Below are 57,671 nucleotides of genomic sequence, written 5' to 3'. Positions count from 1 at the left end.
GCGCTCGGGATCCATCAACTCGTTCTCCGCGAGGGGACTGTCCTCGTCTGCGACGGTGTCCGGCTCGAACCGCTCGAGTGTCTTACCTGTGCTGCGTAGCCGTTCGACGGTGCTCAACAGCGAATTCGTTTCTGCGAGAGTGGCTTCGAACTCGTCCTCGTCCACGTCCAGGTGTTCGGAGACGAGTCGGCGACGCACGCCGAGAATCGCTTCCGTGACCTGTTCGGCATTCGGAGTGTGGCTCTCGACCTCCACTGCCAGGTCACATTCGGTGTCGAAACCCATCGACCTGTTGTTCAGGTTGGACGATCCGACTCGCAGCAGTCGGTCGTCGACCACCATGACCTTGGCGTGGACATAGATGGGTTCTCCGTCGGACGTGACCGGGTAGTAGATGCCGAGTCGGTTGTGCCCGTCCGCGTTCCAGAGCAGGTGCAGCAATTTACGACGGGCGCCATCCATCGCCATCTGCTCGAGCCAACCGTCGGCATTTCGGGGAATCACCAGAACCACTTCAGGCGAGTCGGGCTCACGTAGCCGCTTCGCGAGCGCTTCGGCAAGCTTTCTCGACGCGAGGTACTGACTTTCGATGTACAGGCTTCGCTCGGCCGACGCGATAGCTGCAAGGTACAGGGATTCGATCTCGAAGACGCCTTCGCGGTCTTCGTAATCGGGAGCGGTGCGGGCGATGCCCACGTTCACACCGGTCACGGTCGGAGCGAGGTTCTCCGGCCACGGATCGGAACCGACCGAGTCGGGTACGGGTGCGAGGTCCGTTCCTGTCGCCACCCGCCAGCGATGACGCGCCAGCTCGCCCACTGCGGCCGCCGCGTCGCCGTCCACCGCCGTGGTCACGTCGTGCCACGGACCGTACTTCTCGCCGCCCGGCTCCACGCGGTGTGCGCTGCCGTCGGTGTGATCGGAGGTGTCCCACCGGTCGACCGTCATGTCGATGCCCCCGCAGAATGCCAGTGCATCGTCGATCACGACGATCTTCTGATGGTGGGCCGCACCCACCGGGTGGGCGCCGTCCAGCTGCAGGTGCAGTCGATCGCTTGTGATCCAATTGGAGACGAAGACGGGCGTCATGCCGCGACCGAGAGCGGTAAAGGCGCCGATGTTCCACTTCAGTAGATAGATCTCGAGTTCGGGGCGGGTCTTGGTCAGCCACTCGAGAAATTTGCCCAATCGGTCGGGGCCATCGAGGGTCTTACCGTGGGGCTCGAGCGAGATTCGGGTATCGAAATCCCAACCGATCAGCATGATCCGGCGACGTGCTCGCAGCATCGCGGCCTTCGCGTGGCGGAAGTAGTCGTCGGCGTCGATCACCACGGAAAGGCGGTCGGCTTCTTCGATTCGCCAACAGGTGATGCCCGGTTCGAGAATGCTGGGTACCTCGCGCATGACTTCCTCCCCGCTGGTCCGGTCGATACAGATTACGTCGGCACGCCCGCGCGGCTACTGTTGAATCCATGCGACGTATCAGCGCGATCGTGGCAGCGGTGATATCCGCGGGGGTTCTCGTCTCCGGGGTTCCGGCTGTCGCCAGCCCCACACCCACCCAGGCAGTCGGCACGGTCCTCGAAACCACCGAGCTGCCCCGAGAACTGTGGTTGGACGGAACCGGAACCGCTCAACGCATGACCTACGTGACCACGGACCGGCGCGGAACCACACCCTCGACGGGTGCCGTGTTCGTTCCGCCAGGACAGCCGCCCGAGGGTGGTTGGCCGGTGATCGCCTGGGCCCACGGCACGGTGGGTGACTCGGATTTCGACGCACCCTCGGTGATGGGTGAGGACCTCCGCACTCGGCAGTACGTCGCGAACTGGCTCGGGCGGGGGTACGCCGTCGCCGCGACGGATTACGTCGGTCTCGGAACACCGGGCGTGCCGCCCTACCTCGACGGCCGGACTGCTGCGCATGCTGTGATCGATTCGGTTCGGGCCGCTCGTGAGGTCGAGCCGACCCTGTCGTCGCGCTGGGCGGTGGTCGGCTTGTCGCAAGGCGGGCATGCGGCGGTGTTCACCGCGAACCTGGCGACCGAGTACGCGCCCGAACTCGACTACCTGGGTGCCGCGGCCACCGGGGTGCCGTCCAACATCGAGACCGCTTCACCGTTTGCGGGCCCGTTTTTCCCGCCGCCCGGACTCTCGGGACTCACCAACTTCATGACATTCGTGATCGCAGGGATGCGAGACGTGTACCCGGAGTTGGACATCGACACCTATCTCACTCCGCTGGGCCGGTCGCTCGTCGACGCTGCACCGGAGATTCCGTACGCCGAATTCAAGAAACGAACCGTCGGAGTCTCGGTGGCGCAGATGCTGTCTCGGTCCCTCGACGAACCGGATTTGCAGGCCGCGATTCGTGACTATCTCGCCGTTCCCGTGTCGGGATTCGACAAACCGTTGTTCATCGCCCAGGGCGTGGCCGATCAGGTGGTTCCGTTCCCGATGACGATCAAGCTCGTCGGCGACATGCGGGCCGCCGGATCGACCCCGGACTTCCGGATGTATCCCGGCCAGCACGTGCCGAGCCTGTACACCTCGGAAGCCGATCAGGTCGCGTTCATCGAGAACCTGTTCCGGGGGTAGCGCGTCGGCGGATTCCGAGGTGTTCGAGCAGTTCGTGGGTTGCGGCCCGTCCGGCGCGGTTGGCGCCGATGGTCGACGCGGAAGGGCCGTAGCCCACGAGGTGGATTCTCGGGTCGGAGGCGACCTGCGTGGCCAGCCGTCCAGTCATCGTGATGCCACCACCGGGGCCGCGAAGTCGGAGGGGCGCCAAGTGGTCCAGCGAGCTTCGGAAGCCGGTGCACCACAGGATGACGTCGACGTCTCGGGTCGACCCATCGGCCCACCGGACGCCGTTCGGAACGATCTCGTCGAACATGGGTAGCCGCTTCATCACCCCGCGCTCGCGGGCCGCGCGGATCGCCGGCGTCAGAGCGAGTCCGGTCACCGAGACGACGCTCCCCGGCGGAAGTCCGCGGCGTACCCGATCCTCGACGAGAGCGACGGCATCGCGTCCGTCCTGCGACGTGAAAGGCCCCTCTCGGAAGACCGGTTCCCGTCGCGTGACCCAGGTGGTGCGGGTGACCTGGGAAATCTCGTCCAGGAGCTGGACGGCGGAGATTCCGCCCCCGACGACGAGAACGTGCTCACCGTCGAACTCGGCCGCGGTCCGGTAGTCCTTCGTGTGCAGCTGTCGTCCGGTGAACGAATCGGCACCTCGGACGAAGGGGATGAACGGCCGTTCCCAGGTGCCGGTGGCGTTGACGAGTCCGCGAGCCTCGTACACCCCCTGATCGGTTTCGACCCGCAGCCGTTCGCCGCGATCGCACACGACCCGGGTGTGTACCGGGCGGCGGACCGGCAGATCGAACTTCTTCTCGTACGTCGCGTAGTACTGAGGAACCGCAGCGGAAGCGAGCACCGTCTCGGTTTCGGAGCCCTCGACCCCGGCTGTGTCGGCGAAGCTCAGTCCGGGCAGATCGTGAACCCGGTTGACCGTGCTCAGGGTCAGAGACGGCCAACGAAACTGCCAAGCCCCACCGGGCGCGGGAGCATGATCGAGCACGACGAATCCGCTCTCGCGGGCGGTCACGAAGCGGCGGAGGTGGTATGCGGCCGACAAACCGGCCTGACCTGCACCTATCACGACAATGTCCACGTCGGTACTCATAAATGTCATAACCTCCACGTGCATGATCTCCCACCCCGGAACATTCTCCACCCGACCAGAAGGCGAGCGGACATGATCGGCACCAGCCGTGACGGTGACGTGTGCACCCTCGAACTACAACGATCCGACCGACGAAACGCGCTGAACACCGACATGTGTGTGGCTCTGCGCGAGGCCGTCACGGCCGCGGCCGACGACGGCGCCAGGGCGATCGTGCTGACGGGTCAGGGCCCCGCGTTCTGCGCCGGTGCGGATCTTTCGGGTGACGTGTACGCGGACGGCTTCACCGACACCCTGCTCGACATGCTTCACACCATCGACTCGGTGCCCGTGCCGGTGATCGCTGCGGTCAACGGGCCCGCGATCGGGGCGGGCAGTCAGCTTGCGCTCGCCGCGGATCTGCGGGTGGTGGCACCCGAGGCGAAGTTCGCTGTTCCGGCAGCGAAGCTCGGCATCTCGGTCGACCGCTGGACCGCACATCGCCTCGCGCTGTTCGTCGGCGGTGGCCCGGCTCGCACCATGCTTCTCGGCGCAGAGGACATGCATCCGGAGGAAGCGTTCGCGCGCGGACTGGCGAACAAGCTGGGAGATCTGTCGACGGCGCAGGAGTGGGCGCAACGCATCGCCGGGCTCGCACCGCTGTCGCTTCAGCATCTCAAATTGGCGCTCAACGACGACGGCACGCAGGACGAGCCGACGGCGGAACAGATCACTGCACTGCACGCCGCGTGGAAGAGCGAAGACGCCAAGGAAGCGCGCGCTGCCAGGCAGGAGAAGCGGCGCCCCGTGTTCCGCGGTCGGTGACCGTGCCGCCGTTCACTACAGTGTTTCGGTAGTGCCGTTCGAAACGAAGCAAGTACGAGGCCGCGTGAGGGTGAAGCCGTGAAATTGAAGAATGTTCTGACGGCTGCTGCCGTGACAGGCGTCGTGGGGTGGTTGACCTGGGCGGCCTGGGGCATCCCCGGCCAGATCGGCGCGCGTCGCGGCGAAGTGAGCCCGTATGCGGGCGGTTCTCCGCGCTACCGCGACAGGAAGTTCCACAACTCCGATCCGTCGTCGGATGCGCCGACGCCGAGCGGAGGGCTGCTGCGGGACGCGCTCACTCGTCGTTCCGCCGGACGCCCCGCTGGTCGAGTCCCGCTGGTTCCGTCGGTGGCACCCGAGGTTGCGGCCGAAGTCGCAGTGACCTGGTACGGGCATTCGAGCGTCCTCGTGGAGGTCGACGGATACCGGGTGCTCGCAGACCCGGTGTGGAGTCGACGGGTGTCGCCGTCCACCGTGATCGGTCCGGCGCGCCTGCATCCGACTCCGACTCCGCTGGCGGATCTTCCACCGGTCGACGCTGTCGTCGTGTCGCACGATCATTACGACCACCTGGACAAGGCCACCGTTCACGAACTGGTTCGGACGCAGAAGGCGCCGTTCGTCGTCCCCGTCGGCATCGGTGCCCACCTGCGGCGTTGGGGCGTCCCCGAGGACCGGATCGTCGAACTCGACTGGGACGATTCGACCACTCTCGGTGGTCTGACCCTCACCTGCACGGAGGCCCGGCACTTCTCCGGCCGCGGACTCACCCGGAACACCACCCAGTGGGCGTCGTGGGTGCTCGCGGGGCCGGTGCGTCGAGTGTTCTTCGGCGGCGACAGCGGATACACACCGCGATTCGCCGACCTGGGACGTCGCCACGGACCGTTCGACATGACGCTGCTGCCTGTCGGCGCCTACGACGAGCGTTGGTCAGACATCCACATGAATCCCGAGGAAGCGGTCCAGACGCACGCCGACCTCGAACTCGGAAACGGCACCCTGGGAGTTCTCGTGCCGATCCACTGGGCCACGTTCAATCTGGCCTTCCACCCGTGGTCGGAACCGATCGAACGTCTGCTGGCCGCAGCAGAACAGGCAGAAACGACGGTCGCGGTCCCACGTCCGGGGCAACGGATCGACGGCCTCAACCCTGCGCATCCGTCGCCGTGGTGGGTTCGACTGGCCTGAGCACCGTGAGTGCGTAGCCTTCTCCTCATGGCGTACGACGAGGTGAGCGTTGACGGTCCCCGCCCTGACCGTGCAGGAACCGATGCGGTGAACATCGACACCGGACTGACCGCCGACCAAGTGGCCGAGCGGGTAGCGGCGGGGCAGACCAATGACGTGCCCGATCGGGCGAGCCGGTCCGTTCGAGACATCGTGCGGGCGAACGTGTTCACGCGGATCAACGCGATCCTCGGGGTTCTGCTCGTCATCGTGCTGGCGACCGGATCGATCATCGACGGCATGTTCGGGTTGCTGATCTTCGCGAACAGCGGCATCGGCATCATCCAGGAGATCCGCGCCAAACGGACCCTCGACAAGCTGGCCATCGTCAGCCAGAGCAAACCTTCGGTCCGTCGCGACGGGGCCGCGGCAGCGCTGGCGCCCCGTGAGGTCGTCATCGACGACATCATCGAACTCGGGGCAGGTGACCAGATCGTCGTCGACGGGGTGGTCGTCGCGGGCGCGGCGCTGGACGTCGACGAATCGCTGCTGACCGGTGAAGCCGACCCGGTGAGCAAGAACGTCGGCGACCAGGTGCTGTCCGGCAGTTTCGTGTCCTCGGGCAGCGGTGCGTACCGGGCCACCGAGGTCGGTGGCGAGGCCTACGCGGCCAAGCTGGCGGAAGAGGCCAGCAAGTTCTCTCTCGTTCACTCGGAACTGCGCAGCGGGATCGACAAGATCCTGAAGTTCATCACTTACCTGATGATTCCGGCAGGCCTTCTCATCATCTACAACCAACTCTTCTCCAGCGGTGAGTCGATTCGTCCGGCTCTCAACGGCATGGTGGCGGCACTCGTACCGATGGTGCCGGAAGGCCTCGTGCTGATGACGTCGATCGCGTTCGCGGTCGGGGTGATTCGGCTGGGGCAGCGCCAGTGCCTGGTGCAGGAATTACCGGCGATCGAGGGCCTGGCTCGCGTCGACGTGGTGTGCGCCGACAAGACCGGCACGCTCACCGAAAACGGGATGCGGCTGGCCGAGATTCGCTGCAGTGCAGAAGAAGATCGCGCAGACGTGGAGTCTGCCCTTGCCGCGTTGGCCGCCTCCGACCCGCGCCCGAATGCAAGCATCCTCGCGGTCGAGGAGGCGTTGCCGGACGCACCGGATTGGGGAGCGACGACCGCCACCGCCCCGTTCTCCTCGGCGAAGAAGTGGAGTGGACAGTCGTACGGCGATCACGGCAACTGGTTGCTCGGTGCACCGGATATTCTACTCGACCCGGACAGCGAGATGGCCCGTCACGCCGAGCGAGCCGGCGCGACGGGACTTCGGGTGCTGCTGCTGGGATCGAGCGACGTGCCGGTCGATTCCGAATCGGCGCCCGGCGTCGTGACGCCCCGGGCCCTGCTGATTCTCGAGCAGCGGGTACGTCCGGACGCCCGCGGCACTCTCGAATACTTCGCCGAGCAGAAGGTAACCGTCAAGGTCATCTCGGGTGACAATGCCGTGTCGGTCGGCGCGGTCGCGGGTTCGCTCGGCCTGCCCGGTGGCGACGAGCCGGTGGATGCACGCGATCTCCCCGGGGACCGTGAGGAATTGGCTGACGAGGTCGAATCCGCCACCACGTTCGGCCGGGTACGCCCGGACCAGAAGCGTGCGATGGTCGGTGCCCTCCAGTCCCGGGGACACACGGTGGCGATGACCGGCGACGGCGTCAACGACGTACTCGCACTGAAGGATGCGGACATCGGGGTGTCGATGGGGTCGGGGAGTCCCGCAACCCGCGCTGTCGCCCAGATCGTCTTGTTGGACAACAAGTTCGCCACTCTTCCGTACGTCGTGGGGGAGGGGCGACGGGTGATCGGCAACATCGAACGCGTCTCGAACCTGTTTCTCACGAAGACCGTGTACTCGGTGTTGTTGGCGTTCCTGGTCGGGCTCTCGGGCGTCATGTCGCAGCTGTTGGGATCCGAACCCGTGCCCTATCCGTTCCTGCCACGGCACGTCACCATCGCGGCCTGGTTCACGATCGGTATACCCGCCTTCATTCTGTCGCTGGCACCCAACAACGAACGCGCGCGCAGTGGATTCGTGCCGAGGGTGATGCGCTTGGCCATTCCCTCTGGTGTGATCATCGGAGTGATGACCTTCGTGTCCTACCTGCTCGCCTACGCGGGTCCGGAGCAGACCGAGGTGCAGAAGACGCAGGCGGGCACCACGGCACTGATCACGCTGATCATGATCGCGTTGTGGGTGCTGGCGGTCGTGGCGCGCCCGTACACCTGGTGGAAATTGGTGCTGCTGGGCGGCTCGGTGGCCGGGTATCTGGTGCTCTTCGCGGTGCCGATGACTCGCGAATTCTTCAAACTCGATCCGACGAACGTCGGCGCCACCACGTCTGCGCTGGTCTGCGGCCTGATCGGGGTGGTGTTGGTCGAGATCGGATGGTGGGTCACCGGCCGCTTGCACGGCGAGCACCGCCGCCTGTTCGCCGCTCCCGATGACTTGCCGGGAGTGCACTGAACGGTGTTCGCAGATGCGCTCGGGATGATCGGATCAGTGGCGCAGACCTTTCGAAACATGTGAGACTAAGGCAAGCGTGGGGTGCTCACCCCGCGAACGTTGTGTGTACGCACTCGAGAACGCACTGAAGAGGGAGATTTCGCGATGAGCTTCATCGACACGTTGAAGGGTCTGGTCGGCAAGGGCAAGGAGGCCGCATCCCAGAACTCGGACAAGGTGCACGGCGCCGTCGACAAGGCTGCACAGACGATCAACGACAAGACCGGCGGCAAGTACGAGGGCCAGATCGGCAAGGCATCGGACGCTGCCAAGAACTACGTCAAGCCGAAGGACGAGCAGGGCGGCGAGCAGCCCCCGCAGCAGGGCTGATCATCTGATCACCCCTCTCTACCCTGACGAATGTCACACAGGTTCAGTTCAGCTGAACCTGTGTGACATTCGTCGTTGCGGGGCACAATCGAACAGTGAACGGCATCCTGATTCTGCTCGTGGTCATTGCAGCTGTGGCTGTCTCTGGCCTCGCACGCCGAAAGAATCTGCAGCCCGCCCTCGTGCTCGTGACCATCGGTGGCCTTGCGTCGTTCATCCCGGGTATGCCGCGCCTCGAGTTGGATCCGGACATCATTCTCGGGGTCGTCCTCCCGCCGTTGCTGTACTCGGCGGCGAGTCGGTTCTCGGTCGCGACGTTCCGGCGCCACCTCGTTCCGATCCTCCGGCTCGGCGTGTTGATGGTGCTGGTCGTGGCATTCGCGGTGGCCGGGCTCGTCCAGTGGATGATTCCCGAGTTCACGTTCGCGACGGCCCTCGTGCTGGGTGCAGTCGTCGCCCCGACCGACGCGGTCAGCGCCGTGAGTGTCGGCCAGAAATTGGGTCTGCCCCGACGCGTGACGTCGATCCTCACCGGTGAAGGCCTGGTGAACGACGCAACAGCACTCACTTTGTTCTCGGTTGCAGTGTCCGCCGCTGCGGGCACCACTCTCACGATCCGCTCGCCGATCCTGTTCTTCCTGTACGAAGTGATCGGCGGCGTCGGCATCGGACTTCTGCTCGCCGTCGTGGTCCGGTGGATGCGCGCCCGTCTCGAAGATGCCGTGCTCGAAACGGTTCTCGGGTTCACCCTGCCTTTCGCCGCGTATCTGGCAGCGGAGCAGATTCACGCCTCGGGAGTTCTGGCCGTCGTGGCAGCCGGCTTTCTACTCGGTCACAAGGCGACCGACGTCTCGGTCGCCACCCGCCTCCAGGAGCGTGCGGTCTGGGCAAGCACCGAGAAGATCCTCGAGATGTTCGTGTTCGCCTACATGGGCCTGCAATTGAGCTTCGTGCTCGACGACGTCGTCGGCCCCCAACGAACCGTGATTCATGCTTTTGCTTACGCCTGTGTGGTTCTGGCACTGGTGATCGCGGTCCGGCCCCTGTGGGTGATGCTGAACTGGGCACGTCATCGGGCCGGGGTGATCGTCGTGCGCGCGAAGCAACCCGACCGCCCACTGAACTGGCAGGAGAGCACCGTCGTGTCCTGGGCCGGGATGCGTGGAGTCGTGACTCTGGCCGCCGCGGGTGGTGTGCCGTTCGTGACGGCCGATGGCAATCCTTTGGCCGGTCGAGACATCATTCAGGTGGTTGCCTTCGTCGTTGCGGTGGGAACGCTGCTGCTCCAGGGGGCCACGATGCCGTACCTGATCCGGCGGCTGAAGATGTCCGACCCGGACGACGAGGCCCGATTGGAGACGGAGTTCGCCTCGGCGCGGCGAATAGCGCAGGAGGCGGGCGACGATGCGTTGTCCGGCTATCTGGAGAAACGCCTCCGCGATCGCGAGGCTCGCGGGATTGCCGGAGACGACGAATCCGCCAAGTTGCGCGCTCTCGTCGAACGGGTGCACAGATCCATGCAGGCCCGCTATCGTGCCCAGGAGGCCGAGGACGGTGAGGTCGCGGACGGATCCTCGTTCGAGGACCGCCGAGATGCGGTGCGAGAGGTCGACGGAATCAGGCGCGCGACTCTCGGGGCCCAGCGGAAAGCCCTGATCGCGGCACGAGACGCCGGCGACCTGGACGACGAGGTTTTGCGTAGCGTGTTGGAAGGCCTCGACATCGAGGAGGCGGCGGCGGAGGAACGTCTTCGTCGCGGCCCACTGTGATCGGCAGTCGAAAGGACGTATCGGTGGGGACGGTGGCTCCCGAAAGGGCATGGCGCAATGGCCGTGTTCCTACCCGGTTGGGTGTCCTTTTCGTCGCAGCAGGCCTCGCGGTGTCCGCTGTGTCGTGTTCCTCCGCGACCGAGCCGACACGGAATCGGCCGGCGCCGACATCGGTGGCGGAACCGGCGCTGCCACCGGCGCCGACCGGAGACGACCGAGGCGCAGTGGTGAACCAGGCTCCGTTTTCCGGCATCACGAGTTCGATCACCGAAAAGGGTGCTGTCGCCACGAAGATCACCTACCGTTCCACGTCCGGGGTCGACGGTTCCGGTACCGAGGTGGGCGGGACGGTGTTCGCGCCGGCAGGGGACGGTCCTCCGGGTGGCCGGCCCGTGGTCACCGTCGGTCACGGCACCACCGGGGTCACCGACGAGTGTGCCCCGTCCGCATCGCCCACCCTGCTGGGGTCGACGGGTGTGGTGGGTCAACTCCTCGATCGCGGATACGTCGTTGCGGTCTCCGACTACGAGGGCCTCGGCACTCCCGGGGATCACCCCTATCTCGAGCCGACGACCTCGGCGTACAACCTGATCGATGCCGTGCGCGCCGCCCGAAACATCTTCCCCGACACGTCGTCTCGATGGGCCGCGTTGGGGATTTCGCAGGGTGGTCAGGCGTCGTGGTCTGCCGCAGAGCACGCCGACGACTATGGCGACGGATTGGAATTCGTGGGATCGGCGAACCTGTCTCCCGCAGCGGACCTGTCCGGAATCCTGGAACAGGAAGAACTCACCCTGCCGCAGAAGATGTTTCTGCCGTATCTTCTCGAAGGCTTGCGTGTTCAGCACCCCGAGATCGACGAGACCGCCTACATGCGCGGCGCTCTTGTCGAGAACCCCGACACCGTACTTTCGTGCGTGGGTGCGCTCCTGACCGAGAAATGGAACGTAGCAACACAGTTGCGGCCGGAGGACACGACTCCGCGGAGCCCGGCGGATGCTCTGCAGATGCGCGAGTGGTTGCAGGACGATGCACTGCCGAAGGGGCCGGCCGCAGGACCTCAACTCGTGATGGTCGGGGAAACCGACAATCTGATTCTCCCGTCCTGGACGGAGCAGGCCGTGGAGAAAGCCTGTGCCGGTGGCGACGTGATCGACTTCCGTACCCGCACCGGTGAGGGGCACGCCGATGCCCGGGCGGTGCCGGGAGCCGTGGAGTGGATTGCCGACCGTTTCGCGGGCGCGCAGGCACCGAACACCTGCCCGGCGGGAGATGGATCGTGACAGATTCCCTGCTCGAACGGCTACGGGCGCTGTGTCTTTCGATGCCGGAGGCGACCGAACGTGTCAGTCACGGTGAACCCGCTTGGTTCGTGCGCAAGGCACCTCAGTTCGCCATGTACGCGAAGCGACACCATGACGATCGGGTGGCGTTCTGGGCGGCGGCGCCGGCCGGGGCGCAAGCGGATTGGGTGGCCCGTGATCCAGGTCGATTCTTCGTTCCGCCCTATGTGGGTGGCCGAGGGTGGATCGGGGTGTATCTCGATGTGGACGACGATCGGCTGGACTGGGACGACATCGCAGACATCGTGGACGACGCCTTTCGAACCGTAGCTCCCGCGAGACTGGTTGCTCGATTGGATTGTCCGGAGTGACCGGAACCGTTGTCGTTCTGCTGCTGATTCTCGTGTGCGTGCCGACCGCTGTGGCGACGCTCGTTTGGCTGCGAACGAGACGCGAGTTCACCACACCGCACGAGCGTGCGGTGCACAAATGCGGCGGCGCCGCTGCTCGCGTTCGAACTCGGCGGAACCATCTTCCTCGGAACCATCTTCCTCGGAACCATCTTCCTCGGGATCATCTCCGCCGTCGCGTTCGCAACCATCCTTGCCGTGGTGGCAGGGCTGGCGATCACCGCCTCGGCATCGTTTGCGCACGACATCTATGCCAGCGTCATGAAGCACGGCAAGGCATCCGAGGAAGAGCAGGTTCGGGTCTCGCGAATCACGGTCGTGGTGATCGGGTTGGGCGTCGATCGTTCTCGGCATCCTCGCAATGGGGCAGAACATCGCCTTCCTCGTCGCGTTGGCGTTCGCGGTGGCGGCCTCGGCCAATCTGCCGACGCTGCTGTACTCGCTGTTCTGGCGTCGTTTCAGCACGACCGGTGCTCTGTTCAGCATCTACGGCGGCCTGGTCAGCTGCCTCGTGTTGATCGTGTTCTCGCCGGCCGTGTCGGGGAAGGCGTCTTCGATGTTCCCGGATGTGGACTTCGCGTTCTTTCCACTGTCCAATCCCGGAATCGTGTCCATCCCGTTGGCATTCGTGCTCGGCGTCGTCGGTACCTACGTGGGCCGCCGCCGGCTCGAGGATCCTGCGAAGCAAGCCGAGATGGAGGTGCGATCGCTGACGGGTGTCGGTGTGGAGAAGGCCGTCTCCCATTAGCGAGCTGTGATTCGGGGCGCATCGGATACTCCGGTGCGCCCCGAATTGCGTATGACCTGCTAATCTCCTGCCTAGTTCTGTATTAGGTGAGGATAACCATGCTTCGAAATCTGCTAGTTGTGCTGTGTGCGGCCGGGCTCTCCATCGGTGGAGTGGGAACGGCGACGGCACAACCCGCCCCCGTGGTTCCGGATCCCGGCAGTGCAATCGGAGTCACCGATGTGACCCTCGTCGATCACGACCGGCCAGACCCGTGGGCGGCGGGCACGACCCGTGAGATTCCGGTGACGATCACCTATCCAGCCTCGGAGGTCGCCGGTCACGAGCAGTCCACCTACATTCCTCGGGCGGTTGCGGACAGCATCGGCGCCCCCGGTCTCGCGGACCTCCGTACCAACGGTCATGTGAACGCGCCCGTCGCATCGAACGGTGACCGGTCACTCCCGGTGGTGCTGTTCTCGCCCGGCTTCAACGTTCCGCGCTTCCTCAACACCGTCCACGCAGAGGCCCTCGCCGCTCGCGGGTACGTGGTGATCAGCATCGATCACACGGGCGACGCACTCGCCACCGGATTCCCGGACGGACGTGTGGTGCCGACGCGCATTCCGGACGAGTACTCGGATGCCGGTCTGCGGGGCGCGATCGATGCTCGGGTGGCAGATGCTCGATTCGTGATGGGCGTGGTCGACGACCTTTCTGCAGACGGGACGTCGGACGCCGTGTCCGGGCAACTTCCCGACGGCCTCGCGAGCGGTCTGGACTCCGACAAGGTCGGAATGTTCGGGCACTCGATGGGCGGGGCGTCCGCCGCAGAGGTGCTCCGCGTCGACCCCCGCCTGGATGCGGCGGTCAACCTGGACGGCGCCCTGTTCTACGGAAGCGACCCGAGCCCGGCGGTGACGGAAGGGGTCGACGGCCCGCTGCTGAGCGTCATCAGCTCGCTGCATGCGGATAGTCAGGACGGACGCGAACGATTCTGGAATCAATACTTCGCCACTCCTCGGGGATGGAGCAAGGTCTACGCAGTAGCGAACACCGGCCACGGCAGCTTCACCGACGGCGAGCACTTTCTCCCGCAGAACGTTCCCGATCTGCCGTTCTTCGAGATTCCCGGTGGGCTCAGCTTCGGGACGGCTCCCCGCGGAGAGGTTCTCGGCACAACGAACGGCCTGCTTGCCGACATGTTCGATCGGTTCTTGAAGGGTGCGCAAGTGCCATCCCTGGAGAATCCTGCGACGCAATATCCGCTGGTCCACGAGGTTCGATGACACCACGCGACCCATCGTTCACATCGCGCTCGACAAACCGATAGTCTGCACGAGTGGCGAAACTCACCGTGAAATCCGATGTCCCTTTGTCTCCCGAGGAGACCTGGGAGAAGGCATCGAACCTGTCCGACTTCGACAAGTGGTTCGTGGTTCACGATGGTTGGCGTGGCGAGGTGCCGGAGGAATTGTCGTCCGGCACGACACTGCAGTCCGTGGTCAGCGTCAAGGGCATGCGTAACCGCGTCAAGTGGACCATCAAGCAGTACGAGCCCCCGAAGCGTCTCGTTCTCGAGGGTGACGGCAAGGGTGGCGTCAAACTGGGCCTCGACCTGTCGGTCCGGGCGAAGGGCGCCGGCTCGGAGGTTTCGTTCACTGTCGAACTCGGCGGTGCTCCGCTGTTCGGGCCCATCGGATCCGGCGTGGCCAAGGCGTTGAAGGGTGACATCGAAAAGTCTCTGAACACGTTCGTCGAGATCTACGGCTGATTCGAGCAGGGTAGAGCGAGCACAACGGGAGGCCCATATGTCCGGCCGCCACAAGGCGTCACATTCGAAGTCGTCGGGAAAGTTCCCGCCTGCCGCGAAGTACGGCGCCGTGGCCGTCGTGGCAATCCTCCTGATCGGGGTGGCGGTCTTCGCGATCTCCCGCGTCACCGGTGGCTGCGGGGACGTCACCGAATACACGGTTGCAGCCGACCCGGCGGTGGCTCCCGCCGTCGAGAAGGCCGTGGCGGAGACCGGCGAATCCGATCTCGGATGCTCGACGTTCGCGGTGGCTCCGACGAGATCCGGTGACGTGAACCCGAACGGACCGAGTGCGCCCGATCTGTGGATACCGGATTCGACGATGCTGCTCTCGGAGGATGCGGACGTCGTTCGCGAGTCGGTCGCCTCCACCCCGATCGTCGTGGTGGGACCGAAGGGGGCGCCTACCGCCGATACCTGGCTGGGCGTACTCCGGACACCCAACATCACTCTCGGGGATCCGAATTCGGACGGTGCGGCGCTGGCTCCCGTCGCCGCAGCGACCGTGGAGGCCGAGGTGAGTGGCAGCGATCCTCGCGAGGTCTCCTCGGCGCTGGTCTCGGTGGCTCAGCAATCCTCGAACGCCGAAGAATCCGACACGGCAACCAGGCTCGGAACCGTCCGGAACAACGGTGGCCTTGCGATCGTCAGTGAACAGCAGTTCGTGTCGAGCCGAGCCGAAGGTCGCGCCGAGGGGCTGAGCGCGTCCGTGCCGGGAACGGGCAGCATCTTCCTCGACTACCCGATGGTGGCGACGGGTGCGGAAGATCGGGACGCGGCTCGGGATGCGGGCTCGAAGCTCGCCGATGCTCTGGCTTCGCGAACGGGCACCGACTCGTTGTCTGCTGCGGGCTTCCGCGGCGCGGAGCGTGACCAACTGAGCGACGGTCGTGGTGTCACCCCCGTCGTCGAGCTTCGGACTCCGGATGCGGTGACCGTGGCCGATACGCGCAAGAAGTACGAGTCACTCATGAAGCCCTCCCGGCTGTTGGTGGTGGAAGACGTGTCGGGCTCGATGAGTTACAACGCTGCGGACACGACCCGGATGGGTATGACGGTTCGGGCGAGCGAAGCGGGCAGCAAACTTTTCCCGGAGGCTGCGCAGGTGGGCCTGTGGTCGTTCTCCACCGGCGCGGACAGCTCGGAGCCCGATTACAAGGAACTCGTGCCGATCGCCCGGATGGACGAGATCGTCGACGGAACCACACAGCGTGAACGTCTGCTGGCGGGCATTCGGTCTCTTCCGGACGAGATCGGTGGAGGCACGGGTCTGTACGACACGACGCTCGCTGCGTTTCGTGAGGTGAAGAAGGGTTTCGATCCGAACGCTGTCAACTCGGTGGTGATTCTCACCGACGGCACCAACGAGGATCCGGGGAGCATCGGCTTGTCCGAACTGTTGTCCACCCTCGAGAGCGAGCAGGACCCGTCGAAGCCGGTCAAAATCGTCACCATCGGAATCAGTGAGGATGCCGATGCCGATGTTCTTCGCCAGATCTCGGAGGCGACGGGCGGCACGAGTCACATCTCCCGAGACCCGTCGACCATCCCGACCGTGTTCGCCGACGCTCTGCAGAGTCGGGGCAACTAGTCGAGAACGTGCGCTCCGCCGGTGTCGGTGACCCATTCGTCGGCGAGTGAGTCGAGTACGCCGTCCGCATAGAGCGAGTCGACGGCAGCGGACACACACGGGGTGAGTGCGCTGCCCTTCTCGAGAACCCCACCGAAGAATTCCGTGACTGCGTTCGGGTGGGGAAATTGGCCGACCAGAATTGCGTTGTCGATCTGGGATTCGGCGATCTGAAAGCCGGTCGGGATGTCGACGACGATGGCATCGACTTCGCCGACGATCAGGGCTTGCTTGGCCGAATCGGTGGTGGGAAGGGTGCCGCTCCTCGGGCCGCAATCACCCACCGCGTCCGTCGGCGGCAATTGCGTGAACGCTTGAACGGGCGTGGTCTCGACGTCGGGTTCCGTCGGGGCGTCTTCCCCGGACGAGCACGAAGCAAGCGTCATCGCGGCGGCAGCAACGAATATTGCGAGGCGAGTCGACCAGGGGCGGGCATCGAACATCTTCCCTGGCAAATCGGCGTAGTGCCAGGACGCGAACGCAAATTGGCGCACAATATGTGAACACCGACAACGGGAGGCTGCGATGTCCGACCGGCCTCGAGGTGCCGATCACATCACCTTGGACGGGCATCGCCTGTCGCTGAGCAACCTCGACAAGGTGCTCTATCCGGAGACCGGAACCACCAAAGGTGACGTCATCGACTACTACCTTCGGGTGGCGCCGGTGATGCTCCCGCACATCGCAGGTCGGGCGGTGACACGTAAACGGTGGCCCAATGGTGTCGACGGTCAGTCGTTCTTCGAGAAGAACCTGGCGGCGTCGGCACCGGATTGGCTCGACCGGCGATCGCTACCGCATTCCTCGCGAACGGTCACCTATCCGCTACTGGATTCGGTGGCTGCGCTCGGTTGGGCGGGCCAGCAGGCCGCGCTCGAACTGCATGTTCCGCAGTGGCGGTTCGAGGGGGCGGAGCGGGGGCCGGCGACGCGACTCGTGTTCGATCTCGACCCGGGGGAGGGCATCGGGTTGGCGGAGTGCGCAGGGGTGGCCCGGGCGGTGCGCGATCTGGTGCAGAACCTCGGCTGGCGGGCCTTTCCGGTCACGAGCGGCAGCAAGGGCATTCACGTGTACGTGCCGCTCGATCGTCCGTTGAACGGAACCGGCGCTTCGACGATCGCCAAGCAGGTGGCGACCGGACTGGAAAAAATGATGCCCGATCTCGTGACTGCAACAATGGCGAAGGCTGTCCGGGCGGGCAAGGTCTTCTTGGACTGGAGTCAGAACAACCCGTCCAAGACCACCATCGCGCCCTACTCCTTGCGTGGACGATCGAAACCGTTCGTGGCTGCTCCCCGGACGTGGGACGAACTCGATGATCCGAAGCTCGAACACCTCACGTTCGAGTCTGTACTCGGGCGGATCGAGCGGGACGGTGACCCGATCGCCGAACTGGACCCGCCACTCGACGGACGGACGGGCGATGCTCTCGACGCCTACCGGGGAAAGCGTTCGCCGCGAAGAACTCCCGAGCCGGTTCCGGCCGGATCGCCGGTGACGGGAAACGACGACACCTTCGTCATTCAGGAACACCACGCACGCCGACTGCACTACGACCTGCGTCTCGAGCGCGGCGGCGTCCTGGTCTCCTGGGCCGTCCCCAAGAACGTTCCCACGTCGACGGGTGAGAACAGGCTCGCCGTTCACACCGAAGATCACCCACTCGAGTACGCCACCTTCTCGGGGACGATTCCCAAGGGCGAATACGGCGGCGGCCGGATGACGATCTGGGATTCGGGGACCTATGTCACCGAGAAGTGGCGTGACGACGAGGTGATCGTTCGACTAGACGGCGAACGGGTGCAAGGACGATTCGCGTTGATTCGCACGAAGGGCGACCAGTGGTTGATGCACCTGATGAAGGATCAGAGCCGCACCGCTTCCGATGCTGCTTCGGAGCTACCGAAAGGACTGGCGCCCATGTTGGCGTCACCGGGGACCCTCGAGGGCTTGAACGAAGAGGAGTGGGCGTTCGAGGGAAAATGGGACGGTATTCGGGTGATCGCGGAAATCGCCGAGGACCACCTGCGGTTGTCCAGTCGGGCCGGAAACGACAAGACGGCGCAGTATCCAGCGCTGGCGTGGTTGTCCGATGCGTTGGCGGGTCACGAGGTGGTGCTCGATGGCGAGGTCGTGGCATTCGACAACGACGGGATCAGCAGTTTCGGGTTGCTGCAGCAGGGCGGTGAACCACACATCCTGGTGTTCGACGTCCCGTACCTCGACGGGGTGTCCCTGCTTCGCAAGAAGTACTCGGACCGACGGCGTGTCCTGGAAGCGTTGGGGGAGAAGGTTCCTCGACTGGAGATTCCGCCGCAGCTCGACGGCACTCCCGGCGAAGTCCTGGACGAGAGTGCACGTCGCGGCTGGGAGGGTGTCGTGGCGAAACGTCGTGATTCCGTGTATCTCCCGGGCAAGCGTGGCTCGAGTTGGATCAAGGTGAAGAACTGGCGCACACAGGATGTGGTGATCGGTGGATGGAAGCCGGGGCAAGGCAAACGATCGACAAGTATCGGTTCTCTGCTGCTGGGTGTACCCGACGGCGACGGCCTCCGATATGTGGGGAAGGTGGGAACAGGATTCACTGAGCGGGCGCTGACCGACCTTGCGGGGACGTTGACGCCGTTGCGTCAGGACCACAGTCCCTTCGCCGATGAGGTGCCCGCCGTAGACCGAAGGGATGCGATGTGGGTGGCTCCGAAGCTGGTGGGCGAGGTTCGATTCATGGAGTGGTCGACGGCACGGCGGTTGCGGCATCCGAGTTGGCGTGGTTTGCGCGACGACGTGTCGCCCGAACAGGTGAGGACCTCGTCATGACCGAGATAGCGGTTCCGACCGAGATGCCCAGCCGTGCAGAGTTGTTCGAACGCGGTGTGCAAGCGCGTCGTTCGGTACCGTTGGACGTGATCGCGGAGTGCGCATCGGGCTCCGACCGAGACCCGCTCGCATTGCTGGAGAGTCAGGCCTCGAGCAGGGTGGCGGATCTGGTCCCGGTCCGATACGGACGTATGGCCGCTTCGCCCTTCGCGTTCTTCAGAGGTGCAGCGCTCGTGATGGCCGACGACCTTTCGCGCACACCGAATTCCGGATTGGCCACCCAACTGTGCGGTGACGCGCATCTGAGCAACTTCGGTCTGTACGCCACTCCCGAACGCAAGCTGGTGTTCGACGTCAACGATTTCGACGAGACTTTTCCCGGCCCGTTCGAGTGGGACGTGAAGAGACTCGCCGCGAGTTTGGCAGTTGCGGCAGGGGGCAACGACTTCGGGCGGAAAGTCCGTAAGCAGATCGTTCGAGCCTGTGCGGCCGAGTACCGCGAAACCATGATCGGCCAGTCCGAATGCACCGAGCTCGAGATCTGGTATGCGCACATCGATGCGGAAGCCCAGCTGGACGAGATTCGAAACCTTCTCGACGCATCCACCAGAAAGCGGGTCGCCAAGACGCTCGACAAGTCGTGGAATCGCAACAGTAGCCAGGCATTGGCGAAACTGACCACGACGGTCGACGGTCATCCGCGGATCGTGAGCACGCCGCCGTTGATCGTCCCGATCGAGGAGTTGTTCGCGGGCGTGGATGCCGACGATGCAAACCGGGAACTGGTCGACCGTTTTCGTTCCTACCGTGAGACATTGGCGCCGAGTCTGCGGGTGTTGTTCGATCGTTTCCAGTTCGTCGAGGCCGCCCGCAAGGTGGTCGGGGTCGGCAGTGTCGGCACGCGTTCGTGGATCGTCCTGCTGCGTGGGCAGGGGGAGGACCCGCTGTTCCTTCAGGTCAAGGAAGCTCAGCGCTCGGTGCTCGAGGCGTACGTCGGAGGGTCGTCGTGTGCGAATCAGGGGGAACGGGTGGTGTGCGGGCAGCGGCTGATGCAGGCCGCGAGCGACATCTTTCTCGGTTGGCAGCGAGGGAAGGGGGTCGACGGCGTGGAGCGTGACTTCTACATCCGTCAGCTGCGCGACGGCAAAGGATCGGCCGACATCACCACCATGTCTCCGGAGCTGATGACTCTGTACGGAAGACTCTGTGCGCGAGTCCTCGCTCATGCGCACGCCCGCGGCGGGGACCGATTCGCGATAGCGGGATACCTCGGTGACGACAAGAGCTTCGACAAGGCGATACATGCGTTCGCCGAGGACAGTGCGGAACAGAACACGCGCGATCACGGGCTCTTGCTGGAAGCGATCGACGAAGGACGAATCACGGCCCGAAAAGGGCTGTGACGAGGTGGTGCCCTCGGCAGGATTCGAACCTGCGACCTACCCTTTAGGAGAGGGTTGCTCTATCCCCTGAGCTACGAGGGCGTGGGACGTGCGCGAATAGGTGAGTAAAACCCCTGTGATCTGGTCTTTTCGTCCTGTTCGTGGTGTCCCTGCGTCGTGGGCTGCCGATTCCTTGCGTAGTTCGGCCGTTCACGTGCGCTCGGTGAGTATATCGGCAATGCCGTCTGCCCCGCACACTGTGGGGTGTGCGGGGTGACCGTGGTCGAGTGGGTTGTGTGCTTTGGCCGGGCTCAGCCGCGTGGTGGCAGGCCCGGCTGTTGCCGTCTGTAGAGCCACCGGGCGATCGCATTGCGTCCGGCGGCGAATCCGATCATGACGGTGAGTTGGCGTGTGGCGGTGTAGGCGATCATGCGGCCCCCGTACAACGTGCGATCCAACGTGTTGTTGGCGGACTCGGCGTCTTCGCGCCAGCCGTAGCAGCGATCGTACAGGCTTGTTCCTGCCTCGGTTTTGATATGCAGTCGGAGGTGGTGGGCGCGATTTAAGTTGCGTGCTCGGTCATCGGGGGTCGTATCGATGCGGATCGGGTGGATCGTTCCGCACTGCATTGCGAACTCGCCGTAATGGCGGAATGTGTTGTCAGCGTTCTTTCGTCGCATGACCTTCCCGCGAGGACATTGCGTCAAGTGCATTTCGCCGGTGTCGAGGACGGTGCGGTCGTGAACCGTACCGCCGGCGAGTACCAAGTCGTGGGTGTCCCCGCACCCGCAATGGTGCAATTCCAGCGGCGTTGTTCGCTTGTGTTTCTGCATCGGCGAGAGCACGGTGATGCCTCGTTTCAGCAGAGGGGCGATGTGTTTTCCGGTGAAGGCACCGTCATAGCAAATTCCGTCAACACGAATGCCTTCGGTGTCGGCTAGGGCGTGTCTGCTAAATATTCGTGGTTCCGTGCGCGATGCTGCGTGAGTGTTGCGTGCTGATGAGATCTCCGACGACCTGTGGGCTGCGATCGAACCCGTCTTTCCTGCGCTGTCCGGTCGCCGGGGACGCCCCTGGAACGACCACCGTCTGACGCTCGAAGCGATCGCCTGGAGATTCCGGACCGGGTCTCCGTGGCGGGACGTACCCGATCATTTCGGGGCATGGCAGTCGATTTGGGAGCGTCATCGTCGTTGGTCCGACGACGGCACCTACGTGCGGATGTTCGCTGCCGTGCGCGCCGCCGCCCCCGAAGACAGCCTGCATCTCGAGCGCCTTTTGTCGATCGACTCGACGATCGTGCGCGCCCATCAGCACTCCGCCGGTGCGCTCACCGATGCTCACACAGGGGGCTCGATCGAATGACAACAATCTCGCCCACGAACCCGCCGACCACGCACTCGGTCGCTCACGGGGTGGTCTGAGCACCAAGATCCACGCACTGACCGACGCGCACTGCTGCCCACTGACGCTGATGCTCTCGGCTGGGCACGCTGGTGACAACCCGTACCTGGCGCCGCTGCTCGAGGCGCACCGCACCCACGACACCGCCGCCTTTCGTCTGCTCGCTGACAAGGCATACTCGCATCCGAGCACTCGAAAGCACCTGCGTGAACGCAAGATCTCGCACACCATCCCAGAGCGCCGCGACCAGATCGCACATCGCAAGGCCAAGGGATCAGCCGGCGGCCGGCCACCCGGATTCGACAAGGCCCGCTACCGCGAACGCAACACCGTCGAGCGCAGTTTCGGTCGACTCAAGCAATGGCGTGCGATAGCCACCCGCTACGGAGCCTGACAGCCAAACACGTTGAACGTCCGAGTGACGCAACCGTGTACTTGCCCTTCAATGCCTACATCGAAGACCTATCCACCGCACTCGAGATCTTGATGAAGGTGGTGTCCCCCGTGCACAGAACTGGCCTCGAATTACTCGCGGCGAGATTTTCCAGTGACTCCAACCCGTTTCACTGGGCGTCGATCAAACTTGGCGGCGGCTACGACACCTTGACATTGTATTGTCGCCGTCACGCCTTGCTCCGTAGCTTGGACGCCCGCATGTCGGCATTCACGAGTTGCTTGCCAAGGTCTGGGTTGGTCGCGTACGCCACTCGTAGTGCTCCGCTCCAGATCAAGGCTGCACCCAGCATGTGTAGGACCACGAGGACTTCTTCGGCGACTGAAAGCGCCTGCAACACTCCGATCAGTCCCTGGGCCAAGAACAGACCAACGAATACGACTGTTCGTGACGAAACCAGTGATGCTCCGGTCCGATGCGCCGAGCGCATTATGGCAACGGCCAGAATCAATGTCGCGAGCGCGCTACTGGCGTGAAGTATCACCATTGTGAGCCAGTCGAAGGGCATGCGATGGACATCCGACGAATCCCCCGCATGAACTCCTGAACCAGTTACCGCCGTTCCGATGAGCACGAGTACGGCGGAACTCGCCACAAGCCAGCGTGACCTCACGACCAGTCCGCGGTCGACCTCGGCGACGTCCGGACGATCTCCACGCCCGACCAGTTCGACCGTGTACACGGCAGCGGTCAGCAGCAACATGGCTGCGATGAAATGTGCAGCAACAATATACGGACTCAGCCGGGCGAGTACGGTCACGCCGCCGACGACGGCGTTGAGTACGACAATCCAGAATTGGAGCCAGGCTGCGCGTAGTACTGCTCGATCGGGTCTGTTCTGGCATCGGGCGATGATGATCAGGGCGCCTACTGCGAGACAAAGCACTCCGGTGAGCATGCGATTCCCGAACTCTATTGCTCCGTGAATCCCCATCTCGGGGGTGGGGGCAAGCCCCTCCCCGGTGCATGACGGCCATGTGGGGCAACCCAAGCCGGATCCGGTGACACGGACGACGCCGCCAGTGACGATGATCATCACGCTCGCAGCAACAGCTACGGCTGCCGCTACGCGAAGGCTCGATCGCCCGAAGTAAACACGACCCGCCAACCATGAAAGCGGTGTCACCAGGACCTCCCCAATTTGGAGCACAGATTCTCGATCACCGTACGGGTGAGGATGGGGCAAATCTTTTCGGGCCCCACGACGAATCCCCATCGAACGGCTGAAGAGATGAGGTTGGCGCCAGCGGCGCATTGGGGCGTGACCTGGACTAGGGGAGGCGCTGCTAAGGGGAGACTTGGAGGACAACTGATGTCCGGTCGCCGATACATGTGAGACGCATGCCCACCCGGGGCGCTCTGGCCCACAATCACGTTGAAAGGGCTGGTTCGCAGCACCTTTCGTCTCAATGGGTTTCCTGTCACGCCCGCATCAGTCCACTTGTCAATCGGAATCCGCTGAGTAGAGCAAAGGGATTATGAGTCGGTCGATGACGCGCGTAACGAAATCCTCATCAACTGGGTTCGGCTGCGCCACCACCTGGTAGAAGGTCATGGCAGGGAATACCTGGCCGACGAAGGCCAAATCGGTACCCACTGAGACCTCACCTCTGGCCTGAGCCCGACTCACGATCGCCAGGAATGCCTCTCGGCGAGGGCGGGCGATAGTCTCTTCCACCGCGCTACGTATGGCCATATCGTGGGCCATCGCGGTCACAATGCCGGTGATGATGGCATCACGTCGCGCGTCCTGCTCCGCGTACACGGCACCGAGAGCAATCAGGTCTGAACGCAGCGACCCTGTATTCGGCGGTTCTTCTTCCCAGCGCAACGCCGCGATGGCATCGAGAACTAGTTCGGACTTGCTTTTCCACCGTCGATACACGGTCGCGCGACTCGCGCCGACCCGCGCCGCGACCGCTTCCATGGACAGCCGGTCGTATCCGACTTCCGCCAACAGATCTTGCGCCGCAACGATCAACTCGACATCCCTACCTGCGTCTCGAGGCCGCCCCTGGCGATTCGCAGCGGTCTTCACATCCGTCTCCTCAGCTTCACCGTCAGCTCAACACTAGCCGAAGCCATGATATTGCAATACAGTGCTGTACTGTATCGAAAGAGCGCCAATCCACACCAAAACACCTAATGGAGCCTGGAGTTCGTATGACAACCACAGTCCGCGACGAACAGTCGGGACAAACGACCGGCACCCGCCACCCCGCCATAGCACTCTTGGTCCTCGCGGGTGCCCAGTTCATGGTCGTGCTGGACGCGACCATCGTGAACATCGCATTGCCGAGCATCCAATCCGCGCTCGGGTTCAGTGCTGCCAACCTCGCGTGGGTGGTCAACGCTTACGCGATCGCCTTCGGTGGACTATTACTGCTGGGCGGACGGGCGGGGGACCTGTTCGGGCGGCGCAGAATGTTTGTCGTCGGTGTCGTCCTGTTCGCTGCCGCATCATTGATCGGTGGATTCGCAACAACATCCGCTTGGCTGATAATTGCGCGTGTCGCGCAGGGTGTGGGCGCAGCCATCGCCGCGCCGGCCGCACTGTCCTTGATAACCGTTACGTTCGACGAGGGTAAGGCCCGAAACAGAGCGCTCGCGGTGTACGCAGCCATGTCCGGAGTCGGTGCCGCCATCGGACTTCTCGCGGGTGGCCTGCTCACCGAATACATTTCATGGCGCTGGGTCCTGTTCGTGAACGTGCCTATCGGACTGGCGGTCCTGGTCGGTATCGGATCGCTCCCGTCCGGAAGTCGGGGCACCCGCGGCCGTATCGACATCCCAGGAGCGATCAGCGGAACGTTCGGACTCACAGCGTTGGTGTACGCAATCACCCGCGGCGAACAGCACGGGTGGACGGATGCCGTCACACTGTCTTCCTTCGGAGCTGCGGTACTCGCGATCGGTGCGTTCGTACTGATCCAGGCCCGTACTACGGAACCGCTGATGCCGTTGCACCTCTTCGCGAACCGTTCGCGCGCCGGCGCGTTCGGCACGATGCTGATCGTCGGAGCAGGCATGTTCGCGATGTTTTACTTCCTGTCCCTGTTCATGCAGAAGGGGCTCGGTTACTCACCTGTCGAAACTGGCTTGGCGTACCTCCCATTCACCGTTGCCATCGGCATCGCATCCGTATTGGCCGAACGTCTGGTGGCGCGGATACAGGTTCGCTTCGTCATCATCTGCGGGCTGGCGTTGGCAACCCTGGGAACCTTCCTGCTGACACGGTGGGACACACAGTCGGAGTTCTGGCCCACGCTGGTGACTCCGATGGTGATAATCGCGTTCGGGCTCGGTCTCACCTTCGTCCCGTTGACCATCTCTGCGGTCTCCAAAGTCGAAGACAACGAATCCGGAATCGCCTCGGCAATCCTCAACGCGGCACAGCAGATCGGTGGCGCACTCGGTCTTGCGATCTTGTCGACACTCGCCACCCACGCCGCCGACAGCCGCCTGGTCGATGCCGACTCCACCTTCTATCGGGCAATCGCGATGAAGGACTTCCCGCTCCTTCAACAAGCAACAGATGCGCTCGTTCACGGTTACGGCCGCGCCTTCTGGGGAGGGGCATGCATCCTCCTCATCGGTGTGATCGTCGCGATCTTCACCGGATCATCATCCCGGGCAACCGAACCCGAAGCCAACCCCGCAGTTCCCACTCCGGACTCGGGTAAGTCAGATGGTTCGGACACGTAAATCGGAATCTCGGTTGCCGCTATTCCCCTTACGATGCGAGAAAGGACTCGCTCATGCACTCAGCGCTTCTTGGATTTCATGTCACCGTTGCGCTTGGACTCTCCATCATGCTTGGCGTCCAGTGTGTAGAACTGGGCAGGATCGTGCCCGCGGACGCCGACGAGCCTCCGCGAATCACCCGCGCATCGACCTTGGTGATCAAACTGGTTCCGATGATCACGGCCGTTGTTGCTGTCACTGGTGGCATTCTGGTCGGGACGGGGTCAGAAGGAGGCCCGTGGATCGGTGCGGGTGTGATCGCAGCGGTAGTCATTGCGGGACTAGCCTTCTGGACTCTGCGGCAGCTCCGCGACCCATACGTAATCCGGGGACGGACACTCTCGGGCGTCAGAGCTGTGCAATGGGGAGCCCCGTCGTTCGTACTTGCCGGCACCTTCCTCATGGCGGTGCGTCCCCGTGACGTGCCGACCGCTGTCATTCCGATCGTCCTGGCAGTCGCGGTTGCAGTGGGTGCGTACTTTGCGAGTGAGAAAGCGAGGCAACAGATTGTCCGACCTCCAGCCCGCAGCTCGAATCCCGGCTCCTGAAATGGTCCGCCCCTTGTGCTAGCTGAGATACACAACACTCGCCGTGTCATTGACGTACGCAACGGGTTTGAAGAGCATGCACGGAGTTGCAAGCTAGTGCAGCCGTGACGTCCGATATCTGATGCCGACACGCAACCCGTACATGGTTCGACGATTTCGAGTTGCACAGCCAACTACTGATGTTCATGTGGCGATACGGTGTCAGTCGGGAGGCCTCTATGACAGCAGCGGAGCAAGTAGTACTCGTCAACAACGCAGGAGAGCCTATTGGCACAGCCCCGAAATATTCGGTTCACGGTACGAATACGCCACTTCACCTCGCCTTTTCCTGCTACGTGATAGGGCAGGATGACCGTATCCTGCTCACGCAACGTTCATTTGAGAAAGCAACGTGGCCCGGCGTCTGGACCAACTCCTGTTGTGGACACCCGAAGCCGGGCGAGTTCATCGGCGAAGCCATGCTCAGGCGCCTGGATGAAGAACTCGGACTGGTGCCGAGCGACTATGGAATGGTGCTTCCGGACTTCAGGTATCGGAGCGTTATGGACAACGGAATCGTCGAGAACGAAATCTGCCCGGTCTTCGTGGCATATGTAAACAGCGAACCGACGCCGAATCCTATGGAGGTGAACGCCCATGCATGGCTGGAGTGGGCAAGCCTAAAGACGCTATACGGTGGTAGGGCATTGACGCTATCGCCGTGGAGCTCACTTCAGATCGATTGTCTCACAGCATTTTCAGACAGTCCCCGAGATTGGCCACAGTTGGGACCGACTGAACTTCCCCCGCGCTGGCGTCGGGCGCTGGGGCGCGATACGGACTTCTAGTCGTCGTTGCGGTGCCAGCCCAAGATGAAAGCATATGTAAGTTTTGATACAGATCACGATTGTATTGTAAGTGATTCAGCGTTAAGCTGTGGCCGCTGTCATTGGAATTTCTGCGGACGAGGTCGAAGCACTCTGCAGGCAAGTCGACGGTGTTGTTGAAGTGGCGAACTATAACCAGCCGAAGCAAACCGTCGTCTCCGGCGATGTTCTTGCCGTCAACGCCTTGGAAGATCTGGCTCAGCAGGCTGGAGCCTCAAGCGTAGTGCGGCTCAAAGTAGGCGGTGCATTCCACTCGCCCCTTATGGCTGATGTCGCGGACGAATTCGGGGTAGATCTCGAAAATTGTGTGATCAGCACCCCGGATTTGCCTGTATTGAGCGCAGTCACTGGTCAATACGTCGAGAACCCCGCGGATATTCGCGCCCTCCTGCATCGCCAGATCGTGGCACCTGTGCGCTGGCTGGACACGATTCGCCACGCAGTCGAGGACGGCTACGACCGCATAGTAGAGATCGGACCGGGGAAGGTCCTCACCGGGTTCTCCCGTCGCATCGCACCGGACACAGAAGCCTTCGCAATCGCCTCGCCGTGACGATGTACCTTGCTAGCGATGCGAACCTCCGCCACGGCGTGGTCGACGAATTGATCGTCCTCGCGAGAACAAGGGGCAGCACGACGATCACAGCAAGACTCGGCGACCGCGGAAGCTTCATCAGTTCGGTGCGAACAACGTTCATTCGGGCCTCCTGACGATCGAACCGGCCGGTGACTGCCAAGAACAAGACTGTGGTGACGGCGCCCAGAGCTGCGATGCTCGGGTAGGAAATCTTGCTGAGTGTGACGACCTCATCAGACCGATTCAAAGAACGATAGGGGGTAGACGTGGATCGCACCAATGGAGGCTCAGGAGCCGCCTTCCGTGCGCTCGCTGTCGCCGCAGTCGCTGCAGTCGCTTCTGCTAGCACCGCGATCGCGACACAGAGAGCAGCTCGCTCGCACATCGCAACCGCACCGACGGGTACCCACCCACGCGAAGCGAAATCGTCTGTACAAGTGCACATCGATGCGGGCGCTCGACCACCGGTGTGGGCCGCGGACGAAGATGACTTCGACTCTGCGACGAGGAATGCCCGCACGGTGATGTGGGGTGGTGTCATTCCCATCGTCGTCATGGCAGTGGGAATCTGCCTACTTCTCGCCGTAATAGTGGCGATGTTTGTGGACTCGAATCCGGAAGCGGTCGATGGGGGGAGCTTTGCGACCTGGCGATCGAGCTTTGGAGGACTGGTCGATCCCCAAGCCGCCTTGGTTCTCAGCCCGGGGCTTTTCGCAGTGATCGTCACGGTGAATGTCGCCGTATCCTTGGCGCGCAATGACGCGAGCACTTTGCATGAGGCGACGTTGACGTCATTGTGGGCAAAGCTGTTGTCCTTCCAGTCGATGCTTGCATCTGTGGTGTGTGTGGTTCTCGCTGTGGTGGTGTGTGTTGGAGCAGGGCTACCTGGCCACAAAGACGCAGCGGTCGCGGCAGTGGTGGTGCCTGCTCTGTTCAGCGTCGGTTTCGCGGCAACAGTCGTGGTTTCGGATCAATCGGGTGCTGAGAGTCGTCGATCGTTGATCGACGCGAGGCGGCAGCGGAAGCAGTTCGACGCCCGCAGAAGGCGGTTCGTCCAGTTGTCAGAGGGGTCAAACGACCGTCGGCGGATCCTGCGGGTGTTCTGGCCCGCAGTCGTTGGTTTCGTACTCACGCTTGTAGCGACGTTGGTGCTCGACGCGATCCTTGTGGGCAGTGTCTCAGGGATGCTGGGATTTGTTGCTATACAGGCGTTTATCGTCCTATACGCCCAGGCGGTTGTCTGGTATCTGGTCTTCTTGCGCTGGACGTCGTGCTCCAAGCGGGACGAAGAGCGGACAAAGATCCCCAAAGTCTTACTCGCCTTGATGGGTCTATACCTGATACTGATTCCGACGATGTCTTGGTTGTACGGGGAGGGCTCCCCAATTCGTGTGATCGCCGCTTCCTCGGCTGCACTGGGTGCACCACCATTGATCATGCTGGTCCTGGCGTGGGCAGGCGGGAGACGGGCGCGAGGTATCGGGATGCGACGGCTGGGTTGGTTCGCGAGTAGCTTGTGGCATGGAATCGACTCCTCCCTCGTTTCTACCGCCTCGACCTTGGACGCTCGCATCGAGATCTTGGAGGAGCGTCTCGCCCGAGTGTCGCGCGACCAAGGGTGTGAATCTCGTTCGGAACGTAGACGCTAGCAGCGCGCGAAGCGGACGCGCTCCGGCCAGCAGTGCGCCGTCGTCTTGTCGGCAAAGCGGACTGGTGGTGTGTCGATGCCGGACGGGGAGTGGACGTGCGCAAAGATGTTCCTACCCACGGGATCTGCGATGCATTGCCCCGGTGTGCTGTACTAACTTCGACTGCCTCAATTCCCCGGCGAAATGTCGAAACCAGGAGAATGCGATGTACTCCAGGGCAGGCACATTCGTACCGAATCGATTACTCGGCGGAATCTGCGACCACTACGGTAAAGCACATGAGACAGTGCGAATTGCAGCGCATCAAAGGGTGGTTCTACTTGCCCGAAGCATCGGACGAGAAGGTGCCTGGCATTCTGTCGTGGGAACCGTCCAAAGGTGCAACGTTGGAGTTGATCGGCGGGTTTTCACCCGGGCCGGACTACCGAGAGAATCCCGAAGGCACTGGCTGCGTCAGTCACCAGATTGTCGGCGACGTACGTTCCGGCACCATCTTCGGTGTGTCGGATTCTGGGACTCCGCTGTCGATCTGGGAAGCGCAGCGCGGCAACTACACGGCTGGGATGTCGGGTCAGGTGCGCGAAGAGTTCTGGGAATCGGGGTGGGTCTGCGTCGGCGTCCACATAGGTAGTTCCCGAGACCCTGATTTCTCGAAGGCGACGCTCGTACTCGACGAGCTCTATTACCTCGTTGACGACGCTCGCTTCTGCCCACCACAGTGGGCGAAGATTGAGGGTGTCGACAGTCCCGGTGAGCTACTCGAGAACGGGACTCGACTCACGCCTTACATACTGCCGGTAGTGGGTGGGTACCGAGCTGAGTGCGTCCACGCAGAGACCGATGAGACCCGATACTCGATCAGCACCCGAGCAACCCGACCGTGGGCCAGCGTCGCGACGGAAGCCATGCCCGCCCTCAAACTCGACATGATGACGCAGAAACAACGCCGAGGGCAGGTCATCGAACTCCACGTCGGCGCGGATGCGAGCATTCGGTTACACGAGGGCGCTGTCGGAAGTGCAGCCGACTTCACCGACCGAATGGGGCCGGTCCTCGATCTCATTCGTCTGGCGACGTTCAGTACCGCCGATGTTGAGGCCATCTCACTGAAGACTACGGGCGACGAGGACGTTTCCCTGTTGTCGCGGATCGGGGAGCCCGCGAATCCTGTCAAGACGCATGAGCCCGCGGCGGTGGTATTCGACTTCTCCGACGTATCACTCGATTCGTACCTCAAGACCTGGAAGAAGCTCACCCAGGGTCGACAAGCAGATTACGCGTGGAGTGTCATTGTCGGACACTGCGGCTACTCGCCGGAGATAGTCGAGCAATACGTCAGTCAGGTGCTCGCTGCCGCGGAAGGGTTCCACACGTGGTGCCTCAACGCCGGAGGTGCCGAACTGAACCCGCGGCTGAAAGCGTTGCATAACATGCTTCCCGCTGAGGTGGGGTCACGACTCAACCTCGACGTCGACAAATGGGCGGACTGGGCAGTATGGGCCCGAAATCATGTAGCTCATGGCGGGAGCAAACGCCAGCGGTTCATCAAGGACAGCCTGGAGATCTTGGCCGTAGCGAAATCGGTGCACCTCGTTACATACCTTGTCGTGCTGTGTGAACTCGGCGTACCGGACGAGAAGATCTGTGACGCTCTGAAAGATCATCCGCGTCTAAGTGCGATGGTCTCGTACTGCGAGGTGGTCAATCAGATACATGCGTCTCGCGTTCCGTAAAGCGCCGTAGTCGAGCGAAGTCAACCTGGTGACCGTCGGTGGCTGGCTGTGTGGCTCGAACTGGCAATTCGTCGATGAGCGCGTTCCCGAATTCGTACGAAGGCGTTCCGGGCTATCGTCCCGGATATGCGCTGAACAGGGTCGCAGAGGTTTTACTCAGGTCCCCGAGGGCGGGGGACGTACGCGAATAGGTGAGTAAAACCCTTGTGATCTGGTCTTTTCTGCCTTTTCCCGGTGTCACTGCGTCGCGGGCTGCCGCGGATCCTGTAGTTCGACGGCTCACGTGCGCTAGGTGAGTGTATCGGCAATGCCGTGTACCCCGCACACCGTGGGGTGGGGGTGGATGTGATCGAACGGGTTGCGTGCTTCGTCCGCGCTCAGCTTCTTCCAGCCAACGACCGTCGGTCGAGGGTCAATTCACCGCAAGGCTGACATCATCAGGGGTGATCTCTCGAGGCTGTCGAGCCGGGACAGGCGGCGGTAATCTACAAGGGTGCAAGGCGACCGGCTGGCTCGGACCCGAGACCATATCGCGCGGGTGTCGGGTCAGGGGACCGATTGGGTCGGTTATTGCACTGCGGTGGATAACGAGCTGAAGCGGGTGATCCCGTTCGAACGCAGTTGCTGGCACACCGTCGACCCCGGGGCGGTATTCCGGGCGGATCGCAGGCGCTGCTCTGCCCACCCCGACGGGAGCAGATCACCCGACGTACGGGCGAGCCTGACCGGCTGTAAGGCGCAGCGCGGTAGTCAGTGCTCGAGTTCGAGTTCCCTCATCCGACCGGCACGTACCTCTATCGTACGATGTGCGATATCGCGGGCCACGAGAGTGTCGTGGGTGATGAACACGTATGCAGTGCCGTGTGACGCTTGGAGTTCGCAGAGGACGTCAAGGACCGTCGCCTGGGATACAACGTCGAGCGCCGACACTGCTTCGTCGAGCACGACGATCGCAGGACGCGAAGCCAACGCCCGGGCGATGGCGACACGCTGGCTTTGTCCGCCGGAGAGTTCGTGCGGTCGGCGTTGCGCGAACGCTACTCCGAGGCCCACCTCGTCGAGTACTTCGAAGACTCGCTGGGACCTCTCCGCATGCGTGAGGCCGAGCGACGGATGCAGTGACTCCTCCACGATCCGTGCGACGGTCCATCTCGGTTCCAAGGCAGAGAACGGGTTCTGCGACACCAATTGCACTTGCCCGCCGTGCAATTCGATCGTTCCCTCATCGGGCACGGCCAGCCCGGTCAGTAGTCTGGCCAACGTCGACTTTCCCGAGCCGGACGGGCCGACCACAGCGACCGTCTCACCGCGATGCACGGTCAGATCTATCGAGTCCGACGCCACGACGTCGCCGAACCTCTTGGTCAGTGAGCGTGCAGTCAGCGCCGGCTGACCCGATGACGATACCGGTGCGCGAAGTCTCCGGCCCGGAATCGACTCCTGTAAGGCTTGCGCTGCTGCACTTTTCGGGCTGTTCAGCACACAGTTGGTCGACGCCGACTCCACGACGCGTCCACCGTCGAGCACGACGACCCGATGAGCCCGCTTCGCAGCGACCGTCAGATCGTGGGTGATCAGGAGCAGACCGGTGCCGTTGCCGGTGTGTGCGGTGAGTGCGTCGAGCACCTGATCTGTGACCTCATCGTCGAGTGCGCTCGTCGGCTCGTCCGCAACCAACAGACCGGGGCGTCCCGCCAGCGCCATCGCGATCAGGACTCTCTGTCGTTGGCCGCCCGATATCTCGTGCGGGTATCGCCGCGCGTACGACGGATCAGCCAAACCCACCTCGGCGAGGCGATTCACGGCTTCGGTCTCGCTGTTGGGTTTGCCGGTCAACCGCAGCGCCTCGCGCACCTGGCTCCCGATTCGACGCACCGGATTCAGTGAGCTGCCGGGATCCTGTGGCACATAGCCGACCTGGCGGCCGCGTACAGACCGCCACCTCCGGTTGCCTGGACCGGGCAGATCGGAACCGCCGAGCCGCAGCCGCGTGGCCTCCACCCTGGTTCGGCCGCGGTGCAACCCGAGGACTGTCCGCGCGAGCGACGACTTCCCGCTTCCCGATTTCCCGACGACGGCGACCACTTCACCGGGTTCCACACGCAGGCTGACGTCGCGCAGGATCTGGGTGTCCCCGAACGTGAGGTTCAACTCTTCGATCTCAAGCATCGTGCGTTCCTTCGATTGCCCGGGATAGCCGATAGGCGGCGAGTACGACAACCGTGATGACGACAGCCGGGATGACGGTGAGCCACCACGCACTCGCCAGGTACGCTCTGCCGTCGGCGACCATCGCGCCCCATTCCGGTGCAGGCGGCGGGCGTCCGAACCCGAGGAAACTCAGCCCAGCGACAGCCAGTACTGCTTGACCGAACTCCACGGATGCGACTGCCGCTGCGGTAGGCCACAGGTGCGGCAGAACATGCCTTCCCACAACGACCGTGCGACGCCACCCGCTGACGGTCGCTGCCTCGACGAACGGCGCGGACCGCAGCTGCATGGTTCGAGATCGGATGACGCGGGCAACCGCGGCTATTCCCGCGATACCGACCGCGACACCGAGTTCGATGGTCCCACCGCCTGTTGCGGCGATCACTGTCATCGACAGCAGCAGGCTCGGCACGGCGAGCAACACGTCCACGATCCGCATTCCGAGGCGATCGGTCCAGCCGCCGACATACCCCGCGAGGAGCCCGATTACGCCGCCTCCGATCACCGCGATCGCGACCGCGATCAGCGCAGCCGCAAGTGAGGCACCCGTGCCGTGAACGATCCGGGGGAGCACATCGCGCCCCAGCTGATCGGTTCCGAACGGATGCGAGAAGCCGGGCGCCTGCAAACGGTGGGAGGGCGACGCAGCGACGGGATCGATACGTGTCAGAAGGCCGGGCACCGTCGCCGCGATCAGAACGAGCACCAACACAACGGACGAGATGAGGTTGGCGGCCGAGGGACGCGCGCGAGGCGTCCGAACCGAGAATCGCTGATGCGTCGACACACGCTCTCCCACGGAGTTCGTCATGCGCGCACACCCCCCGCTCGAGGATCGACGAACGGGCCGACCAGATCGACGGTCAGAGTGGCGACCACGAAGATCGCCGCCGAGGTGACCACCACAGCCAGCAGTACCGGACCGTCGTGTGCGGCGACGGCCTGTTGAGTCAGCCTCCCGAGACCGGCCCGGGAGAAGACGGTCTCCACGACGACCGCACCGGCGAGGGCGGCACCGACCAGGACTCCGAGCGCCGACAATGCCGGCAAGGCCGTCACCGGTGCGACGTGCCGAAAATGCACGGCCGCATCCGACGCTCCTTTTGCTCGTGCGACGTCGACGAACGGCTGGGATGCCGCTTCACGCATGCCCGACGCCATTACCTGAGCGAGGTAACCGGCGATCGGGATGGCGAGTGTGATCGCCGGCAGTATCAAGGCGGACAAGCCGTCGTCGCCGAATCCCGGGAACAGGCCCAATCCGAATGCAAAAACCTGGATCAATACGAGGCCGACGGCGAATGTCGGGATCGATACCAGGACCGAGGGCAGCTGACCGACAACACGCGCCAGGATCCCTTCGGGACGGTATGTCGCGCCGAAGGCGAGCCCGAAAGCAGCGATCGCGCCGATCGCTAGTGCCGCAGCTGCGAGTGTCGCGGTGGACGGCAGCGTTTCGAGTAGAGACGTCGTCACCGGTTGACCGGTGACAACCGAGGTCCCCCAATCACCGCGGACGAAGTCCCCAAGTGCTGTCGCGTACTGCTGCCACAGCGGCCGGTCGAGACCGTATTGCGCTTGCAGTGCCGCGATCGTCGTCGCCGACGGCGGGACGCCGACGCTGTCGGCGTTCGCCGCGAGCGACACGGGATCGCCCGGCAGCACCCGCAGAATGGCGAACACCAGGGTGAAAACCATCCACACCACGACGGCTCCGGCAGCGACGCGGCCGAGGATTCTGCGAGCGAGCGCGTTCGTCATGACTCACCGTCTGCGAACTGCAATCGCAGTACTCCGGAGGCGTCGAATCCGATCCCGCCGAATCCGGGCGCGACGGCGGCGACCTGTGACAGCTCTGTCACGGGGATCGCGTAGCCAGCTTCGGCCAACCGGGTCTGGACCTGTTCGACGATTCCGGTTCGCCTGGCTCGATCGGCTACGCCGGCCTGTTGCTGGAGCAAGGGGTCGATCTCTGGATCGAAGGTGCGCTGCGAGTAGTTGGTGCCGTCCGCACTCAAGCGCGACCGCAGTATATCCGGATCGGCTCGGGTCACGTTGTAGTAGACGGCGTCGAAGTCACCGACCGAACGGCGCGATAGAAAGTCGTCATTCGAGAGGGCGGTGACCGTCATGCCGATGCCGACTGCGTGCAACTGCTGCTGAATGAGCTCGAGAATTGGCTTGTTGCCGTAGAACTCGGGCGAATAGATTACGTCGAACGTCAGTGTCTTCCCATCCTTCTCGCGGGTGCCGTCTCCTGGTCTCCGCCATCCGGCAGCGTCCAGAACCCGTTCGGATGCCTTCGGGTCGTATCGGATGTCCTTGTCGTCGTGGTAGCCGGGTGTCGTCGACGCCAATACACTGGTCGCCGGTGTGAAGCCGTCGCCGAGAACGGTGCCGACCAGTTCAGGACGGTTGAGAGCGGTCGTCACCGCTCGGCGCACTGCACGGTCGGCCAGCGCACCGCGCGAGACGTTCGGCTGGATCACATACGGCAGACCGGGATTCGGTCGCGACACCAGAGAGGCGCCCGCCGACGAAAGGCTTTCTCGGTCCTGTGGCTGCGGGTCGGCCGACGCGTCCAGCTGACCGGATTCGACGCTGCCTGCTCGCACACCGGATTCCGGGACGACGCTGAACTCGACTGTCTGGTAGCGGGCCTTCTGGGCGAAGCCGATGTCGGGTGCCCAGCGGTAGTCGTCGCGACGCGTGAGCGTCGCGGACCGGTTCTGCTCCCACCCCGAGTATGTGTAGGGCCCGCTGCCGATAACAGCACTTCCATTGCAGCGCTCATCGAACGAGCGACCCACCGTCGACGACGCGAGAATGCCGAGCTGCGTCGTCGCCGCCGCCTGAAGGAACTGCACATTCGGTTCACGGAACCGTACGACTGCGGTTCGCCTGTCGGGAGTGTCGGTGCCCTCGTAGCCGAGTAGGAATCCGGAAGCCTGAAGGGCGCGGGTCGAGCCGGCGGCATTGGCCGACGCGGGTGATCCCAGCGCGTCGAAATTCTTCTTCACCACGTCGGAGGTGAGCGGTGTCCCGTCACTGAATGTGACATCCGATCGCAGCGTAAACGTGAAGTCCCGGCCGTCCGGCGAGGCTTCGAATCGTTGGGCCAGCCAGGGAGTCAGTTCACCCGTATCGGGATTCTGATCCACCAGCGAGTCGACGACCTGCCGCGACACGTTGACGGTCTGGTTGGTGCTCGACTGTGCGGGATCAGCGCAACTGGGCGCCGACGACAGTCCATATCGGAGAGTGTCGGATCTGGTGTGCGCACCTGCGCAGGCCACCAGTGGTATCGCGAAGGACAGGGCAACGACGGCGGTGACCGTTCGCGTGATGGGTTTGATGACGTACTCGTTTCGTTGGGCTTCAGCGCCAGGCTGAGGCGATCAATTGGTGGGACCGCACGCGGTCCTCATGCCGATGCGCGAGGGTGGTGACGATCAGTTCGTCGGCACCTGTCAGGTCGGCAAGCGCGCGAAGGCGATTGGTGACCCGAGTGGCCGTCCCGACGAACCGGGTGGCGACGCGCGCCGAGTGGCGGGCAGTGAGGTCTCGGATGGCAGCCGCTGACACATCGTCGGGGCCGGGAACGGGGATGGCTCCGGCACCGCGGGCGACGGAATCCACCCACGGCAGAAACGGCTTCGCTTGGCGACGTGCCTCGTCCTCGGTGGCGGCGGCCAAGACGTCCGCCGAGACCGCCAGATACGGTGTCTCGAGCACCCCAGGGGTGAAGGCATCACGGTAGGCATGCGCTGTCTGAATCGTCGTCCCAGGCGCAAGGTGGTAGTTCGCGACGAACGGCAAGCCCAACTGTCCTGCCAATTGCGCACTGATCCCCGGCGAGTTGCCGAGGATCCAGGGCAGCAGATCTGTGCCCTCGCCCGGAGTGAGGTGAAGAGGGGCGACGAGCCCTTCGGGTGTGAACGTCCCGTCGCGCAGCGACAGGATCTGTTGCACCTGACTCGGGTAATCCGGCACGTCTCCCGGTGGAGCGATCAGCGCCAAGCCCGCTGCAGCGCGCGCCGAGTCGACGAGTCCCCGCAGATCCCGGGGCTCCGGAATTACCACGCCGTCGACCACAGGATGCTCGTCGACGCCAACTGCCGTCTCGACCGGAGCCCGATTCAGGGCCTCCCGATACTGATCTGCCCGGCCCGCGCTTCTGCCGAGCCCGAGGTCGACCCGGCCGGGATGCAGGGTCGAGAGCGTGCCCCATTCCTCGGCGACGCGGGCGGCGACCCGCTGGCTGAGCTGCACCGCGCCGGCACCGACACGGATCCGTTCGGTGGCCGACAGAACTTGTGCCGCAACAATTGCCGGTGCAGCGGAGGCGAGTGCGGAGAAGTGATGCTCGGCCACCCAGTAGCGTCGATAGCCGAACTCCTCGACGCGCCGGGCGAGATCGACGGCTTCATCGAGCGCTTGGCGGGCAGTTCCGCCTTTTCGGATGGGGACCAGGTCGAGCACTCCGAGTTCGGTCATGACGCAACTCGTTCCCGGTTCTTGATCACCAGGTTGACGAAGAGCGCCACGAGTGATGCGGCCAGCAGGAATATCGACGCGGCAACCAAGCCACCCGAAGCGTCCGACGATGCGTACAACGCCGCCGCCACCGCCGCGCCGAGTGCGCCGCCCAGGTTGTGGAACGTCCACGACGCTCCGATCGCGAATCCGGATTCGGCAGCGGGAACCGACGACAGCGCGGCGACAGTGGCCGGCGCCAAGATCAGTGCCCATCCGACACCGAAGAACACGAAACCCACCAGCAACACGGCGAGTGACCCTGTCGCACCGGCGATCAGAGTGGCGCCCGCCGTCACCACCAGAGCGCCGAAACCGTAGCCCAAAGGTGTGACCGGGCCTACTCGATCAACCCAGCGACCCACGCGCGGCGAGGCGAGCGCCATCGTGCCACTCACCAGAAGCAGCGAAGCGCCGGTGGCGCGCTCATCGAAGCCGTGTCGGTCCGCCAGGTACGGCGGAAGCACCAGCAGAGCGGACGCATAGAACGCGGCGAGAAAGAAGTCCGACAGCAGAGCCGCACGGAATCGTGATTCCGTGAACAACTCAACCCTCAGCAGTGGGTTGGCTGCCCGACGTTCGGCTGTAGTCAACCCGACGCCGCCGAGCACAGCGACCGCGGCAGCGATCAGCACCGGAACGCTGAGCCAGCCCACACTCGCCGGCAGCGACACGAACGCGACCGCCGCAGCGATCGTCATCGCGAGGAGTGAAAGTCCGGGAACGTCCAGTCCGATGCGCGGGCTCGGTTTCGGCGCAGGCACGGCTACGAGAATCAACACGATCGCCAACAGCCCGAACGGCACGTTGATCCAGAACACCGAACCCCACCCGTAAGCCGGTACCAGCAGTCCGCCGAGTACCGGGCCGATCGCCAAGCCGATGCCGTTCACCGCGTACAACCAGCCGACCGCACGCCCACGCTCTCCCGGCGGGAACAACTGTTCCACCAGCGTGGAGGTAGATGTGTAGAGCATTGCGCATGCTGCGCCCTGCACGAATCGAGCCCCGACAAGCCATCCGATACCTGGAGCGAGCGCCGCGGCCACCGATGCGACAACGAATACTGCGAGTCCGACGAGCAGCACCCGTCGACGCCCGAACTGGTCGCCGAGCCGTCCCGCCGTCACCATGAACATCGCAAGAGCCGTGAGGAATCCGCTCAGTACCAGCTGGGAACTGCCTATCGTCGTACCGAACTCACGAGTGATCGACGGCAGTGCGGTCGACACGATGGTCAGATCGATACAGCCGAGGAACGACGCCGTTGCCAGGCCTATGAAACCGGCACTCCGTCGTCCGACGGACGTCTCGTGGTCGAGAATGCTCACCGCGCGGACCTCCGCTTCTTGAAGCGCAGCGGCAGCCAGGCGGCCCCGTCCTCCACGAACAGATCGCGGGTCGCCTGCATGGCGGCGGAGATCTGCTGTGGGTAGACGACGAAGTCGTAACCTTGTGCAGCCCAGAGCGGCTGGATGATCGGCACTTCCTCGAGAAGGTACCTGAGGCATCCATCGCGCACGCGGTCTACTTCCGGGACATCGCCACCTTGCCGTGCGACGAAGCGATCTATGGTCGAGTCGATCGCCGACCGATAATCCGTGTTCGACCTGTATGCCGCTCGGACGTCACTCAGGGCTCGCGGATAGCCGGGATCGATCAAGGCGTCGTCCCACCGGAGGATGTCGACATCGGCGGTGAGCAGATCGATCAGCGGGCGATTCCGCGCTATCCACTGATCACCACGTCTGCGCGACCGATCGTACGCCTGGCTGGGTGAGGCCTTCAGGTTGTGCCGCTGAAGGGTGTCCGCCACGGCGACCGTGACACTCCCGAAACCGCTCCGATTGAGCAGATCGATAGTGGCGCCGAACTTTTCGCCTTCGTGGTAATCCGCACCGACACTCACCAGAAGAATTGTCGAGCGGCCTGCGTAGTCGTATTGCGCACCTTTGAGGTCGAACGCCGCCTTGTGTGACGAGGAACCGACGGATGCGGTTGCGGTCGCGGTGAGCGCCATCAGCTCCACACCGCCAACGGCTGGTCCTGACCGCGGACCCCGATGAACAGCCCGACTGTCACACGCGGTCGATCGTGCGATGGTGCGACAGCATGCACTCGGCGGGGATCGATGAAGATCGCCTCCCCGACCTGGGGGCGAACCGTGAGAGCCGGCTCGCCGACAGCGTCACGATCGACACCCCACACCCGCTCCCCGGACAATGCTCGATAATCGCCTTCGGACGGGTACGAGTCCCAGATCTCGAGTTCGCCGCCACGGTCCGGTACGTCGAGGTAGACGTTGACCGACAATTGACGGCGGATACCGAGAATGTCCTCATCGGGCAGGTTCCGCTGCACGTTGTCGGTATGAGGCTCCAGATCCACTCCTGCCTGCTGATAGCGGACCACCCCAGCGAAGAACTTCCGACTCTCCGAAGTCAACAGCGTGGTACCCGACGGCCACGTTTCGTCGAGCAGGATCCGGATCGTATCGGTGGGGTAACCGTACGGCGCGGCGAGTTCTCGCAGATGCTTGCGATGCTCCGGTGCCTCCTCGAAGTAGGTGGCCTCATCTCCTACTGCGACTTCGGAGAAGGCGTAACCGATCCGGCGGAACTGCGGATCGGTGCCGAGCGGTCCGTGGTCGTCACGGCCGACGAATTGCGTACGCAACCCGTCCAATGCGGCGCCGGCGACGACGTCGCGCACCCGAACCGCGTAAACGTCGCCTTTCAACAGCTGCAGCAGATCGTCTGCCGAGAACTCACGAATCGTCGTGGTGACGACGCGGGCCGATCGCTCCTCCAAAGGATCATCCGTTGATACGCCAATTGCCTCCACAGGCCCATCGAGTGTTCCAGTCATCGTGTTCCTCCCCATGCCGGACGAGTACCGGCGTCGTCTGCGGTCGTGCGCATCGGCGAACCGCACAAAGATCGATCACGAGCGTTGATGAGGATGCGCAGACCACGCACACCCGAGGACATGGCTTGTGCGACCCCGACAGGTCGTCATCCCGGTCGCTCATGATGAAATATGTGCACCCGGAACATAATTCGACGCATGGACGTGCAGCAACAGATGTGCGTTCGAACGAAGCGAACCCGCGCAGGTCAGGTGGTATTAATCATGGTGAACTGAAAGAGACTTGTTCGAAGGAGGGGGCGGGCGGAAAGGCCGACGTGGATGGGCGATTCACACCGACGCAGTGAGCGGAATTGGGCGGATTCAACCGGCTTGTCTGCCGCGATCGGAGTAGACGATCGTGCTCGCCGTAGCGAAGCCTACGATGGAGGCCGGCACTGACGGCTTCTGTTCGGCGGCAGTGGATGTGGCCCCAGATCCGCAGCGAAACGGCGCGGTGCGGAGCCCATTGCCGATCGCACGGTTCGTGGTCGATGCGTTCACTGCAGCCACCTGGCCGAGAACCCGGCGCCGCAGCCGACGAGATCGTCGGCATGGTCGCCGCCGCATCGCGAATCTGGCTGTGCCACACAGCCGCCGGTTGACCTGCGACTGACCGAACTTCTTGGAAGCACGCAAAGACGGCTGCCTATTGCCCGTAGCAGGATAGAACGTGCAGGATAGGACTCTGTCCGAGAACGACTCCGCCTGACACCGGTCACGACGGGTCGCGGAGAGTATCGATGGTGGGGGACATGTGCTGGCCCCACGCCGACAGCAGTGAGTGCCCGCCGGGCAGTCTCCGCTGTGAGTCTTGACCGAAACCTCCCACGCGGAGACCGCGGATACCACCAGCGCCGTCGAGGGCGCCGCCAGCAGTTCGAGGGTGTCGGATGCGAGCTTTTCAGGCGCGGCAGTCAGCCACAACAGAGCATTGGTATCGAGCAGGACGGTGCGCTCGATCACGCCTTGCCTTCCTACATCTGCATGTTTTCATAGTGGATTCGTTGGCGATCGCAAGTCTTGCCGCCAGCCAGGTGGCTTCGTCGAAGGCGGAACTTATTCGCGGTGGGTGTGCGCGTGGTGGCCATCGCGGTCGAAGATCATGACCAGCTCGGCGGGGCCGTCGACGGCGGTGAGCGCATGGGGTGTCATCGTGCCGAATTCGGCGGCCTCGCCGGCTTCGACCGTGATCTCGCGTTCGCCGAGGAACAGTCGCACCCGTCCGGTGAGAACGAAAAACCAATCGTGCCCCGGGTGGACTCGCTGTTCAGGTGGTGTGGGGGCCGGCTCGATGCGCATTTTGATCGCGATGGTGCTGCCGGTCGGCCTGCTCAACATCCACGTGGTGCGCGTGCCCGATCTGTTCGGCACGGGGCGAATCACGACATCGTCGTTGCCGCTCACATCGAGTAGCGCGTCGAGATCGACCTGCAAAGCGGTGGCCAAGGGAAGCAGGACATCGAGGCTGATCGCCCGCTTGCCGGTTTCGATACGGCTGATGGTCGAAGCGCTCAGCGCGGTTCGCGTGGCAAGTTCGTCGAGCGAGATCCCGAGTGTGGTGCGAAGGCTTCGTAGTCGTGTTCGAACCACTCGTTCGATGTCACCTGGGCTCGTCATCACCCTCCCTCGTGATCTTGCGAATACTGCAAACAGTATGGCAGATTCCGCTAAATCGCCGGTAGTTTCGTGTCATGAGCGAATCTACGTCTTGGACCATCCAGCGGCACTGCGATGTCGCAATCGTCGGCGGATCGGCAGCCGGTCTCGCCGCCGCTCTTCACCTCGTGCGGCAGCGCCGGTCGGTGATCGTCATCGATTCAGGCGAGCCGCGCAACGCCCCTGCCGCACATATGCACGGCTACCTCTCGCGCGATGGGGCGCCGCCGGAAGAACTGACCGCTGCCGGTCGTGAGGAAGTGCGCAGTTACGGTGGTGAGTGGCTCGCCGGACGCGTGAACCGAGTGACACGCGCCGACGACGATGCACCTTTCTGTGTCGAGCTGGTCGACGGCAACACCGTCGTCGCACGACGGGTGATCGCCGCCACCGGCATGAAGGATGTACTCCCGGACATCGACGGGATCACCGATCAGTGGGGGCGTGGAGTCATCCATTGTCCCTTCTGTCACGGCTTCGAGGTGCGCGAGCAGCGCATCGTGCAGATCGTCACGCACCCCATGGGATTACACACCGCCGGGCTGTTCCGGCAGCTGACCGAGCGGCTGCACATTGTGGTCGCCGACGGGGTGGACGTGGACAGCTCCCAGCTCGATGCGCTGCGAGCATCGGGCGTCGACGTTCGCTCCGCCGACGTGACCCGGGTTGTCTCCGGCGGCGACGGGCAGATCGAGGCTGTCGAGTTGGCCAGCGGTGAGCGCCTCGATGCCGATGCGGTGGTCGTCCTCCCCCGGGGTGCTGCCCGCGCCGAGCCCTTCACCGCGCTCGGGTTGCACACAGTGACTCACCCAACCGGGCTCGGAGACATCGTGGAGACGAATGGGTTCGGGGAAACGGCAGTGCAGGGTCTGTTTGCCGTCGGCAATGTCACCGACCCGAGCCAGGCGCTGCTGCACGCCGCCGCCCATGGTGGCCGCGTCGGTGCCAGCGTCAGTTTCGACCTTGCACACGACGACATCCAGAACGCAGCGCGCCCGTCCGGAAACGAGATCGACTGGGATCAGCGGTATTCCGGTGACACAATGTGGAGCGGACGACCGAACGGCACACTCGTCCACGAGGTCAGCGGTCTCACTCCCGGACGTGCCCTGGATGTGGGTGCTGGCGAAGGCGGCGATGCGCTGTGGCTGGCCGAGCACGGTTGGCGCGTGAGTGCCAATGACATCTCACAACGCGCACTCGATCGGGTCGACGCGCAGGCGCGTCGCGACGGACTGAAAGTCGACTGCCTCCACACGGATGCGAATACGGTCGGAGCCTTCGAGTCCGCCGCTTTCGATCTCGTCACCGCCCAATATGCATCGGTTCCCCGCACACCCGACCTTCGCGGCCTCGACAACATCCTCGGTGCCGTTGCTCCGGGCGGCACTCTGCTCGTCGTCGGGCACGACCTCGAACCGATGCGCGAGCCGATCGACACACACAATCACAGCAGGCCATTCGACCCCGATGCCTACCTGCGCGTCGACGACTTCGTAGCCGCCCTCGCCGATTCCCCGCAGTGGGACATCGAAACCCACGACAAGCGTCCCCGTCCGCCTGGGGCTGCCTCTGCCGCCCACCATGTCGACGACATCGTGCTCAGGGCACGGCGCAAGCTCAGGTAGCGGAGACGCACCCAGCGCACTCGCAGACCTCTTGGCGAAGGTCGACCTCGACACCTCCGATGGCAGATACCTGTGGATGGCACGCGAAGCCGCCGCCTGCAGGGCAGGTCCGCGAGCTCGCGAGTAAGGACAGACACTGGCCGCTCGATCGGGTGGCCGCAGTGGGATACTGGCGTGACGATTCGGGCAGATCGACCGCCGAACAGGGGTGTGGCGGGGATGCCGGTGTGGTTCGGAACACTATTGCGTGCTTACACTGACCGGTGGGCACGAAACGGACCGTGAGGTCCGTCGGTCAGGGGCTTGTGGCCGGAACAGAGGGTGGCTCGATGAGGAACGTCGAAAGGGAGGAGCGGCACGTGTTCCCTTTGACGAACGCGCAGCGCGGCCTCTGGGCGGCGCAGAAGCGGGATCCCGGGGTTCCTTTCGTGATCGGCCGGTACATCGAGATCTTCGAGGACATCGACGTCGCTGCACTGCGAAGGGCAGGAAGGGCCGCCGCGATCGAGTACGGATCGGGTGCCCTGCGCATCGTCGAGGTCGACGGTGAACCCTTCCAGTTCGTGGATACCGATCTGGAACGGTGCGTGGTTCTCGAGGATCTCACCGAAGAACCGGATCCGGTGGGAGCTGCGCATCGTTGGATGCGGGCCGAGTGTGCCGCGCCCGTCGCCATGACCGACAGTCCTCTCGTCACTTCGGCGCTGCTCCGGGTCGGTTCCTCGCACTATTTCTGGTACGTCCGGGCCCACCACGTTGCGCTCGACGGGTACGGAGTGATGGCGCTGGTGCGCCGGACCGCACAGATCTACAACTCGAGCGTCACCGGAACCGTAGCCCCGTCCTCGCGGGCGGCAGACCTCGAAGAGCTTGCCGATCTCGAAGGCCGATACCGATCGTCCGAGCGGTTCGGCGACGACCGGCTGTACTGGCGTGACCGGCTGTCGTCGCTCAGCGCTCAGGACGACATGTGTGTGATGGCGACGGTCCCGCTGCAGTCGACCGCAGAGCTGAGTTCCGCACACCGGCGTGATCTGGAAGTCCTGGGGAGCGAGACCGGGGGAATGGCTTCGGTGGTGATCGCGGCCATCGCCACGTTCTTCGCCGAGCGATCCGGTCGCTCGGATGTGGTTCTGGGACTGAGGACTTCGGGGCGCACGAGCCGTGCGATGCGTGATGCTGCCGGCTCGGTGGACAACATCGTTCCGCTTCTGTTGACCGATGTCGGCGGCAGTTCTACCGAGGAACGAATCGACATGGCGCGCAGGACACTGCTCGGTGCTCTCCGGCATCAGAGGTACCGCTTCGAGGACATGCAGCGTGATCGTGGGGCACACCCGGCGGCGCGACCGTTCGGTCCGGTGATCAACCTGATGCTGGAGGAGACGGCGGTCGATCTGGCGGGATTCCGCGCCGGGGTAGGGGTGTTGACGTCGGGGCCTGTCCATGACGTGCAGGTGGACGTCTATCGCACCGGAATGGGTGCGTTGCACCTCGACCTCCTCGGGAACAGCAACACCTACACCCCGAGTGAGTTGTCCGCTCTGCATCAGTCGCTCGTGCGGTTCGTCGAGCGGTTCGCGGCCGAAGGTCGTCGGCCGGCTCGGCGGCTCTCGTTGGTCCCGCCGCTGGTTTGACTGGGCGAGAAGATAATCGGTCGAAACGGACATTCGGTCCGGGATGGTGCACGGCCGTCTGGACTCCCGCGTACCTTACGAACATCCGACACAAGGACGACGAGGAGACCTACATGTCCGACCGTGACGTGTCCGTGCCTGTTACCCCGGCCGAACCCGGCGGGGAACCGCACCTGTCACGCCAGCTGGCGAATCGACACATCCAGCTGATCGCTATCGGTGGCGCCATCGGCACCGGGCTCTTCATGGGGTCCGGCAAGACGATTTCGCTGGCCGGGCCGTCGGTTCTGTTCGTCTACATGATCATCGGCTTCATGCTCTTCTTCGTCATGCGGGCGATGGGGGAATTGCTGCTGTCGAACCTGAAGTACAAGTCGTTCTCCGACTTCTCGGCTGATCTTCTCGGCCCCTGGGCCGGGTTCTTCACGGGATGGACTTATTGGTTCTGTTGGATCGTCACCGGTATCGCCGACATCGTGGCGATCTCCGGATACGTAGCGTACTGGTGGCCGGATCTGACGCTGTGGATCCCGGCGCTCATCGCAATCCTGTTGCTCCTGGCCTTGAACCTCCCGACCGTGAAAGCGTTCGGTGAGACCGAGTTCTGGTTCGCGCTCATCAAGATCATCGCCATCGGAACCCTCATCGTGGTGGGTCTCGTGATGGTGTTCGCCAACTTCACCGCTCCCAACGGTTCCGAGGCCGGATTCGACAACCTGTGGAACGACGGCGGGATGTTCCCGACCGGCATCATGGGTTTCGTCGCCGGCTTCCAGATCGCCGTGTTCGCTTTCGTCGGCATCGAACTCGTGGGAACGACCGCAGCGGAGGCCAAGGACCCTGAGAAGAACCTGCCGAAGGCGATCAACTCGATTCCGATCCGCATCCTGCTCTTCTACGTTCTCGCTCTTCTCGTGATCATGGCCGTGACGCCCTGGCGGGAGATCAGCGCCGAGCGCAGCCCGTTCGTCGCGATGTTCACCCTCGCCGGCCTGGGTATCGCCGCGTCGGTGGTGAACTTCGTGGTGCTGACGTCCGCAGCGTCGTCCGCGAACTCGGGGATCTACTCGACGTCCCGCATGGTGTTCGGGCTCGCCAAAGAAGGTGACGCGCCGCGCGCGCTCGGCCGCCTCAGCCGGCGACGGGTGCCGGCCAACGCATTGATGTTCTCCTGCATCTTTCTGCTGTCCGCGATCGTCCTGCTGTTCTCGGGCGAGTCGGTGATCGATGCGTTCACCCTGGTCACAACCATTTCGACGTTGCTCTTCATTTTCGTGTGGACGATGATTCTCGCGAGCTACCTCGTCTACCGTCGGCGTCGCCCCCACCTGCACGAGACATCGAATTTCAAGATGCCCGGTGGCGTCGTCATGTGCTGGGTGGTGCTCGCCTTCTTCGTGTTCATCATTTGGGCGCTGACGCAGGAGGAGGACACCCTGCAGGCCCTTCTCGTGACCCCGGTATGGTTCGTCGTGCTCGGCGTGGCGTGGGCGATCATCCGCCGTCGACCCGAGCATGTGGCCCGCTATCAGGCGTTCAAGGCCGAGATCGAGGCGCACTCGAAGATCAAGAACGGGTAACGGTGGCGTCCACCTATATCAATTTGTTACATTGCTTCGCGAAGACAGAGGAGCAAGCGCCCACGGCGCTGGCTGCAATCCGACGACTGACGAGGTAACAACTGTGGGTTCCCACCACCGGGCGGGTAATTCCCCCGTCCAGTTCGCTATCGATCCGACCGCAGAACGTGGCCGCCACCGCGACCAGAACGGTTCTGCACTCGGACTGAAGGCAGCCACGGTTGCTGCAGCCACCGGCGCGATCGTCGCCGGAGGTGCCCAGCTCGGAGCGGGCAGTGCGGCAGCGCACCCCGCCGAGGCGCAGTCGTTCGAGACCAGCCCCGGTAACGCCGCGACGCACGTCAACCAGTCCATTGCGGGTCTGCCCTTCGAGGTTCCGGCCGGCGTGGTTCCTGAGAACTTCGAGATCCCGGAGATCCCCAAGGAACTCGAAGCGGTCGCGCCCGATCTCGAGGCCCAGGCGGCTCAGGCGCAGCAGTGGATCAACTCGCTCAACCCGATCAAACCGACCACCGTTCAGCCGGTCTCGGGCACCCTTACGTCATCCTTCGGTCCACGTTGGGGAGCACACCACGGTGGGCTCGATGTTGCGGCTCCGATCGGCACCCCTGTGCTCGCAGCCGCGGACGGACAGGTCATCGACGCGGGTCCGGCTTCCGGATTCGGTCAGTGGGTGCGTGTCCAGCACGACGACGGAACGATCACCATCTACGGCCACGTCAACGATTATTTGGTCAACAGCGGCCAGCGGGTCACCGCGGGTCAGCCGATCGCGACGGTCGGTAATCAGGGCCAGTCCACCGGCCCGCACCTGCACTTCGAGGTGCACGACCCGAGCGGAAACAAGGTCGACCCCGCTCAGTGGCTGCAGACCCGCGGTGTGGCGGTCACGTGGACGGACGCCACCGGCGACATGTGAGTCTCTGCGACGTCTGAAGAGTCTTCCCCCGAGTAGGGCCTGGCTTCGGCCGGGCCCTACTCGGCTTCCAGATCGATGTCGTCGCGGAACACCAGCGTTCCGATATCGAGAGCAACGGCCCAGCGCTTGGACACGCCCCAATCGCGGCCGTACTTCTCGTTGTCGATCTTTTCCACACCGCCGAACTCGTCGACGATCTCGCCCGCTTCGAGGGGGCGCTTCTTCTCCGGAATGCTCTGGTCGGTCGAGTGCCGCGTCTTCACGCGTGAACCCACTGCGAATTCCGACTTCTTCTTCTTGGGGTCGGTTCCGGTTTTCATCGTCGATCCTTCCGCTCACATGTGCTGCTCCGAGGTTAACCCGGGATTGGCTCACGGTGTGGGACGAATCGTTATGCTCGTGCTCACGGCGGTGTCGCGAGGCCCGCGAATGCGGCGAGGGGAGCGTGTTCTTGGGTACCGAAGTGAGGGCACGCACGTTCACCCGGGCTGATCGCAGGGCATTTCGAGAGAAGGTGCGGGTCTGCGCCGCTGCGCTCGAGCGGATGCTGGCCGAGGGTGCGTTCGTGGACGATGTGGCTCCGCCTCAGCCGTTGCTGGGTATGGAGATCGAGTTCAATTTGGTCCATGCGAACATGCAGCCGGCGATGTCGAACGAGGCCGTTCTCGCCTCGATCGACGACGAAGCCGTGTTCCAAACCGAACTCGGGCAGTTCAACGTCGAGATGAACGTGGTCCCCGGGCCGCTCGCCGGCGGTGGTGTGCTGGAGCTCGAACGTAACCTGCGGGCATCGCTCGATATCGCCGATGCTCGGATGGTCGGTCATGACGCGCAGCTCGTGATGATCGGAATGCTGCCGACTCTCGGTCTCGAACATCTCGGCCGCGACCGGATCACGGACAACCCGCGCTATGCGTTGCTGGACGAGCAGATCTTCGCCGCGCGGGGCGAGGACATCGAGTTGGACCTCGAGGGCGTCGCGCTGCCCGGACGTGAAGGTGAGCACTTGCGTGCCGGCGCCACCTCGGTGGTGCCCGAGGCGGCGTGCACGTCGTTGCAGCTCCACTCGAGGGTCGCGCCCGAGGCATTCGCCGCACATTGGAATGCCGCCCAGTGTATCGCCGGTGTGCAGGCGGCCATAGCCGCGAACTCACCCTTCTTCGCGGGGCACGCACTGTGGCACGAGTCGCGACTTCCGATATTCGAGCAGGCGACGGACACCCGTCCCCTCGAACTGAAGAATCAGGGAGTACGCCCACGAGTGTGGTTCGGTGACCGGTGGATCACTTCGGTGTTCGACCTGTTCGAGGAGAATTCGCGCTACTTTCCAGCGCTCCTGCCGGAGGTCTCCGGTACCGACCCCGTTGCCGAACTCGATGCCGGTCGCATTCCGCATCTGCACGAACTGCAGATGCACAACGGCACGATCTACCGCTGGAACCGGCCGGTGTACGACAGCACCGACGGTAGGCCGCACCTTCGAATCGAGAACAGAGTGCTCCCGGCGGGCCCCACGGTGATCGACATGATGTCGAATGCGGCCTTCTATTACGGGCTGGTACGCGGGTTGGTCGATGCCGAACGTCCGCTGTGGTCGTCGATGTCGTTCGATGCCGCTGCGGAGAACCTTCGCACCGGTGCGCAGAACGGACTCGACGCCCACCTGTACTGGCCGGACGTCGGTCACGTTCGTGTCGACGAACTGGTCGTGCGGCGATTGTTGGCTGTCGCCGACGCCGGGCTCAGCGCCTATGGTCTCGATGCGGAGACGCGCAATCGGTACCTCGGAGTGATCGAGGGGCGTTGCGTGACAAGGAGAAACGGTGCCACGTGGCAGCGTGAGCAGGTGTCGAAGCGGGAAAGTTCCGGACAATCACGGGAGCAGGCGTTGGCCGGCATGCTCGGTGACTACGTGAGGCACATGCGAAGTGGTGATCCGGTCCACACTTGGCCGGTGTGAGGTCACTCGATCAAGGCCTGCCGGCCCAGCTGTCCGGACCGAACACCTCATAGTGGATATTCTCCACCGGAACGTCTTTCGCGAGGAGCGCTTCGCGCATGCCCAGCATGAACGGTAGTGGTCCGCAGAGGTAAGCACGGGTTCCCGGTGAGATCTCCACCGCGTCCAGGTCGGCGCGACCGGCTCGGAGATCGGCTTCGGGGGTCCGGGCTCCGAGATCCTCGTACCAACGATATATGGAGGCGGACGGAAGGCGGCCGATCAGTTCGGTCAGCTCGAGGCGGTGGGCGTGATTGCTGGGGGAGCGGTCCGCGTGCACGACGCTGACCTGTCGGGCGTCTTCGCGTTCGGCGAGGTGGCTGAGCATACCGATCATCGGGGTGCAGCCGATTCCGGCGGACACCAGGAGGAGCGGTGCCTCATCATCCTCGAGAGTCAGGTCACCGAAGGGTGTCGAGACTGCGAGGGTGTCACCTTCGAAGACGTTGTCGTACAGGAAGTTCGATACCTCTCCGGCTGGAACGATGACGCCGCCTTCTGCGCTGCGCTCGGCGATTCGCTTCACGGTGATGCGCCAGTCGCCATGTGCCGGAGCTGACGACAAGCTGTACTGCCGGATCTGGCGTGCGCCGTCGGGAAGATTCACGCCGACCGAAAGGTACTGTCCGGGAACGAAGGTCGGCAGGGTCGATCCGTCGGTGGAGGTGAGGACGAAGGACACGGTATCGGTAGACTGGTGGGTACGTTCGGTCACGCGAACCTCGCGCCATACCTTGCCGACTGCGACTCCAGCAGACTCGTACAGACCGGCCTCCATCGCGATGAGTGTGTTCGCCATGAGCCAGTAGACCTCGTCCCAGGCCTTTGCGACCTCGGGAGTCACCGCGTCGCCCAGTACCTCGACGATTGCGGCGAACAGATACTTGTGGACGACCCAGTACTGGTCGGGCTCGACCCCGAGCGAGGCGTGCTTGTTGGCGATCCTCGACAGGATCGCCTGTGTGCGCGCCTCGTCGGGCTCGAGTTGCAACGTTGCGAAAGCAGCGATGGCGCCCGCAAGTGCACGCTGCTGATCGCCCTGTTTCTGGTTGCCCCGGTTGAAGAGGTCGCGTTCGAGTTCGGGGTGATCCGCGAACATTCTGCTGTAGAAGAGGGAGGTGATCTCCTCGATCGCTGCGCCTACGGCGGGAAGGGTTGCGCGGATCGTTTCTCGAGATTCGGGCGAGAGCATGGGTGTTTCTCCAATCATCTTGCGGCGCTGGACGCACCGCTGTGCTTTTGGGGCGTTCCGACTTCGGGTAGCGAGAGGAGGACGCCGCGGCTCGGCTGGGCTGTCAACTCTTCGGCGGTCACCGTGTCGAGTGAGGCGAAGAAGGCTTCGCGGGCCACTCCGAGAGCGGATCGAAGGCGGCACGCGCTACGAAGCGGGCAGGGGTTGGCGCCCTCGCATTCGACTACCTCGCCTTCTCCTTCGAGTCGTCGTGTGATCCATCCGACGGAGGCAGTGCGGCCGAGTTCGGTGATGGCCAGACCGCCGCCACGTCCGCGGCGTGCGTCGACGACGCCGAGTTCGGAGAGCCTGGTGATCACCTTCGTCACGTGGGAGTAGGAGATCGACAGCTGCCGGGCGATGTCACGACTACTGGGGCGCGAATCCGACTCGTCGACGGCCAGGCGCATCACGACCCTCAAACCTAGGTCGGCGAACTGCGTGAGCTGCATGATCACCACGGTAATTTAATTCGTATTCAAGATGCGAATTAAGTGACGAACGGCGCCGGAGGTTAGTGTGTGAACATGAGCACAGCTGATCGCAACAGTGTGGTTGTCGGTGTGGACGGGTCGGAATCCGCGTGGGCAGCGCTTCGGGTCGCAGCAGGTGTCGCAGCAAAACGAGGATTACGCCTCAAGATCATCCACGCCCTCGATTTCGCGCCCTACGGGTTCGGCGGTCCGTACATCGATTCCGGGGGAGTTTTCGAATGGGTGGAAGCCAGCGGCAAGTCCATCCTGCAGGATGCGGAAGCGTTGGCACGTGAGCGCAAGGCGGACCTCGAGATCAAGACGGAGTTGTCCATCGGTAGCAGTGCACAATGGCTGGTCGATCTCTCCGAGCAGGCGCGGGTCATCGTCATCGGTGCGTCCGGTGTGGGAGCAGCGACAACCGCGCTTCTCGGGAACAACGCGGTCAGTGTGACGACACACGCCCACTGCCCTGTGGTGGTGGTGCGTGGCGAGATCCGCCCCGAGGCGCCGGTGGTGGTGGGCGTCGACGGCAGCGCCACCAGCGTCCGCGCGGTGGAGGTCGGCTTCCAGGAAGCGGACCTGCGTGGGGTGCCTTTGGTGGCCGTGCACGTGTGGAGCGACCTGGGGCCGACCGCCTTCGAAGACCCACGGGCAGCTGCACTGGTGCCCCGCGGCATCGAGGACGAAGAAGAAGCTGTCCTCGCCGAGGCGCTGGCCGGTTGGCAGGAGCAGTTCCCGGACGTACACGTCGAGCGCCGAATCTACATCGACAATCCCCGTGCGCGATTGCTCGACTGGACCGAGAAAGCCCAGCTCGTGGTGGTCGGTAGCCGTGGGCGCGGCGGGTTCCGCAGCATGTTGCTCGGCTCGACCAGCAACAGCCTCATCAGTCAGGCGAACTGCCCTGTCGTGGTGGTGCGTCCGGAGTCGAACTAGGGTCGAGGCAAAACGGTCGGAACACCGTCGGTCTACGAATGGGGTACGAGAGTGCGCATCGGAATGAGCTTGAACTACAGCGGCGGATTCGCCGAGACGGCCGCCGAGGTAGGCGACCTGGAGAAGGCCGGATTGGACATCGCCTTCGTTCCCGAGGCGTACTCGTTCGACGCGGTCAGCCAGCTCGGTTACCTCGCTGCGAAGACCTCGACGGTCGAACTCGCCTCGGGCATCTTCCAGATCTTCACCCGCACGCCGAGCCTCACCGCCATGACGGCTGCCGGCCTCGACTACGTCTCCGACGGCCGGTTCGTCATGGGCATCGGAGCTTCGGGACCGCAGGTCGTCGAGGGTTTCCACGGCGTGAAGTACGACGCTCCGCTCGGCCGTACCCGTGAGGTCGTGGAAATCTGCCGTCAGGTCTGGAAGCGCGAGAAGGTCCAGTACGACGGCAAGTACTACCAGGTGCCGCTGCCCGCCGAGAAGGGCACCGGACTCGGCAAGCCGCTCAAGCTCATCAACCACCCTGTCCGTGAACGCATCCCGGTGCTCATCGCCTCGCTGGGTCCCAAGAACGTGGAACTGACCGCCGAGATTGCCGAGGGCTGGGAGCCCATCTTCTACCACCCCGAGAAGGCGGAGAGTGTGTGGGGCGAGGCTCTCGCCAAGGGCAAGGCGAAGCGTGATCCCAGCCTGGGTGACCTGCAGGTATACGCCTCGCCGGCCCTTGCCATCGGTGACGACGTCGATCACATGCTCGACTGGGTTCGTCCCAGCCTCGCGCTGTACATCGGCGGTATGGGTGCGAAGGGTAAGAACTTCTACAACGATCTCGCGGTGCGCTACGGGTACGAGAAGGAAGCCGAAACCATCCAGGATCTCTTCCTGTCCGGAAAAAAGCAGGAAGCCGCCGCGGCGGTGCCGGACGAACTGGTGCGTGCGGTGTCGCTGATCGGGCCCGAGAGTTACGTGAAGGAACGGCTCGCGGCGTTCGCCGAGTCTGGTGTGACCACGGTGAACGTGACTCCGTTCGCGGCGGACAGGGCTGGCCGAGTCGCTCTCATCGAGCAGTTCCGGAAGATTTGCGACGCCTGACAGGAGTGTAGATATGAGTGGCAACCGGCCGATAGTGGTAGCTGTCGACGGGTCGGAGTCCTCGACCCAGGCAGTGGGATGGGCGGCGCGCGGGGCGCAAGCGGCTTCCTGCCCGCTGCATATCGTGTCAGTTGTCCACGTACCTGCCTTCTACTACTCCGAACCGTATCTGGCAGAGAGTTTTCGGGACGAACTCGAGGAGTCGGCTCGCCGTCACCTCTCCGATGCCAAGGAGTTCGCCGAGAAGTCGGTCGACGGTCCACTGAACGTGACGACCGAGGGGCACCGCGGCAAGGTAGCGTCCACGCTCGTCGAGTTGTCGAAGGCGGCCCGAATGGTCGTTCTCGGCTCTCGTGGCCACGGCGAGTTCACCGGCCTGGTCGTCGGGTCGACAGCTGTCGCCACACTGGCGCACGCCGAATCGCCGGTCGTGGTGGTTCGCGGCCGTACGTCGGACGGGCGCCCTCCCGTCGACGGGCCGATCGTGGTGGGAGTGGACGGCTCCGAGAACAGCGACGCGGCCACGGCGGTTGCCTTCGAGGAGGCTTCGGTACGCGGAGCAACTCTGATCGCAGTTCACGTGTGGAGTGACGTGAGTGTGCAACCCGTCCTCGGCGCCGCCCCGGAGGATCCGCACTGGAGTCGCATTCAGACGGAAGAGGAAGCGGTGTTGTCCGAGAGGATCGCTGGATACCGAAGTCGGTACCCGGACGTCGCCGTGGAACCTGTCGTGGCGCGTGACCGGCCGGTGCGTGTTCTGAGCGGTTACGCCGAAGACGCGCAGCTGATCGTGGTCGGCAGACGCGGGCGTGGTGGCCTCACCGGAATGCTGCTCGGCTCCACCAGCAATGCGTTGGTTCACACCGCGGACTGCCCCGTGATGGTCGTGCGGTCGGCCACCACCTGACCGTTGCCTCCCGCACGTCTGGAGCTATGCGGGACTCGATCTGATGAGCTTGCGATTCACGAACTCCAGAATGCCGAGGTTGGAGAGTTCTCGGCCGAACCCGGAATTCTTCACGCCGCCGAACGGCAGCCGAGGGTCGGTCCCGGTCGGTTGGTTGATCCACACCATCCCACTCTCGATGCGGTTGGCGACCTCTTGTGCCCTGGATTCGTCTCGAGCTATCACGGTAGCGCCGAGGCCGTATACCGACGAGTTTGCCATCGACACGGCCTCATCGACGTCGGAAACCCGGTAGACCACCGCCACGGGGCCGAACAGTTCCTCCGAGAACGCCCGCATCTCGGGAGTCACACCCGTCAGGACGGTCGCATCCACGAACGCTCCCACACCGTTCGGGCCCCGGTTCTGCGGGCGACCGCCACCGGTGATGACGGTCGCACCCTTGTCGACAGCGTCCTGTACCTGGTCTATGAGGCCCTGTGCTGCCTGCTCCGACGAGAGTGGGCCCAGCGTCGTCTCGGGATCGAGTGGGTCGCCCGGTTGTAGTGCGCCGAGTCGATCGGAAATTTCGGATACGAACTGCTCGAACATGGCGTCAGGAACGAAGAAGCGCTTCGCCGCTATACAGCTTTGGCCCGTGTTGGCCATCCGCCCGGGGACTCCCGCGTCGACGGCGGCGCTCACGTCGGCGTCGTCGAGCACCACGAAAGGATCACTGCCGCCGAGTTCGAGGATGCACTTCTTCAGGTGCTTACCGGCCAACGCGGCAACCGAGGAACCTGCACCTTCGCTGCCGGTCAGGGCGACGCCTTGTACTGCAGGATGCTTCACAACTCGTTCCGTATCACGTGTGCGCATGAAGATGTTGGTGTAGACACCCTCTGGGACCCCAGCGTCATGGAAGAGCGTCTCCAACTGTGCGGCCGTGGCGGCGCAAAGCTTTGCATGTTTCAGCAAGATCGTGTTGCCTGCAACGATATTGGGTCCCGCAACACGGACCACTTGATAAAGCGGAAAGTTCCACGGCTCTATGCCCAGCAGTACACCGAGCGGTTGGTTGACGACGCGGGCGGTGCCCTTCTCGACGTCGATTTCGGTGGGCGCCAGAAATTGCGGCCCATTCTCGCCGTAGTACTCGAGGATGCTGGCAGCCAGATCCACTTCGAACCTGCTCTCGGCGATGAGCTTGCCCATCTCTCGTGTGATCAGTCGGGCGAACTCGTCCTTGCGGTCGCGTAGGAGTTGCGCGGCACGAAGCACAACGCCGGCACGCTCGTCGATTGGAACCTCACGCCAGGTCTCGAACGCATCATGGGCGCGTTCGACGACTGCGTCGAGTTGTTCGAGTTCCAGATAGGGAAACTCGGCCACCGTCTCGCCGGAGTATGGGTTGACCGATTCGAATGGCTCCGCATCCGGCCCGGTGCCGCTCATCGGTTGTGCACTTGTCGAGGTCATGGTGTAGTCCTCCTGTTTGTATGTCCAGAACTGTTCGTATGCCCAGAAAATTCGGCTTCGAGGCGCTCTCGGACGGCATTGTCGATTGATACTCGGACGAGAGCCGCGGCGAGTCGCGCAAGGTCGTCGCTGGCTACCAGGTCGGCGAGTGTGTCGTCTTGATGCGGTAACCCGAGACTTCGCGCTCCTTCGAGCGCGCTTGTCGAAATATGGGCGGACCCACGGCCATACTTCCTGCACTTCGCGCAGAAATATATCGGCGCCGACGGGACCGATACCGTCGAATTCGGTGAGCAACCGCTTTGCGTTGTCGACCCTGTACTCCGCGCGTTCCGCCAAGCGCCGCAAATCGTCTTGGTACCCACTCTTCATACGATCGGCATTGTCACGTAGTTGCGTGGCGGTGCGTTCGTCGTAGCGCACGTAGTGGGCGCGTCCGAGCGCATCGATGATATCTACCCGATTCGCTGCTCGCGCAGCCCTCATCGAGGTAATCCCGCTGCGGCGCAGTTCTTTCGACGCCGCAACAGCGATGTTCGCAGAGATACGAGCACTGAGAAGCAGACTCAGCACGAGTAATCGGAACAGTGGTGCCGGGGTGTCCTTCAACCCAACCGAGGCATCGGTGGCGTACGTGCCGCCGGCGACGTCCAGGAGGATCCGGACCTTCTCCGTGTCCGACTCTGCCGCGACGGAGTCGGGTGACAGCTTCATCGGCCCCTCCGATCGCACAGCAATCGATTGGTGTGTGTCCACGAGAATCTGTGGGCGTGCGAGGCTGCTGATCTCAACCACTCACTGTTGACCGTACGCCCCCCGGTGCGCATCCCTCAAGCGGTCGCAAATTGTATGGAACTGGCCGTCCGGAAACGTTGACTAGCAGTTGTTTCGGGTACGTCCGCGTGATGATGACAATCGCACTCCCGTCCGCGCCGGTTCGAGTCATCTGTTCTCGGCGCGAACGACGTTTCGCGCCCACGGGTGGCGTAGAAATTCATTCTGGGTGCCGACCCGCCTCGTCTACGGACGACCGCTGGTCTAAGCCTGAATGCACCGATTCAGTAGTGGTCAGACGCGGGTCGTAACGGCGAAATGCCCTGTCGTGGTGGAAGAATTGAACTTCTCACAGAAACAAT

Annotated in this window: 45 protein-coding genes, 1 tRNA gene and 4 pseudogenes (1 of these 50 running past the window's edge); 29 read left to right on the top strand and 21 right to left on the bottom strand. The window is 63.6% G+C overall.

The features are described 5' to 3' along the window. On the bottom strand, positions 1–1,404 hold the 5' portion of the coding sequence (locus ACFWO3_RS06640) for a phospholipase D-like domain-containing protein (protein ID WP_378575165.1). It extends 54 nt beyond the left edge of the window; only the first 1,404 of its 1,458 coding nucleotides appear in the window; it begins with the start codon at positions 1,402–1,404; its stop codon lies off the left edge, out of view. Between the two features lie 68 nt (positions 1,405–1,472). Between ACFWO3_RS06640 and ACFWO3_RS06635 the strand changes: the two genes are divergently transcribed. Then, complete coding sequence (locus ACFWO3_RS06635; RefSeq protein WP_378575163.1) at positions 1,473–2,597, top strand: lipase family protein; 1,125 nt, start codon at positions 1,473–1,475, stop codon at positions 2,595–2,597. Here the strand turns inward: ACFWO3_RS06635 and ACFWO3_RS06630 are convergent. Continuing rightward, a complete protein-coding gene (locus tag ACFWO3_RS06630; protein ID WP_378575161.1) occupies positions 2,572–3,684 on the bottom strand; it encodes an NAD(P)-binding domain-containing protein in 1,113 nt (370 codons plus the stop codon). The two genes, ACFWO3_RS06635 and ACFWO3_RS06630, sit on opposite strands and share 26 nt — an antisense overlap. 72 nt (positions 3,685–3,756) lie before the next feature. Here ACFWO3_RS06630 and ACFWO3_RS06625 point away from each other — a divergent pair, with 72 nt between their 5' ends. The 11 genes and pseudogenes from ACFWO3_RS06625 (at position 3,757) to ACFWO3_RS06575 (ending at position 16,143) form a co-directional block, all read left to right on the top strand. Next, a complete protein-coding gene (locus ACFWO3_RS06625) occupies positions 3,757–4,488 on the top strand; it encodes an enoyl-CoA hydratase (RefSeq protein WP_378575159.1) in 732 nt (243 codons plus the stop codon). A gap of 78 nt (positions 4,489–4,566) precedes the next feature. Continuing rightward, positions 4,567–5,679, top strand: coding sequence for an MBL fold metallo-hydrolase (locus ACFWO3_RS06620; protein WP_378575156.1), 1,113 nt, complete (start codon positions 4,567–4,569; stop codon positions 5,677–5,679). A 27-nt stretch (positions 5,680–5,706) separates the two neighbouring features. Then, on the top strand, positions 5,707–8,181 hold the full coding sequence (locus tag ACFWO3_RS06615) for an HAD-IC family P-type ATPase (RefSeq protein ID WP_378575153.1): 2,475 nt from the start codon (positions 5,707–5,709) through the stop codon (positions 8,179–8,181). A 144-nt stretch (positions 8,182–8,325) separates the two neighbouring features. After that, positions 8,326–8,550 (top strand): antitoxin, encoded by a 225-nt coding sequence (locus tag ACFWO3_RS06610; RefSeq protein ID WP_378575151.1) that lies wholly within the window; start codon positions 8,326–8,328, stop codon positions 8,548–8,550. Between the two features lie 95 nt (positions 8,551–8,645). Continuing rightward, complete coding sequence (locus ACFWO3_RS06605; RefSeq protein WP_378575150.1) at positions 8,646–10,319, top strand: Na+/H+ antiporter; 1,674 nt, start codon at positions 8,646–8,648, stop codon at positions 10,317–10,319. Positions 10,320–10,351: 32 nt separating this feature from the next. Then, complete coding sequence (locus ACFWO3_RS06600; protein ID WP_378575897.1) at positions 10,352–11,602, top strand: lipase family protein; 1,251 nt, start codon at positions 10,352–10,354, stop codon at positions 11,600–11,602. A gap of 41 nt (positions 11,603–11,643) precedes the next feature. Further along, entirely contained in the window at positions 11,644–11,973 is a 330-nt protein-coding gene (locus ACFWO3_RS06595) for an MmcQ/YjbR family DNA-binding protein (RefSeq protein WP_378575895.1), read from the top strand. A 117-nt stretch (positions 11,974–12,090) separates the two neighbouring features. After that, positions 12,091–12,760: pseudogene (locus ACFWO3_RS06590) on the top strand (cation acetate symporter); the annotation flags it as partial. 98 nt (positions 12,761–12,858) lie between these two features. Then, a complete protein-coding gene (locus tag ACFWO3_RS06585; protein ID WP_378575147.1) occupies positions 12,859–14,028 on the top strand; it encodes an alpha/beta hydrolase family protein in 1,170 nt (389 codons plus the stop codon). Between the two features lie 53 nt (positions 14,029–14,081). Further along, on the top strand, positions 14,082–14,513 hold the full coding sequence (locus ACFWO3_RS06580; RefSeq protein WP_378575145.1) for an SRPBCC family protein: 432 nt from the start codon (positions 14,082–14,084) through the stop codon (positions 14,511–14,513). Positions 14,514–14,550: 37 nt separating this feature from the next. Then, positions 14,551–16,143: a substrate-binding domain-containing protein gene (locus ACFWO3_RS06575; protein ID WP_378575143.1), complete on the top strand. Its 1,593-nt coding sequence runs from the start codon at positions 14,551–14,553 to the stop codon at positions 16,141–16,143. Here ACFWO3_RS06575 and ACFWO3_RS06570 read toward each other — a convergent pair. Further along, positions 16,140–16,430, bottom strand: a pseudogene (locus ACFWO3_RS06570) (amino acid ABC transporter substrate-binding protein); the annotation flags it as partial. The gene ACFWO3_RS06575 and the pseudogene ACFWO3_RS06570 sit on opposite strands and share 4 nt — an antisense overlap. 277 nt (positions 16,431–16,707) lie before the next feature. On the opposite strand from ACFWO3_RS06570, the gene ACFWO3_RS06565 reads away from it, so the two are divergent. Continuing rightward, positions 16,708–18,999, top strand: coding sequence for an ATP-dependent DNA ligase (locus ACFWO3_RS06565; protein ID WP_378575141.1), 2,292 nt, complete (start codon positions 16,708–16,710; stop codon positions 18,997–18,999). Next, entirely contained in the window at positions 18,996–20,402 is a 1,407-nt protein-coding gene (locus tag ACFWO3_RS06560; protein ID WP_378575138.1) for a DUF2252 domain-containing protein, read from the top strand. The genes ACFWO3_RS06565 and ACFWO3_RS06560 overlap by 4 nt, the downstream gene beginning before the upstream one ends. Before the next feature lie 5 nt (positions 20,403–20,407). On the opposite strand, the gene ACFWO3_RS06555 is transcribed toward ACFWO3_RS06560, so the two are convergent. Both ACFWO3_RS06555 and ACFWO3_RS06550 read right to left on the bottom strand, forming a co-directional pair. Further along, a tRNA-Arg gene (locus tag ACFWO3_RS06555) sits at positions 20,408–20,483 on the bottom strand. Positions 20,484–20,692: 209 nt separating this feature from the next. Then, positions 20,693–21,226, bottom strand: a complete 534-nt coding sequence (locus ACFWO3_RS06550; RefSeq protein ID WP_378575134.1) for a hypothetical protein — start codon at positions 21,224–21,226, stop codon at positions 20,693–20,695. A gap of 142 nt (positions 21,227–21,368) precedes the next feature. Between ACFWO3_RS06550 and ACFWO3_RS06545 the strand changes: the two are divergent. Beyond that, a pseudogene (locus tag ACFWO3_RS06545) lies at positions 21,369–22,170 on the top strand (IS5 family transposase); the annotation flags it as partial. A 238-nt stretch (positions 22,171–22,408) separates the two neighbouring features. Here the strand turns inward: ACFWO3_RS06545 and ACFWO3_RS06540 are convergent. Together ACFWO3_RS06540 and ACFWO3_RS06535 are read right to left on the bottom strand one after the other, a co-directional pair. Then, positions 22,409–23,365, bottom strand: a complete 957-nt coding sequence (locus ACFWO3_RS06540; RefSeq protein ID WP_378575132.1) for a heme A synthase — start codon at positions 23,363–23,365, stop codon at positions 22,409–22,411. A 318-nt stretch (positions 23,366–23,683) separates the two neighbouring features. Next, positions 23,684–24,220 (bottom strand): TetR/AcrR family transcriptional regulator, encoded by a 537-nt coding sequence (locus ACFWO3_RS06535; protein ID WP_378575129.1) that lies wholly within the window; start codon positions 24,218–24,220, stop codon positions 23,684–23,686. Between the two features lie 182 nt (positions 24,221–24,402). Here ACFWO3_RS06535 and ACFWO3_RS06530 point away from each other — a divergent pair, with 182 nt between their 5' ends. From ACFWO3_RS06530 to ACFWO3_RS06505, 6 genes are all read left to right on the top strand, one after another. Continuing rightward, the gene (locus ACFWO3_RS06530) at positions 24,403–25,944 is read left to right on the top strand and encodes an MFS transporter (RefSeq protein ID WP_378575127.1); all 1,542 of its coding nucleotides are present in this window, start codon (positions 24,403–24,405) and stop codon (positions 25,942–25,944) included. Between the two features lie 53 nt (positions 25,945–25,997). Further along, on the top strand, positions 25,998–26,531 hold the full coding sequence (locus ACFWO3_RS06525; RefSeq protein WP_378575125.1) for a hypothetical protein: 534 nt from the start codon (positions 25,998–26,000) through the stop codon (positions 26,529–26,531). 218 nt (positions 26,532–26,749) lie between these two features. Then, the gene (gene idi, locus ACFWO3_RS06520) at positions 26,750–27,358 is read left to right on the top strand and encodes an isopentenyl-diphosphate Delta-isomerase (RefSeq protein WP_378575122.1); all 609 of its coding nucleotides are present in this window, start codon (positions 26,750–26,752) and stop codon (positions 27,356–27,358) included. A gap of 88 nt (positions 27,359–27,446) precedes the next feature. Then, positions 27,447–27,950 (top strand): ACP S-malonyltransferase, encoded by a 504-nt coding sequence (locus tag ACFWO3_RS06515; RefSeq protein WP_378575119.1) that lies wholly within the window; start codon positions 27,447–27,449, stop codon positions 27,948–27,950. Between the two features lie 461 nt (positions 27,951–28,411). After that, positions 28,412–29,623 carry a hypothetical protein gene (locus tag ACFWO3_RS06510; RefSeq protein WP_378575117.1) on the top strand — a complete coding sequence of 404 codons (1,212 nt, stop codon included), beginning with the start codon at positions 28,412–28,414 and terminating at the stop codon, positions 29,621–29,623. A 278-nt stretch (positions 29,624–29,901) separates the two neighbouring features. Then, the gene (locus ACFWO3_RS06505; protein ID WP_378575115.1) at positions 29,902–31,356 is read left to right on the top strand and encodes a HEPN domain-containing protein; all 1,455 of its coding nucleotides are present in this window, start codon (positions 29,902–29,904) and stop codon (positions 31,354–31,356) included. Between the two features lie 750 nt (positions 31,357–32,106). Here ACFWO3_RS06505 and ACFWO3_RS06500 read toward each other — a convergent pair. The 10 genes and pseudogenes from ACFWO3_RS06500 to ACFWO3_RS06455 all read right to left on the bottom strand — a co-directional run bounded on the left by ACFWO3_RS06500 (position 32,107) and on the right by ACFWO3_RS06455 (position 42,630). After that, positions 32,107–33,525 (bottom strand): ABC transporter ATP-binding protein, encoded by a 1,419-nt coding sequence (locus tag ACFWO3_RS06500; protein WP_378575112.1) that lies wholly within the window; start codon positions 33,523–33,525, stop codon positions 32,107–32,109. Then, complete coding sequence (locus ACFWO3_RS06495; RefSeq protein ID WP_378575109.1) at positions 33,518–34,378, bottom strand: ABC transporter permease; 861 nt, start codon at positions 34,376–34,378, stop codon at positions 33,518–33,520. The genes ACFWO3_RS06500 and ACFWO3_RS06495 overlap by 8 nt, the downstream gene beginning before the upstream one ends. Beyond that, positions 34,375–35,328 (bottom strand): ABC transporter permease, encoded by a 954-nt coding sequence (locus ACFWO3_RS06490; protein ID WP_378575106.1) that lies wholly within the window; start codon positions 35,326–35,328, stop codon positions 34,375–34,377. Before ACFWO3_RS06490 ends, ACFWO3_RS06495 begins: the two co-directional genes overlap by 4 nt. Continuing rightward, positions 35,325–36,755 carry an ABC transporter substrate-binding protein gene (locus tag ACFWO3_RS06485; RefSeq protein ID WP_378575104.1) on the bottom strand — a complete coding sequence of 477 codons (1,431 nt, stop codon included), beginning with the start codon at positions 36,753–36,755 and terminating at the stop codon, positions 35,325–35,327. Before ACFWO3_RS06485 ends, ACFWO3_RS06490 begins: the two co-directional genes overlap by 4 nt. 190 nt (positions 36,756–36,945) lie before the next feature. Further along, positions 36,946–38,064, bottom strand: a complete 1,119-nt coding sequence (locus ACFWO3_RS06480) for an LLM class flavin-dependent oxidoreductase (RefSeq protein ID WP_378575101.1) — start codon at positions 38,062–38,064, stop codon at positions 36,946–36,948. Then, positions 38,061–39,434: an MFS transporter gene (locus ACFWO3_RS06475; RefSeq protein ID WP_378575098.1), complete on the bottom strand. Its 1,374-nt coding sequence runs from the start codon at positions 39,432–39,434 to the stop codon at positions 38,061–38,063. Before ACFWO3_RS06475 ends, ACFWO3_RS06480 begins: the two co-directional genes overlap by 4 nt. Continuing rightward, a complete protein-coding gene (locus ACFWO3_RS06470; RefSeq protein WP_378575094.1) occupies positions 39,431–40,123 on the bottom strand; it encodes a tRNA-dependent cyclodipeptide synthase in 693 nt (230 codons plus the stop codon). Before ACFWO3_RS06470 ends, ACFWO3_RS06475 begins: the two co-directional genes overlap by 4 nt. After that, on the bottom strand, positions 40,123–40,971 hold the full coding sequence (locus ACFWO3_RS06465) for a 2OG-Fe(II) oxygenase (RefSeq protein WP_378575092.1): 849 nt from the start codon (positions 40,969–40,971) through the stop codon (positions 40,123–40,125). The genes ACFWO3_RS06470 and ACFWO3_RS06465 overlap by 1 nt, the downstream gene beginning before the upstream one ends. 906 nt (positions 40,972–41,877) lie before the next feature. Further along, positions 41,878–41,976 (bottom strand): annotated as a pseudogene (locus ACFWO3_RS06460) (PIN domain nuclease); the annotation flags it as partial. A gap of 93 nt (positions 41,977–42,069) precedes the next feature. Next, positions 42,070–42,630 carry a helix-turn-helix domain-containing protein gene (locus tag ACFWO3_RS06455; RefSeq protein WP_378575089.1) on the bottom strand — a complete coding sequence of 187 codons (561 nt, stop codon included), beginning with the start codon at positions 42,628–42,630 and terminating at the stop codon, positions 42,070–42,072. 74 nt (positions 42,631–42,704) lie between these two features. On the opposite strand from ACFWO3_RS06455, the gene ACFWO3_RS06450 reads away from it, so the two are divergent. From ACFWO3_RS06450 to ACFWO3_RS06435, 4 genes are all read left to right on the top strand, one after another. Further along, positions 42,705–44,297 carry an FAD-dependent oxidoreductase gene (locus ACFWO3_RS06450; protein WP_378575087.1) on the top strand — a complete coding sequence of 531 codons (1,593 nt, stop codon included), beginning with the start codon at positions 42,705–42,707 and terminating at the stop codon, positions 44,295–44,297. Positions 44,298–44,626: 329 nt separating this feature from the next. After that, positions 44,627–45,934 (top strand): condensation domain-containing protein, encoded by a 1,308-nt coding sequence (locus ACFWO3_RS06445; protein ID WP_378575085.1) that lies wholly within the window; start codon positions 44,627–44,629, stop codon positions 45,932–45,934. A gap of 113 nt (positions 45,935–46,047) precedes the next feature. Beyond that, complete coding sequence (cycA, locus tag ACFWO3_RS06440; RefSeq protein ID WP_378575082.1) at positions 46,048–47,514, top strand: D-serine/D-alanine/glycine transporter; 1,467 nt, start codon at positions 46,048–46,050, stop codon at positions 47,512–47,514. A 103-nt stretch (positions 47,515–47,617) separates the two neighbouring features. Further along, the gene (locus ACFWO3_RS06435) at positions 47,618–48,433 is read left to right on the top strand and encodes a M23 family metallopeptidase (RefSeq protein WP_378575080.1); all 816 of its coding nucleotides are present in this window, start codon (positions 47,618–47,620) and stop codon (positions 48,431–48,433) included. A gap of 56 nt (positions 48,434–48,489) precedes the next feature. On the opposite strand, the gene ACFWO3_RS06430 is transcribed toward ACFWO3_RS06435, so the two are convergent. After that, a complete protein-coding gene (locus ACFWO3_RS06430; RefSeq protein WP_378575078.1) occupies positions 48,490–48,753 on the bottom strand; it encodes a hypothetical protein in 264 nt (87 codons plus the stop codon). A 131-nt stretch (positions 48,754–48,884) separates the two neighbouring features. Between ACFWO3_RS06430 and ACFWO3_RS06425 the strand changes: the two genes are divergently transcribed. Next, positions 48,885–50,393, top strand: a complete 1,509-nt coding sequence (locus ACFWO3_RS06425) for a glutamate--cysteine ligase (protein WP_378575075.1) — start codon at positions 48,885–48,887, stop codon at positions 50,391–50,393. Between the two features lie 10 nt (positions 50,394–50,403). Here ACFWO3_RS06425 and ACFWO3_RS06420 read toward each other — a convergent pair whose 3' ends face one another. Beyond that, on the bottom strand, positions 50,404–51,624 hold the full coding sequence (locus ACFWO3_RS06420) for a globin domain-containing protein (protein ID WP_378575072.1): 1,221 nt from the start codon (positions 51,622–51,624) through the stop codon (positions 50,404–50,406). Between the two features lie 14 nt (positions 51,625–51,638). Next, complete coding sequence (locus tag ACFWO3_RS06415; RefSeq protein ID WP_378575069.1) at positions 51,639–52,115, bottom strand: RrF2 family transcriptional regulator; 477 nt, start codon at positions 52,113–52,115, stop codon at positions 51,639–51,641. 75 nt (positions 52,116–52,190) lie between these two features. Here ACFWO3_RS06415 and ACFWO3_RS06410 point away from each other — a divergent pair, with 75 nt between their 5' ends. From ACFWO3_RS06410 to ACFWO3_RS06400, 3 genes are read left to right on the top strand one after another with little or no spacing between them, the layout of a single operon-like run. Next, on the top strand, positions 52,191–53,075 hold the full coding sequence (locus tag ACFWO3_RS06410) for a universal stress protein (protein WP_378575066.1): 885 nt from the start codon (positions 52,191–52,193) through the stop codon (positions 53,073–53,075). A gap of 51 nt (positions 53,076–53,126) precedes the next feature. Then, on the top strand, positions 53,127–54,170 hold the full coding sequence (locus ACFWO3_RS06405) for an LLM class F420-dependent oxidoreductase (RefSeq protein WP_378575064.1): 1,044 nt from the start codon (positions 53,127–53,129) through the stop codon (positions 54,168–54,170). Positions 54,171–54,183: 13 nt separating this feature from the next. Next, entirely contained in the window at positions 54,184–55,077 is an 894-nt protein-coding gene (locus ACFWO3_RS06400; protein ID WP_378575061.1) for a universal stress protein, read from the top strand. Between the two features lie 24 nt (positions 55,078–55,101). Here ACFWO3_RS06400 and ACFWO3_RS06395 read toward each other — a convergent pair whose 3' ends face one another. Further along, positions 55,102–57,249: an NAD-dependent succinate-semialdehyde dehydrogenase gene (locus ACFWO3_RS06395; RefSeq protein WP_378575058.1), complete on the bottom strand. Its 2,148-nt coding sequence runs from the start codon at positions 57,247–57,249 to the stop codon at positions 55,102–55,104. Between the last annotated feature and the right edge of the window lie 422 nt (positions 57,250–57,671).

Origin of the sequence: Rhodococcus sp. NPDC058521 (assembly GCF_042719695.1) — a bacterium.
In the GTDB taxonomy this organism is placed as follows: Bacteria; Actinomycetota; Actinomycetes; order Mycobacteriales; family Mycobacteriaceae; genus Rhodococcus_F.
The sequence above is the reverse complement of the archived record's forward strand: the minus strand, read 5'-3'. Positions and strand labels throughout refer to the sequence as shown.

What these genes read in the sequence shown, in the direction of transcription:
- ACFWO3_RS06445 (WP_378575085.1), top strand. Translation starts at nt 44,627, where the DNA reads ATGAGGAACGTCGAAAGGGAGGAGCGGCACGTGTTCCCTTTGACGAAC.
- ACFWO3_RS06630 (WP_378575161.1), bottom strand. Translation starts at nt 3,684, where the DNA reads ATGAGTACCGACGTGGACATTGTCGTGATAGGTGCAGGTCAGGCCGGT.
- ACFWO3_RS06495 (WP_378575109.1), bottom strand. Translation starts at nt 34,378, where the DNA reads ATGACGAACTCCGTGGGAGAGCGTGTGTCGACGCATCAGCGATTCTCG.
- ACFWO3_RS06610 (WP_378575151.1), top strand. Translation starts at nt 8,326, where the DNA reads ATGAGCTTCATCGACACGTTGAAGGGTCTGGTCGGCAAGGGCAAGGAG.
- idi (WP_378575122.1), top strand. Translation starts at nt 26,750, where the DNA reads ATGACAGCAGCGGAGCAAGTAGTACTCGTCAACAACGCAGGAGAGCCT.
- ACFWO3_RS06395 (WP_378575058.1), bottom strand. Translation starts at nt 57,249, where the DNA reads ATGAAGCTGTCACCCGACTCCGTCGCGGCAGAGTCGGACACGGAGAAG.
- ACFWO3_RS06450 (WP_378575087.1), top strand. Translation starts at nt 42,705, where the DNA reads ATGAGCGAATCTACGTCTTGGACCATCCAGCGGCACTGCGATGTCGCA.
- ACFWO3_RS06505 (WP_378575115.1), top strand. Translation starts at nt 29,902, where the DNA reads ATGAGACAGTGCGAATTGCAGCGCATCAAAGGGTGGTTCTACTTGCCC.
- ACFWO3_RS06560 (WP_378575138.1), top strand. Translation starts at nt 18,996, where the DNA reads ATGACCGAGATAGCGGTTCCGACCGAGATGCCCAGCCGTGCAGAGTTG.
- ACFWO3_RS06480 (WP_378575101.1), bottom strand. Translation starts at nt 38,064, where the DNA reads ATGACCGAACTCGGAGTGCTCGACCTGGTCCCCATCCGAAAAGGCGGA.
- ACFWO3_RS06575 (WP_378575143.1), top strand. Translation starts at nt 14,551, where the DNA reads ATGTCCGGCCGCCACAAGGCGTCACATTCGAAGTCGTCGGGAAAGTTC.
- ACFWO3_RS06400 (WP_378575061.1), top strand. Translation starts at nt 54,184, where the DNA reads ATGAGTGGCAACCGGCCGATAGTGGTAGCTGTCGACGGGTCGGAGTCC.
- ACFWO3_RS06465 (WP_378575092.1), bottom strand. Translation starts at nt 40,971, where the DNA reads ATGACTGGAACACTCGATGGGCCTGTGGAGGCAATTGGCGTATCAACG.
- ACFWO3_RS06420 (WP_378575072.1), bottom strand. Translation starts at nt 51,624, where the DNA reads ATGCTCTCGCCCGAATCTCGAGAAACGATCCGCGCAACCCTTCCCGCC.
- ACFWO3_RS06455 (WP_378575089.1), bottom strand. Translation starts at nt 42,630, where the DNA reads ATGACGAGCCCAGGTGACATCGAACGAGTGGTTCGAACACGACTACGA.
- ACFWO3_RS06490 (WP_378575106.1), bottom strand. Translation starts at nt 35,328, where the DNA reads ATGACGAACGCGCTCGCTCGCAGAATCCTCGGCCGCGTCGCTGCCGGA.
- ACFWO3_RS06430 (WP_378575078.1), bottom strand. Translation starts at nt 48,753, where the DNA reads ATGAAAACCGGAACCGACCCCAAGAAGAAGAAGTCGGAATTCGCAGTG.
- ACFWO3_RS06500 (WP_378575112.1), bottom strand. Translation starts at nt 33,525, where the DNA reads ATGCTTGAGATCGAAGAGTTGAACCTCACGTTCGGGGACACCCAGATC.
- ACFWO3_RS06565 (WP_378575141.1), top strand. Translation starts at nt 16,708, where the DNA reads ATGTCCGACCGGCCTCGAGGTGCCGATCACATCACCTTGGACGGGCAT.
- ACFWO3_RS06470 (WP_378575094.1), bottom strand. Translation starts at nt 40,123, where the DNA reads ATGGCGCTCACCGCGACCGCAACCGCATCCGTCGGTTCCTCGTCACAC.
- ACFWO3_RS06525 (WP_378575125.1), top strand. Translation starts at nt 25,998, where the DNA reads ATGCACTCAGCGCTTCTTGGATTTCATGTCACCGTTGCGCTTGGACTC.
- ACFWO3_RS06595 (WP_378575895.1), top strand. Translation starts at nt 11,644, where the DNA reads ATGCCGGAGGCGACCGAACGTGTCAGTCACGGTGAACCCGCTTGGTTC.
- ACFWO3_RS06530 (WP_378575127.1), top strand. Translation starts at nt 24,403, where the DNA reads ATGACAACCACAGTCCGCGACGAACAGTCGGGACAAACGACCGGCACC.
- ACFWO3_RS06415 (WP_378575069.1), bottom strand. Translation starts at nt 52,115, where the DNA reads ATGCAGCTCACGCAGTTCGCCGACCTAGGTTTGAGGGTCGTGATGCGC.
- cycA (WP_378575082.1), top strand. Translation starts at nt 46,048, where the DNA reads ATGTCCGACCGTGACGTGTCCGTGCCTGTTACCCCGGCCGAACCCGGC.
- ACFWO3_RS06615 (WP_378575153.1), top strand. Translation starts at nt 5,707, where the DNA reads ATGGCGTACGACGAGGTGAGCGTTGACGGTCCCCGCCCTGACCGTGCA.
- ACFWO3_RS06625 (WP_378575159.1), top strand. Translation starts at nt 3,757, where the DNA reads ATGATCGGCACCAGCCGTGACGGTGACGTGTGCACCCTCGAACTACAA.
- ACFWO3_RS06635 (WP_378575163.1), top strand. Translation starts at nt 1,473, where the DNA reads ATGCGACGTATCAGCGCGATCGTGGCAGCGGTGATATCCGCGGGGGTT.
- ACFWO3_RS06410 (WP_378575066.1), top strand. Translation starts at nt 52,191, where the DNA reads ATGAGCACAGCTGATCGCAACAGTGTGGTTGTCGGTGTGGACGGGTCG.
- ACFWO3_RS06585 (WP_378575147.1), top strand. Translation starts at nt 12,859, where the DNA reads ATGCTTCGAAATCTGCTAGTTGTGCTGTGTGCGGCCGGGCTCTCCATC.